The sequence below is a fragment of the Pseudomonas alkylphenolica genome, from assembly GCF_004025535.1.
GTDB classification, from domain to species: Bacteria; Pseudomonadota; Gammaproteobacteria; order Pseudomonadales; family Pseudomonadaceae; genus Aquipseudomonas; species Aquipseudomonas alkylphenolica_A.
Genome location: NZ_QJRG01000034.1, coordinates 395,699 through 452,289, shown reverse-complemented (window position 1 = coordinate 452,289; position 56,591 = coordinate 395,699). Strand labels below are relative to the sequence as shown.

Genomic DNA, 56,591 nt, shown 5'->3' with positions numbered 1-56,591 from the left:
GAATTTGTTGTGTGCTTTACGGCTTATGGGGCGCTTGGTCAGCGCCCCTTTTTTTTGCCTGTTTGAAATGTTGACCTGCGTAGAAGTCGGATACGCGGTGAAGTGGCAGTACCAAGGAAAGTGCTCCGGCTGCGTACGCGTGATCAGGGTTGTTAGTTTCTCGACTGCGATGGGCAAACAGAGAAACCAGACATGGACAGTCCAGAAGTATTCAAAGGGTCCTACAGTATTGAAAAATACTTGTTTGGATCGAGCGAGCCCAAACCGGGTTGCTGGGTAAAAGGGCAGACAGTAGTCGGCAACATGACTATCGCTGGGCGTGTTGTGAAATGTTTTACCCGACCTATATACGCCTACCTTGTTTATTGTGGAGCGGCGAAGGGCAGTAGTAACGATGTCTACATTCAGCGTCAGGCATTCAGTACCGGGTTTAGTACTCACTTCTTATCGGACCTGGCGATGCCATTTGCATTTCCCCCTGCTGTCGAGCGCGTCAATGGGCTCTCGCAAATAGTCAGTGGTGTGCCAGCAACGACGTTATGGGCGGCGCCAGGTCAGATATTCGAAGATATTTACCTGGACGGAGTCGAGCCCTACGCGGTGTATCAGGTGCACATGGCTTATGTGCATCGGCCGCTGGCTGATTCGCTCAAAATGGTCAAGGCCGATCCGGGGATCGCAAGCGTATTTTGCGAGGCGGGTGGTCAATCCGTCCTTGTCTCTTCTGTCGCACTGGTTAGAGGCTTCGCAATACAGGCCAGGCATGCTGTTGACCCGCTGGAATGGGGCACGATAAAGACGCGGGTGCTGGATGGCGTTGCAAAAGAAACGTGGCAGTTCGATGAAACAGCAAGCCAATCAAGCAGTCATTGTTACTGACGCACACTCAAGGAAGATGGAGGCGTTCTCTATGAGTTATATCGATAAGAAAATGGTCAGGGAAATTGGTTACTTTCCTCATCAGAAAGGTAACTATAAAATTGAAAATTACCTATTTGGCACCTCGGGTGAAGAGGTTAAACCTGGTTGTTGGGTGTTGGGTAGCACCGTATGTGGTGATATGAGAATCGGACATCAAAACTGGATGACTTTCAGCGTGCCGGTGTTTGCCTATCTTGATCATCTGGTCACGGTTCGGGTGCCAACCAAAGTAAAGCACACTCAGGAACTTGCCGTCACCAAGGGCTACAGCAGTTCTTTCTCAACTACGGTAGAAACCGAAATAAGCCTAGGTGCCGGCTTTGTTACTGCAAGCTCAGCCAGCCTTAAACTCTCGGTCAGCCAAACCGAAGGTGTGCATGGCTCCACGACGCGAACCCGCAAGATGGAGATGGAAGGGCCTGGTGTGTTCAATATCTACCAGATGCACATTGTTTACGCCCACTGCGCAACGTCGGCGGGCAAGTATGCGGATTTCTTCAAGTACAGCAAAGTGCGGGAAATAGATGGCAGGGAACACCTGTTTTTTCTGACGTCAATTGCATCCGATACCATCGTGCCGGTAGCTTCTGGAAACTCCTGCGCACCGCTGGGGTGGGAGGAAATTCAGCAGGCGGTGTTGATGGACGGGTATGACGTTGAGCAGAACTCCGGTCGCTGGCTGTTAAGTTTCAGTGCGATTAACAAGCCTGGTGCGCGTTACTGATTACAGAAAAGCCCGCCCCGTTCAGGGGCGGGCTTTTTTTCAGGCCGCTTTTGCTGCCTGCTGGCTCAAGGAACGGTTCAGTGCACTGAACAGTGCCTTGAAGCTGGCGGTGGTGATGTTCTCATCGATGCCTACGCCGTGCACGGGACGACCGCCGGCCACACGCAGTTCGATGTAGGCAGCCGCTTTGGCGTTGGTGCCGGCACCAATGGCGTGTTCGTTATAGTCCATGATCTCGACGGCCACTGGCAAACCGGCCACCAGGGCTTCGAGGGCACCATTGCCCTTGCCGCGCCAGTGCAGGGTGGTTTCACCTTCGCTGGACACTTCGACTTCAACCTTGCTGTTACCGTTTTCTTCCTGCAGGCGATGGCTGACCAGCGCGTACGGGGAGTTGGCTTGCAAGTATTCACGGTGCAGCAGGTTGTAGATCTGCTGGGCAGTCATTTCCAGGCCCAGGCGATCGGTTTCACCCTGGACGACCTGGCTGAACTCGATCTGCATGCGACGTGGCAGGCTGATGCCGTATTCCTGCTCGAGCAGGTAGGTGATGCCGCCTTTGCCCGACTGGCTGTTGACGCGGATCACCGCCTCGTAGCTGCGGCCGATGTCGGCCGGGTCGATCGGCAAGTACGGCACTTCCCACTTGGCGTCGTCTTTCTGTTGGGTGAAGCCTTTGCGGATGGCATCCTGGTGCGAGCCGGAAAATGCGGTGTGGACCAGGTCGCCAACATACGGATGGCGTGGGTGCACCGGGATCTGGTTGCATTCTTCAACGACTTTGCGCACGCCGTCGATGTCGGAGAAGTCCAGCTGCGGATCCAGGCCCTGGGTATAGAGGTTCAAAGCCAGGGTTACCAGGTCGACGTTGCCGGTACGCTCGCCGTTGCCGAACAGGCAGCCTTCGACACGGTCGGCACCGGCCATCAGGCCCAGCTCGGTGGCGGCAACGCCGGTGCCACGGTCGTTGTGGGTGTGCAGGCTGATGATCACGCTGTCACGACGGTTGACGTTGCGCCCGAACCATTCGATCTGATCGGCATAGATGTTTGGCGTCGAGACTTCAACGGTGGCCGGCAGGTTGAGGATGACTTTGTGCTCAGGCGTCGGGTTCCACACCTCGATTACTGCGTCACACACCTCTTTGGCGAACTCCAGTTCTGTGGCGCTGAAGGTCTCTGGCGAGTACTGGAAGGTCCACTGGGTTTCCGGCTGCTGGGCGGCATATTTGACGAACAGCTTGGCCGCGTTCACCGCGATGTCTTTCACGCCTTGCTTGTCCTGATTGAAGACGATGCGGCGGAACGACGGGCTGGTGGCGTTGTACAGGTGGACAATGGCCTTTTTCGCACCACGCAGCGATTCGAACGTGCGGGCGATGAGATCTTCACGGGCCTGGGTCAGCACCTGGATGGTGGTGTCATCCGGAATGTGGCCGTCTTCGATCAGGGTGCGGACGAAGTCGAAATCGGTCTGCGAAGCCGACGGAAACGATGCTTCGATTTCTTTCACGCCAACGCTGACGAGGGTTTTCCAGAAACGCAGTTTTTTCGCCGCGTCCATCGGCTCGATCAGCGACTGGTTACCATCGCGCAGGTCGGAGCTGCACCAGATCGGGGTCTGGGTGATGGTCTTCGATGGCCAGGTGCGGTCAGGCAAGTTGACCGTAGGGAAGGCGCTGTATTTTTTCGAAGGGTCTTTGAGCATGGTCATGAAAGCAATCCTTGAGTGTGCGGCCTGGAAAAGGGCCTGCCGTACGAAAACGAGATGAAAAGGCGAGGCGACGCGATTCAGCTTGGTAGTCGTGCACTGACCAGGCAGAGGCTGCGATGTTGACGAAGCAGAATGAGGGTGTGAAAGGTCTTCATGGCTTCAACCCTAACCAGTGGGGTTAAAGATGGCAAGCCTTGATGGAAAATTGATAGGAATGCTTAAAAAGTGAAAATTGTCGAGATTTTATAGCGGCTCGCAAATAAAAAGACCGCGCCAGTTGCGCGGTCTTTTTGATTGGCGCAAGCCAGGGCTCAGGGCTGGAATGCCCCGATGAAAATTGCCGGATCAACCCGGGCGTCATTGAGGCTGATATTCCAGTGCATGTGCGGGCCGGTGGCACGACCGGTCGAACCGACCCGGCCGACCACCGCGCCACGGCTGAGTTGCTGGCCCGGTTTCACGTCGATCTTCGACATGTGGCAGAACATGCTGATGAAGCCCTGACCATGGTCGACGAAGACGGTGTTGCCGTTGAAGAAGTAGTTGCCGACCAGAATCACTTTGCCGTTGGCCGGTGTCTTGATCGGTGTCCCGGCAGGCACGGCGAAATCCAGCCCGGCATGCGGGTTGCGTTCTTCGCCATTGAAGAAGCGACGTACGCCGAACTTGCTCGACAGCGGGCCGTTGACCGGTTTGTCGAGGATCAGGTTGCTCGGCAGGGTGGGGCTGAAGCTGCGGTAGGCCTTGATCTGTTCGGCAAGCTCGGCATCGATGCGTTTGAGGTCGGCCGGGTCGGGGTTGACCTGGCGCTTGTTTTTCAACGTGATGCGTTGCTCAGGGTACTTCTTGCTGCCGACGGTGAAGGTCAGCGTGCGAGTACCCTGGGTGAGCTGTGCCTGGCCGGGCTTCTGCGTCAGCGGCAAACCGACAATGGCCAGCCAGTTGTCCTGCTCCCTGACCACCAGTACCGGCTTGCCGTCAAAACGCGCACTGGGGGCCTGGGCCGCCGGGCCGAGGTCGACGACTGCGACGCCACCGGGGACGGGCTTGTTCAACTGACGGGTGATGTAGCTGGCCTGGGCACTGCTGGCAAACGCCAGGCACAGCAGCAATAGCGGGGTAAGCAGACGGGGCATGGTTCAGTCCAGTAGTGAAAGCGTGACCGGGGTCAGGTGGTTGTCTTCGACCCGTACGAGCAATTCGCCCTCACCCAGGCGCGCGCTCAGGCGCTGCCCGTTGTGGGTCTGGGCTGCGCTACGGATCGCCTGGCCGCGCTCGTCGAGGAGGATGCTGTAGCCACGGCCGAGCGTGGCCAGTGGGCTGACCACATGAAGGGTTTGTACCTGGGCCTGAAGACGCTGGCGGCGGTCCTTGAGCGTTTCGCGCATGGCCCGTGGCAGGCGTTCGGCGAGGCTGTCCAGGCGCTGCTTGAGCAGGGCCAGGGTACGGCCGGGGTGTTGCGCTGCCAGACGCGTGTCTAGGCGCGCGAGGCGTTCGCGGCGCTGGTTCAGGCGCTGCTCGAAGGCCCGGCGCAGGCGCATGTCCAGGTCGTCCAGGCGCTGCGCCTGCTGGCGCAGGCGTTCACCTGGGTGGCGCAGGCGTCGGGTCAGGCTGTCTAGGCGCAGGCGGTCGTGTGTCAGGCGGCTCTGGATGCGCAACAGCAAACGCCGTTTGAGGCTTTCGATGCGCCGCTGCAGGTCGCTGCTGTCCGGGGCCAGCAGCTCGGCAGCGGCCGAAGGTGTGGGGGCACGCACATCGGCGACAAAGTCACTGATCGAGACATCGGTTTCGTGCCCGACGGCGCTGACGATGGGCGTCACGCAGGCGGCGATGGCGCGCGCCACGGCCTCTTCGTTGAAGCACCAGAGGTCTTCCAGCGAGCCGCCGCCGCGGGCCAGGATCAGCGCGTCGAAGCCGCGGCTGTCGGCGAGTTGCAGGGCGCGAACGATCTGGTTGATTGCCTCGCGGCCCTGCACGGCGGTGGGGATCAGCGTCAGTTCGACCTGCGGTGCGCGGCGGCCGAATACGCTGATGATGTCGCGGATGACCGCGCCGGTGGGCGAGCTGACGATGCCGATGCGTTGCGGGTGCGAGGGCAGGGCCACCTTGCGCTCGGCGCTGAACAGGCCTTCGGCGCCGAGCTTTTCCTTCAGGGCCTCGAAGGCCAGGCGCAGGGCGCCGTCGCCAGCCGGTTCAACGGTGTCGAGAATCAGTTGATAGTCGCCGCGGCCCTCGAACAGCGAGACCTTGCCGCGTACCTTGACCGCCAGGCCATCGCGCAGGGCCTGGCGAACGCGGGTGGCGTTCTGCCGGAACAGTGCACAGCGCACCTGGGCGCCGCTGTCCTTGAGGGTGAAGTAAATGTGGCCGGAAGCCGGGCGGGCGAGGTTGGAAATTTCGCCTTCCACCCAGACGTTGCGGAACACGTCTTCAAGCAGCACTCGGGCGCGGCCGTTGAGCTGGCTGACGGTGAGGACTTCGCGGTCCAGGCCGAGTCTTTCGAAGGGGTCTTTGATCATGGGCTGCATCATAAAGGATTGTGGCGATGGGGGTCACTGGCTCGGCCCGCACATGTGCGCGATGAACTGCTGTACCAGTGGCCCGGCATCGCGACGATAGGCAATAGCCACGGTACTGCTGCAGCCTTCGTCCGTCAGGGCGACGAACCGCAGTGACGGCGGTGCGATCTCCTGCATGCACTGCGGCAGTAAGGCCACGCCGAACCCTGCCTGGATCAACTGCAACTGCGTGGTCTTGCGCGACACGACTCGCGCAGCGTTCGGGAAGAACCCTGCCGCCATGCACAGCTCCGCGGACAGGTAGCTCAAACCGCCACGCTGGCGATGGGGGATGGAAATGAACCGCTCGTCACGCAGTTGCGCCAGGCCAACACGGGTTTCCCCTGCCAGTGGATGATCGCCGGCTACTGCCAGCAGCAGCGATTCTTCGAACAGCGGCACAACGTTCAACCCTTCATGCTGGCGCAGCACTGGCAGACGCAGCAGGCCGACATCCAGGCGATCGTCGGCAAGTTCTACAAGCTGCGCCTCGGAAGATTGCTGGGCAATCTCCATGGCCACGCCCGGGTGGTCGTGCAGATAGCCACTGAGCCGGCTTAGCAACTGCCCGGTCAGCGGCACCGTGCTCGAATGGTTCAAGCGCAGGCTGCCCTGCACGCCATGGCCGACATCCCGGGCCAGGCGCTGGGCTTTTTCCAGGTCGACCAGCAGCGTGCGGGCCCTCGGCAGGAACGCCAGGCCCGCCGCAGTGAGGCGCGGCTGGCGGGCCGTGCGTTCGAACAGCTGGGTATCGAGCTGCGACTCCAGCTCCTTGATCTGGCGACTCAGGGCCGACTGGGCAATGAACAGGCGCTCGGCGGCGGCGCTGAAGCTGCCGCTTTCGGCAATTTCAACGAAGTAGTGCAACTGGCGGGTAGAAATCATGGTTGATATGCCGTTTAGAGATGGCTTGTGGCGCAATTGCATATTAGTCGGCATGGCTGGGTGCTGGCTAAAGTTCGCGCACCACTTCTGTCGGCGACCCCCATGCTCTCGACCCTGTTTGCCCAGCAACCCTTCATGCCCCTCGACTGGCTGCCGATCCTGCTTGGCGTGGGCGCCGCCTATATCGTCTTCGGCATCGCCGGATTCGGCACAGCACTGGTGGCTGGGCCGGTGCTGATCCAGTTCATGCCCCTGTCACGGATCATCCCCTTGCTGGTGTTGCTGGATTTTCTTGCCGCGTTCGGCAACTGGTTGCCCGCACGCCAGGCGGTGGCACGCCCGGAGTTGCTGCGTCTGCTGCCGTGCATGGCACTGGGCTGCACGCTCGGCGTGGTGTTCTTGCTCAACCTGAAGTCCGACCTGTTGTTACTGTTGATGGGCCTGTTCATCAGTGTTTATTCCCTGTACAGCCTGGCGGTAAAGGTCAGGCCGACCCGGCTCTCGGCCTCTTGGTCGGTGCCGGTGGGAACGATGGGCGGCCTCTTTGGTGCCTTGTTCGGCAGTGGCGGCTTTCTCTATGCGCTCTACCTCAATGCCCGGCTGCCTTCCAGCGAGCAGGCACGGGCAACCCAGAGTGCCTTGATCAGTTGCAGTACGGTGGTGCGCCTGAGCCTGTTTATGTTTGCCGGCGTGTATGCCGACCTGTCGCTGTGGTTACTGGCCCTGTGCTTGCTGCCGACGATGGTTATCGGACTGTACCTGGGCCGGCGTCTGACCCTGAAGCTGTCGCGCGAAGCCTTTGTGCGCCTGGTTATCTGGCTGGTGCTGGCCAGCGGCATTGCCCTGATCGGTCGCTACCTGAGTGAGGTAAACTGGTCGCTTTGAGCAAGTTTGGCTGCCGTCATGATTACCCAGAGCATCATTGTCCCGAAGATCTCCACTGTTCCTGTGCATGAGGCGCGTGCGCGGGCGATTCTGCGCTGGCTGGTGCGCGAGAAGGTCATCGAGGAGCAACTGAGCACCTGCGGCAGCACCGGCAACCGCATGGCCTATGCCATCGCCGAGGGCGCTCGCAAGGTCGTCGAGCGCCCGCAGCTATTACCGTTCGGGCAGATGATCAATGGCCTGGAGGTGATCACCAAGCGTTGCATCTATACCCCTCTCGACGGTTTCCTCGAAGAAGCCGGCTGTGCTGAGTGTCGCCGGGAGGTGGGCGTGGCGCTGTTCGAAAGCCTGGAGGAGTGGATGCCGGGGCAGACGGACAATTTCATCTGCCCGCTGTGTGCACATGAAGATGACATCAACGGTTTTCTGTTCCTGCAACCCTGCGCGTTTTCCAACCTGGGATTTATCTTCAACAACTGGGGGGCGGCGGGTTTCAGGCAGACTTTTCTCGACGACTTTGCCGACTGGCTGGACCAGCCAGTGGCCGTAGTGCAGGTAACCCGCGCAGACAACTGACCGAAGGCCCATCTTTGCATTGAGCGAAGGGCACTGGATGAGTATAATGGCGCGCTTCCATTTTTCCCGCCCGGGAGCCCCCGCGATGCTGCGTATCAGCCAAGAAGCCCTGACCTTCGACGACATTCTCCTAGTGCCTGGTTATTCCGAGGTACTACCCAATGAAGTCAGTCTCAAGACCCGTTTGACCCGTGGCATCGAGCTGAACATTCCGTTGGTTTCCGCCGCCATGGATACCGTGACCGAAGCCCGTCTGGCCATCGCCATGGCACAGGAAGGCGGCATCGGCATCATCCACAAGAACATGACCATCGAGCAGCAAGCTGGCGAAGTGCGCAAGGTCAAGAAGTTCGAGGCCGGCGTGGTCAAGGACCCGATCACCATCGAAGCCGATGCTACGGTGCGTGACCTGTTCGAGCTGACGCGCCTGAACAACATCTCCGGCGTTCCGGTGCTGCACAATGGCGACCTGGTCGGCATCGTCACTTCCCGCGACGTTCGCTTCGAAAACCGTCTGGATGCCACTGTCCGTGAAGTGATGACGCCTAAAGAGCGCCTGGTCACGGTCAAGGAAGGCGCCGACAAGAACGAAGCGCGCGAGCTGCTGCACAAACACCGCATCGAGCGCGTGCTGATCGTCGATGACAACTTCGTGCTCAAGGGCATGATGACCGTTAACGACATTGAAAAAGCCAAGGCCTACCCGCTGGCCAGCAAGGACGACCAAGGTCGTCTGCGCGTTGGTGCTGCGGTCGGTACCGGTAAAGACACCGGTGACCGTGTTGCGGCACTGGTAGCTGCCGGCGTTGACGTGGTGGTCGTTGACACCGCTCACGGTCACTCCAAGGGCGTGATCGATCGCGTTCGCTGGGTGAAGGAAAACTTCCCGCAGGTTCAGGTCATTGGCGGCAACATCGCCACCGGCGCTGCTGCCAAGGCCCTGGCCGAAGCGGGCGCTGACGCTGTCAAGGTCGGTATCGGCCCTGGCTCGATCTGCACCACCCGTATCGTTGCCGGTGTCGGCGTGCCGCAAATCAGCGCCATCGCCAACGTCGCCGCCGCGCTGGAAGGCACCGGTGTTCCGCTGATCGCCGATGGTGGCATCCGCTTCTCCGGTGACCTGTCCAAGGCCATCGTTGCCGGCGCCTCCGCCGTGATGATGGGCTCGATGTTCGCCGGTACCGAAGAGGCCCCGGGCGAAATCGAACTGTTCCAGGGTCGTTCCTACAAGGCGTACCGCGGCATGGGTTCGCTGGGTGCAATGTCCCAGGCCCAGGGTTCTTCGGACCGTTACTTCCAGGACTCCTCGGCCGGTGCCGAGAAGCTGGTACCGGAAGGTATCGAAGGTCGCGTGCCGTACAAGGGCACCCTGACCGCGATCATCCACCAGCTGATGGGTGGCCTGCGCTCCTCGATGGGTTACACCGGTTCTGCCAACATCGAAGAAATGCGCACCAAGCCAGAGTTCGTGCGCATCACCGGTGCTGGCATGGCCGAGTCCCACGTGCATGACGTACAGATCACCAAAGAAGCGCCAAACTACCGCGTAGGTTGATGCTTCAGGCAACACTTGCTAGCGGGGCTGTTATCGACAGCCCCGCGTCGTTTCCGATTTCCACTGACGAGATTGAGTCATGGCCCTCGACATTCACGCTCACCGAATCCTGATCCTCGACTTCGGTTCCCAGTACACCCAGCTGATCGCTCGCCGCGTGCGCGAAATCGGCGTGTACTGCGAACTGCACCCGTTCGATATGGACGATGAGGCGATTCGCGAATTTGCCCCACGCGGCATCATCCTCGCTGGCGGCCCCGAGTCCGTGCACGAAGCCAACAGCCCACGCGCGCCACAGGCCGTCTGGGACCTGGGTGTACCGGTATTCGGTATCTGCTACGGCATGCAGACCATGGCCGAGCAACTGGGCGGCAAGGTTGAAGGTTCCGAGCTGCGTGAGTTCGGTTACGCCCGTGTCGACGTAGTCGGCAAGAGCCGCCTGCTCGATGGCATCGAAGACCACGTTGACGCCGACGGCGTGCTGGGCCTGGACGTTTGGATGAGTCACGGTGACAAGGTCACCCGCATCCCGCAGGAGTTCCACATCCTGGCCAGCACCCCGAGCTGCCCGATCGCCGGCATGGCCGACGACACCCGTGGCTACTACGGCGTGCAGTTCCACCCGGAAGTGACCCACACCAAGCAGGGCGGTCGCATCCTCTCGCGCTTCATCCTCGACATCTGCGGCTGTGAAGCCCTGTGGACGCCTTCGCACATCGCTGAAGACGCCATTGCCCAGATCCGTGCGCAGGTTGGCACCGACAATGTCCTGCTCGGCCTGTCTGGCGGCGTCGACTCCTCGGTTGTAGCCGCACTGCTGCACAAGGCCATCGGCGACCAGCTGACCTGCGTCTTCGTCGACAACGGCCTGCTGCGCCTGCACGAAGGTGAGCAAGTGATGGCCATGTTCGCCGAGAACATGGGCGTCAAGGTGATCCGTGCCAACGCTGAAGAGCAGTTCCTGACCAACCTTGCCGGTGAGTCGGACCCTGAGAAGAAGCGCAAGATCATCGGTCGCACGTTCATCGACGTGTTCGACGCCGAGTCGAACAAGCTCGAGAACATCAAGTACCTGGCCCAGGGCACCATCTACCCGGACGTGATCGAGTCGGCTGGCGCCAAGAGCGGCAAGGCCCACGTGATCAAGTCGCACCACAACGTCGGCGGCCTGCCTGAGGAAATGAACCTCAAGCTGGTCGAGCCACTGCGTGAGCTGTTCAAGGATGAAGTACGTCGCCTTGGTCTCGAGCTGGGCCTGCCGTACGACATGGTCTACCGTCACCCGTTCCCTGGCCCGGGCCTGGGTGTACGGATCCTCGGTGAAGTGAAGAAGGAATACGCCGACCTGCTGCGTCGCGCTGACCACATCTTCATCGAAGAGCTGCGCAAAGCCGACTGGTACCACAAGGTCAGCCAGGCGTTCGTGGTGTTCCAGCCGGTGAAGTCGGTCGGTGTGGTCGGTGACGGCCGTCGTTACGCCTGGGTCGTGGCCCTGCGTGCGGTAGAAACCATCGACTTCATGACCGCACGTTGGGCGCACCTGCCTTACGAGCTGCTGGAAACTGTCAGCGGCCGGATCATCAACGAGATCGAAGGCATCTCGCGCGTAACGTACGACGTTTCGAGCAAGCCGCCGGCAACGATCGAGTGGGAATGATCGGGCGTCCGGTAAATACCGGCACCTGGTAGCAACTTGCAGCAAAAAGCCCGTATCGTGCGGGCTTTTTGCTGTCTGGCTTCAGGCTGCGTTAACCCGATTACCAGCCCAGCTGTTTGTTGAATGACAGCGCATCATAGTAATCATGCTGCGAGGCGATCTTGCCGTCCTTGAGTCTGATGAAGCTGACGCCCTTGAACGACAACGGCTTGTTGGTCGCCGGGGTCTCGGGCGCCCAGGCGCCGGTGTTGTTTCCATCGAACTGCCACTCGAAAGCAATGTTGTCGCCCTCGACGACGGGCTGGCCAACCATCTGCCATTTCAGGTCAGGCACCGCATCGATAAACAGCTTGATGACTTCGACCCTGGCGGCTTCCCGGCCGACTTTGGGTACACCTACGGACGCGTCGAGGAACTCCCCGTTCTCGGCAAAGTACTGCGCCGCGGCATCGGGGTCGTGTTTGTTCCAGGCGCTCATGTAGGCGTTGATGACCTCCAGGGTCTTTTCTTTGTCCGCCGCCACCGAGAACTGGGCAAACAGGATTAAGGCCAGAACACTGACAAGGCGAAGCGAGAGTCGCTGCATGGTATTTCCTCTTCGATTGTTGCTGTTGTTGTAGAGTCGGATGCCCACGAACCGTTTGGTGGGTAATTGTAGTGTCTGCGGCGTAGGGCATCTGCCTGCCTGCGGCAACAGTTCACTTAATCTTTCTCACTTGCAGGTGTATCGTATTCGCCCTTGATCGGCGGTACCTGGAACGGTGCCGACCTGTTGTTCCTGGCAATTCGAGGTACCTGCTGCATGTCTTTTACCCGGCGACAAATACTCGGCGGCCTGACCGGCCTGGTGGCAATCGGTCTGGGCGCTGGCGGTGCATCCCGCTACTGGCTGGGGCGCAGTGATCCGGATGCCGGGCATGACTACGAGCTGATCGCCGCGCCGCTGGACGTAGAGCTGGTCTCAGGCTACAAGACCGAGGCCTGGGCCTTCGGCCCGTCGGCGCCGGGTACCGAGCTGCGGGTGCGCCAGGGTGAGTGGCTGCGGGTACGCTTCATCAATCACCTGCCGGTCGAGACCACCATTCATTGGCATGGCATTCGCCTGCCGCTGGAGATGGACGGGGTGCCCTACGTGTCGCAACTGCCGGTCAAGCCCGGCGAGTACTTCGACTACAAATTCCGTGTGCCAGATGCCGGCAGCTACTGGTACCACCCGCATGTCAGCAGTTCCGAAGAGCTGGGGCGCGGCCTGGTCGGGCCGCTGATCGTCGAGGAGCGCGAACCGACCGGCTTCCTTCACGAACGTACCCTGAGCCTGAAGACCTGGCATGTGGACGAGCAAGGCGCGTTCATGCCCTTCAGTGTGCCTCGCGAGGCGGCGCGCAACGGCACGGCCGGGCGGTTGATTACCATCAACGGCCAGGCCGGCTCGGTCACCGAGCTGCCTGCAGGGCAGGTGGTACGGGTGCGGCTGCTGAACCTGGACAACACCTGGACCTACCGCATCAACCTGCGCGGCAACTGCGAGGCGAAGATCTATGCCCTCGATGGCAATCCGATCACGCCGCGACCGCTACAGAAGGACTACTGGCTCGGGCCGGGCATGCGCATCTGTCTGGCTATTCGCATTCCAGAGGCGGGCGAAGAGATTTCCCTGCGCGACGGTTTCGTGCGCCTGGGCACGCTGCGCTCGGTAGCGAGCACGCAAGCGCCAGGCGACTGGCCGCCTGCGCTGCCGGCCAACCCGATCGCCGAGCCCGACCTGGCCAATGCCGAGAAGCTCAACTTCAATTTCGAATGGGTCGGCAAGGTCTCGGTGAATACCGAGAACGGCAAGCCGCCGAGCCTCTGGCAGATCAATGGCCAGGCCTGGGATATTACCGACAAGACCTGTGCCGACCGGCCAATTGCCACGCTCAGGAAGGGCAAGAGCTATATTTTCGAGCTCAAGAACATGACCCAGTACCAGCACCCTATCCATTTGCACGGCATGAGTTTCAAGGTGCTGAGTTCGAACCGGCACAAGTTCCAGGAGCAGTACTTCACCGATACCTACCTGCTGGGCAAGAACGAAAGCGCGCAGGTGGCACTGGTGGCTGATAACCCGGGAACCTGGATGTTCCATTGCCATGTGATCGACCATATGGAAACCGGCCTGATGGCCGCGATCGAGGTGGTTTGATGCGTCAGCCACAAATCATTGATCGCAGCCGTGATCAGGAATTCATGCGCCAGGCCCTGGCGCTGGCGGAGCAGGGTGCTGCCATGGGCGAGGTGCCGGTGGGTGCCGTGCTGGTGCAACATGGTCAGGTGATTGGTCGGGGCTTCAACTGTCCGATCAGTGGCAGCGATCCCAGTGCCCATGCCGAGATGGTCGCCATTCGTGCTGCAGCGCAGGCGGCAAGCAACTATCGCCTGCCCGGCAGTACCCTCTACGTGACCCTGGAGCCGTGCAGCATGTGTGCCGGGCTGATCGTGCATTCGCGCATTGCGCGGGTCGTCTACGGCGCGCTAGAGCCCAAGGCAGGCATCGTGCAGAGCCAAGGTCAGTTCTTTACCCAGGGGTTTCTCAATCACCGGGTCTTGTTCGAAGGCGGCGTGCTGGCCGAGGAGTGCGGGACGATTCTTTCAGAGTTCTTCAAGGCGCGCCGGAAATAGGAGCGACTGACTGTCTTCTGGTTAACTGTGGGGCCCGCGCTGCGGGCAATCGCGGATAAATCCGCTCCTACAGCTTCACAGCGGCGGCGAGGGCTCAGGCGGCTTGGTCTTGTCGATTCCCGGCACATGCAGGTTGCCATCGGCCACCTGGCTGCCCTCCAGCTGAGGCTGGGTCACCCAGGTGAGGATGTCGTAGTAACGCCGGATGTTCGCCACGAAATGCACCGGCTCCCCGCCGCGGGCATAGCCGTAGCGGGTCTTGCTGTACCATTGCTTTTGCGAAAGGCGCGGCAGCATTTTCTTCACGTCCAGCCACTTGTTCGGGTTCAATCCCTCACGTTTGGCCAGTTTGCGCGCATCGTCCAGATGTCCGCCACCGACGTTGTAGGCCGCCAGGGCAAACCAGGTACGGTCCGGCTCCTTGATCGAGTCGTCCAGTTGCTCCTTCACGTGCATGAAGTACTTGGCGCCACCGCGAATGCTCTGTACCGGATCCAGGCGGTTGGACACCCCCATGGCCTGGGCAGTGCGCTGGGTCAGCATCATCAGCCCGCGCACACCGGTCTTGGAGGTGACTTCGGCCTGCCACATGGACTCCTGGTAGCCGATGGCGGCCAGCAAACGCCAGTCGACCTGCTCTTTCTTGGCCGATGCCTTGAAGTGCTTCTCATAGCGCGGCAGACGCTGCTGCAGGTGTTGGGCGAAGGTGTAGGCACCGACGTAGCCGAGTACATCGACATGGCCGTAGTAGCGGTCTTTCAGGCGCTGCAAGGTGCCATTCTTCTGGACTTTGTCGAGAAATTCGTTGATCTCGTTAAGCAGGCTGTTGTCTTCGCCGGCGGCGACGGCCCAGCGCTGGTCGCGGGAATCACCGAGGTCGAAGGCCACCCGCACGTTGGGAAAGTAGACCTGGTTCATTGCCAGTTCGTTGGAGTCGACCAGGGTCAGGTCGATCTGCCCTTCGTCGACCATGCGCAGCAGGTCGACCACCTCAACCGCGTCGGACTCTTCGTATTCCAGGGCCGGATACTGCTTTTTCAGTTCTGCCAGCTGTTCGGCGTGGGTGCTGCCTTTGAGCACCATGATCTTCTTGCCCACCAGGTCCTTGGCGTCGGTCGGCCGCGAACGGCCGTTGCGGTAGATGATCTGCGGGGTGACTTCAAGGTACGGGTGGGAAAAACGTACCTGTGACTTGCGCCGTTCGCTGCTGACCAGGCCGGCGGCGGCCAGTACCGGGCCGGAGGGTTTGCCAAGCTGATCGTAAAGCTCGTCGAGGTTGTCGGCGGTCTCGATCTTCAGCTCCACGCCCAGGTCGTCGGCAAAGCGCTTGACCAGCTCGTACTCGAAGCCGGTTTCACCGTTGCGGTCTTCAAAGTAGGTGGCGGGGCTGTTGCGGGTAATTACGCGCAGCACACCGTCCTCCTTCACGCGCTCAAGGGTGCTGGGTTTTTCAACACAGGCACCGAGCATCAGGAAGAGTCCGATTGCGAAGAGCCATTTGGCGCAACGCTGTCGCAGAGCAGTTTGGGCGAACATAAATTGCAGTATACGCAAAGGACTGATCCCGCCATATCTCGACAACGGATTGCTTGTCTGCTAGCACAGTTTGCGCTAGGGGTGGAGCGCGGGCGCGAAGGGTGCAGTTTTTTGACCCCTGAGTCCGGTTTGTTCCGCCGACAGGCGCACGCGTCGGAATGCTCTGTTGCGGGTGCCGGAAGCCACGGATTTAGGCTAGAATGCACGGCCTCTAAGCACACCCCCTTCCTGAGGCTGTCCCGACGATGTTGATCCTGCGCGGCGCTCCTGCCCTTTCTGCCTTTCGCCACGGTAAATTACTCGAGCAATTGAGCCAGAAAGTCCCCGCTGTTAGTGGTTTGTACGCTGAATTTGCTCATTTCGCCGAGGTTGACGGCGATCTGACCGCCGACCAACAGCAAGTACTCGCACGCTTGCTCAAGTACGGCCCGAGCGTACCGGTACAGGAGCCAAGCGGCCGCCTGTTCCTGGTTTTGCCACGATTCGGCACCATCTCGCCCTGGTCGAGCAAGGCCAGCGACATCGCCCACAACTGCGGCCTGGAAAACATCCAGCGCCTGGAACGCGGCATTGCCTACTACGTCGCCGGTGAGCTGAGCGAAGCCGACGCGGCACTGGTCGCCCAGGTTCTGCACGACCGCATGACCCAGATCGTCCTGGCCCGCCTGGAAGACGCCGCTGGCTTGTTCAGCCATGCGCAGCCCAAGCCGATGACTTCGGTGGACATCCTCGGTGGCGGTCGCGCCGCACTGGCACAGGCGAACATCGACCTTGGCCTGGCCCTGGCCGAAGACGAGATCGACTACCTGGTCGACGCCTTCCAGACCCTGGCGCGCAACCCGAACGACATCGAACTGATGATGTTCGCCCAGGCCAACTCCGAGCATTGCCGTCACAAGATCTTCAACGCCAGTTGGGATATCGACGGCGAAAGCCAGGAAAAAAGCCTGTTCGGCATGATCAAGAACACCTACCAGATGCACAGCGAAGGCGTGTTGTCCGCTTACAAGGACAATGCCTCGGTGATCGTCGGTAGCACCGCCGGGCGCTTCTTCCCGAACCCTGAGACCCGCCAGTACGGTGCGGTGCAGGAGCCGGTGCACATCCTGATGAAGGTCGAGACCCACAACCACCCGACCGCCATTTCGCCGTTCTCCGGTGCCTCCACCGGTTCCGGTGGCGAAATCCGCGACGAAGGCGCGACCGGTCGTGGCGCCAAGCCCAAGGCTGGCCTCACCGGTTTCACCGTATCCAACCTGCGCATCCCCGGCTTCGAACAGCCATGGGAGAAGGCGTATGGCAAGCCAGAGCGCATCGTCAATGCCCTCGACATCATGGTCGACGGCCCGCTGGGTGGCGCCGCCTTCAACAACGAATTCGGTCGTCCGGCCCTGACCGGTTACTTCCGTACCTTCGAGCAGTCGATCACTACCCCGCACGGTGAAGAAGTGCGCGGTTATCACAAGCCGATCATGTTGGCCGGTGGTATGGGCAACATCCGTGAAGATCACGTGCAAAAAGGCGAGATTACCGTCGGTGCCAAGCTGATCGTCCTCGGTGGCCCGGCGATGCTCATCGGCCTGGGTGGCGGTGCGGCATCGTCGGTTGCTACCGGCGCCAGCTCTGCCGACCTGGACTTCGCCTCGGTACAACGCGAGAACCCGGAAATGGAACGCCGCTGCCAGGAGGTCATCGACCGTTGCTGGCAGCTGGGCGACAAGAACCCGATCGCCTTCATCCATGACGTCGGCGCCGGCGGTATTTCCAACGCCTTCCCGGAACTGGTCAACGACGGTGGTCGTGGTGGCCGCTTCGAGCTGCGTAACGTGCCCAACGACGAGCCGGGCATGGCCCCGCACGAAATCTGGAGCAACGAGTCCCAGGAGCGTTACGTGCTGGCAGTCGATGCCGCCGATTTCGAGCGGTTCCAGGCCATCTGCGAGCGCGAGCGCTGCCCGTTCGCCGTGGTCGGCGAAGCCACTGCAGAGCCACACCTGACTGTTACCGACAGCCACTTCAACAACAGCCCGGTGGACATGCCGCTGGAAGTGCTGCTGGGCAAGCCGCCGCGCATGCACCGTTCGGTCACCCGTGAAGCCGAGCTGGGCGATGACTTCGACCCGAGCGCACTGGAACTCAAGGATTCGGTCGAGCGCGTTCTGCGTCACCCGGCCGTGGCCAGCAAGAGCTTCCTGATCACCATTGGCGACCGCACCATTACCGGCCTGGTTGCCCGCGACCAGATGGTTGGCCCGTGGCAGGTACCTGTGGCCGACGTTGCCGTCACCGCCACCAGCTTTGACGTGTACACCGGCGAAGCCATGGCGATGGGCGAGCGCACCCCGCTGGCGCTGCTGGATGCCCCGGCATCCGGACGTATGGCAATCGGCGAAACCCTGACTAACATGGCCGCTTCGCGTATCGAGAAGCTGTCCGACATCAAACTGTCGGCCAACTGGATGTCCGCTGCCGGTCACCCGGGTGAAGACGCGCGTCTGTACGACACCGTCAGGGCCGTCGGCATGGAGCTGTGCCCTGAGCTGGGCCTGACCATTCCGGTGGGCAAGGACTCGATGTCGATGAAGACCAAGTGGAGCGAAGAAGGCGCGGAGAAGTCCGTCACCTCGCCGCTGTCGCTGATCGTCACCGGTTTTGCACCGGTCACCGACATTCGCAAGACCCTCACGCCTGAACTGCGCATGGACCGGGGCGAGACTGACCTGATCCTGATCGACCTCGGCCGCGGCAAGAACCGCATGGGTGCCTCGATCCTCGCCCAGACCCACGGCAAGCTCGGCAGCCAGGCGCCGGACGTCGACGACGCCGAAGACCTCAAGGCCTTCTTCGCCGTAATCCAGGGGCTGAACAAAGATGGTCACCTGCTGGCTTACCACGACCGTTCCGACGGTGGCCTGATGACCACCGTGCTGGAAATGGCTTTTGCCGGTCATTGCGGCTTGAGCCTGGAGCTGGACACCCTGACCAGCAAGCGTGAAAAGATCGCCGCCATCCTCTTCAACGAAGAGCTGGGTGCGGTCATCCAGGTGCGTCAGGACGCAACCCCGGACGTGCTGGCGCAGTTCAGCGCTGCCGGCCTGGGCGAAGACTGCGTTGCCGTGATCGGCAAGCCGGTCAACAGCAACGAAGTGCTGATCCAGCACATGGGCGAAGACCTGTTCCAGGGAGAGCGCGGCCAGCTGCAGCGTCAATGGGCTGAAACCAGCTACCAGATCCAGCGCCTGCGTGACAACGCCGACTGCGCCGATCAGGAGTTCAACGCTCTGCTCGAAGAGGACAATCCGGGTTTGAGCGTCAAACTCGGCTTCGACGTCAATCAGGACATCGCCGCGCCCTACATCAAGAAAGGCATTCGTCCTCAGGTAGCCGTCCTGCGCGAGCAGGGTGTCAACGGCCAGGTCGAGATGGCGGCAGCTTTCGACCGTGCCGGCTTCAACGCCATCGACGTGCACATGAGCGATATCCTCGCCGGTCGCATCGACCTGAACGAATTCAAAGGACTGGTAGCCTGCGGCGGCTTCTCGTACGGCGACGTACTGGGTGCCGGTGAGGGCTGGGCCAAGTCGGCACTGTTCAACAGCCGTGCCCGCGAGGCGTTCCAGCAGTACTTCGAGCGTACCGACAGCTTCACCCTCGGCGTGTGCAACGGTTGCCAGATGATGTCCAACCTGCACGAGCTGATTCCGGGCACCGAGCTGTGGCCGCACTTCGTGCGTAACCGTTCCGAGCAGTTCGAAGCCCGTGTGGCCATGGTTCAGGTCCAGGAGTCGAACTCGATCTTCCTGCAGGGCATGGCCGGTTCGCGCATGCCGATCGCCATCGCGCACGGTGAGGGCCATGCCGAGTTCGCCAGCGAAGAAGCCTTGCTCGAAGCCGACCTGTCCGGTTGCGTAGCCCTGCGCTTTGTCGACAACCACGGCAAGGTCACTGAGACCTACCCGGCCAACCCGAACGGCTCGCCGCGCGGGATTACCGGCCTGACCAGCCGCGACGGTCGCGTCACCATCATGATGCCGCACCCTGAGCGTGTTTTCCGTGCCGTGCAGAACTCCTGGCGTCCGGATGACTGGAACGAAGACGGTGCGTGGATGCGCATGTTCCGCAACGCGCGGGTCTGGGTGAACTAAGGGTGTACAAACTCGCGTTCTTCGTCCCGCCCAGCCATGTGGACGTGGTCAAAACCGCTGTGTTCGCCGCTGGCGGCGGACGCATCGGTGACTACGACTGCTGCGCCTGGCAGGTGTTGGGCCAGGGCCAGTTCCGCCCACTGGACGGCAGCCAGCCGTTCATTGGGCAGCGCGGCGTGGTCGAGCAGGTCGAGGAATGGCGGGTGGAGCTGGTCGTGGCCGATGCGCTGATCCACCCGGTGGTCGCTGCGCTCAAGCAGAATCACCCTTACGAAACACCGGCGTATGAGGTCTGGCAACTCGCCGACTTCTAAAGCCTGTAAAAAAGCCGCGACCGGTTTGCACTGGTCGCGGCTTTTTTGTGTCTGGGGGAAAGCCCTCAGGGACGAATTTCGATCATCGTGCCGTCGGGTACCATGTCCCAGACCTCGCGCATGTCGCGGTTGGTCATGGCGATGCAGCCTTCGGTCCAGTCCAGGGTGTGGAAGAACTCTTCAGGGTATTCTTCGTCCAGTGGCGTGCCGTGGATCATGATCATGCCGCCAGGTGGCACGCCTTCGCGCCGGGCTCGTGCCGAGTCGCTGATGTTCGGGTAGGAGACGTGCATGGCCAGGTTGTAGCGGTCGCTCTCCTTGCGCCAGTCGATCCAGTAGAAACCTTCCGGGGTGCGCTTGTCACCTTCGCGCATTTTTGCGCCCTTGGGCTGCTTGCCCAGGGAAATGCGGTAAGTTTTCAGCGGTGCGCCGCCACTGATCAGCTGCAGGCGACGTTCAGACTTGACCACCAGGATTTTGTCGATGGGCACTGCCGGTTGGGGTTTTAGCTGGAGAGGCGAGGGGGCGATCTTGTCGACCGGCCGGGTGACGATTGTTTCGGTAAACGCTGCCTGGGACACCGAAGCCATACTGAGGCAGAAAAGGGCAAGCAACCAGCGCATGAAGCAGTATCCCGGAAATTAATTGTTGGAAGACGAGACGAGCATCGGCGACAGGCATTCATTGCCAATCGGGTAGTGTTGCTCGATGCGGTCACGATAATAGCATTCTAGGGTACGGGTGATGGTGCGGAAAGCCAGCTCGTCCCACGGGATCTCACTTTCGTCGAAAAGTCGCACTTCCAGGCTTTCGACGCCGACGGCAAAGTCCAGATCAGCCAGCTCTGCGCGAAAGAACACATGCACCTGGCTGATGTGCGGCAGGTCGAACAGCTGGTAGAGGGTCATCTCGCTGACACGGGCACAGGCTTCCTCGACCGTTTCGCGGCGGGCGGCCTGCTCCAGGGTTTCACCGTTCTCCATGAAACCGGCAGGTAAGGTCCAGTAACCCCGGCGTGGCTCGATGGCGCGGCGGCACAGCAACACCTGGCCGCCCCAGGTTGGGAGGACGCCGGCGACGATATTGGGGTTCTGGTAATGGATGGTCTGGCAGTGGTCGCAGACGTAGCGCAGGCGTGTGTCGCCTTCGGGAATACGCTGATTTACCGGTTTACCGCACGCGCTGCAGAATTTCATGCTTTTATTCCTGTAAGTAGCGCTTATCTTGGCGCGACTTTCACTGCACCTGCAAGCCGGTTCGTATCGGGGCTTGGGCGGCCCGCGGCTTTGGTGCATCATGCTGATCAGGCTTTGGAATCGAGAGAGAGCAATGCTGGACGAGCTACTTCGCCGCGTAAGCAGTCATACGCCGAGCACCCTGGAGACCGATCATCGTTTTCCCGAGGCCGCAGTGTTATTGCCCATCACCCGCAGCGAAGCGCCTGAACTGGTACTGACCCTGCGCGCCAAAGGGCTGTCGACCCACGGTGGCGAAGTAGCGTTCCCCGGCGGCCGCCGTGACCCGGGAGACCCCGACCTGGTATTTACAGCTTTGCGCGAGGCCGAGGAGGAGATCGGTCTGCCCCCTGGGCTGGTAGAGATTATCGGTCCGTTGAGCCCGTTGATTTCGCTGCATGGGATCAAGGTAACGCCGTTTGTCGGGGTGATTCCCGATTTTGTCGAGTACCAGGCCAACGATGCAGAAATTGCCGCGGTGTTCACCGTTCCGCTGGAGTTCTTTCGCCAGGACCCGCGTGATCACACCCACCGTATCGACTATCAAGGGCGCAGCTGGTATGTGCCCAGCTACCGCTTTGGCGAGTACAAGATCTGGGGGCTGTCGGCGATCATGATCGTCGAGCTGGTCAACTTGCTTTACGATGCCCGGATCAGCCTGCATCAGCCGCCTGAACGCTTTACCCCAATTTGAGCGGGCCCACCCGCCACGACCGCTGCACCGTGAGGAACCACGCATGAAATACCGTCTGGGCGACCTGCGGGTCGAAACCCATCCACGCAGCTGGGCGGCGCCCACTGCCACATTGATCGGCAAAGTGCGCTTGCAGGCGGGTGCCAGTGTCTGGTTTGGCGCGGTGCTGCGCGGCGACAATGAACTGATCGACATCGGTGAGAACAGCAATGTCCAGGACGGTACCGTCATGCACACTGACATGGGCTCGCCGCTGACCCTGGGCAAGGGCGTCACCGTCGGCCACAACGCCATGTTGCACGGCTGTTCCGTGGGCGACTACAGCCTGGTCGGGATCAACGCCGTCATTCTCAATGGTGCAAAAATCGGCAAGTACTGCATCATTGGCGCCAATGCCCTGGTCCCCGAGGGCAAGGAAATTCCCGACGGCTCGCTGGTGATGGGTTCTCCCGGCAAGGTGGTGCGCGAACTCACCGATGCGCAGAAAAAGATGCTTGAAGCCAGTGCTGCGCACTATGTGCACAACGCCGAGCGTTATGCCCGCGACCTCGCGCCTCAGGAGGATTGATGAGCACCAGTGAACGCCCGGTGGCGTCGCCCTGTGTGCAGATCTGTGCCCTGGATGAGGCCGATATCTGCACGGGTTGTCAGCGCACGGCCATGGAAATCACCCGCTGGGGGCGCATGGACAACACTGAACGGCGCCAGGTACTCAAGTTGTGTCATGAGCGCGCACTGGCGGCGGGGCTCATCTTCAACGCGGGCAGTATCGCCGGCTGAGCGGGTACTTGGCCGCAGGCGGCGGCTGAAGTACCCTGTAGCGCTTGTCCAGCGGTTATTCCCATGCCTTTTCTGATTGCCTACATCAGCAGTGTCGTGCTGATCAACTACGCCTTTTCCAGCGCCCCGCACCTCGACGTCATCTGGTCTGCCTGGGGCGGGCTGGTGTTCATCCTGCGCGACATGGTCCAGACCCGCTTTGGCCATGGTGCACTGATCGCCATGCTGGTGGCGCTGGCGCTGTCGTACATCACCTCCGAGCCTGCCATTGCCCTGGCCAGCGCCACGGCCTTTGCCGTTTCCGAGCTGATTGACTGGCTGGTCTTCAGCATTACCCGGCGGCCCTTGCATGACCGCTTGTGGTTGAGTTCGGCGCTGAGCATTCCGGTCGATACCTTCATCTTTTTCGGCATGATCGGGGCGTTGACCCCGGCGGTGGTCGGCACCGCATTGGCTTCGAAATTTGCCGGGGTGACTGCGGTCTGGCTGATCATGGCCTGGCGTTTGCGCAAACGTGCTGCCATCGGCTGAGGCCGGGAGGCACGGTTCATGTAAAATGGCGCTCCTTTTCACCGGGTTGCCCCGAGTACGGGGCGGCCCTGGATTCCTTCCCCTTGAGGACCTGAAATGACCCGTATCGGAACCCCATTGTCGCCAACAGCGACCCGCGTACTGCTGTGTGGCTGCGGCGAACTGGGCAAGGAAGTGGTGATTGAGCTGCAACGCCTGGGTGTTGAAGTGATCGCCGTGGACCGTTACGCCAATGCCCCCGCCATGCAGGTGGCCCATCGCAGCCATGTGATCAATATGCTCGATGGCGCTGCGTTGCGCGCGGTGATCGAGGCCGAGAAGCCGCACTACATCGTGCCGGAGATCGAAGCCATCGCCACCGCGACCCTGGTCGAGCTGGAAAACGAAGGCTTCACCGTGGTGCCGACGGCACGTGCTGCGCAGTTGACCATGAACCGTGAAGGCATTCGCCGCCTGGCTGCCGAAGAGCTGGACCTGCCGACGTCGCCTTACCACTTTGCCGACACCTTCGAAGACTATGCCAAGGCCGTCGAGGACCTGGGTTTCCCTTGCGTGGTCAAGCCGGTGATGAGTTCGTCGGGCAAGGGCCAGAGCCTGCTGCGCAGCACCGATGACCTGCACAAGGCCTGGGAGTACGCCCAGGAGGGCGGTCGCGCCGGCAAGGGCCGGGTGATCATCGAGGGCTTCATCGACTTTGACTACGAAATTACCCTACTGACCGTGCGCCATGTTGGCGGTACCACGTTCTGTGCGCCGGTCGGGCACCGTCAGGAGAAGGGTGACTATCAGGAATCCTGGCAGCCTCAGGCCATGAGCCCCAAGGCGCTGGCTGAATCCGAGCGTGTGGCGAAGGCTGTGACCGAGGCGCTGGGTGGTCGCGGCCTGTTTGGTGTCGAGCTGTTCATCAAGGGTGATCAGGTGTGGTTCAGCGAAGTGTCGCCGCGCCCGCATGACACTGGCCTGGTGACCCTGATTTCCCAGGACCTGTCGCAATTCGCCCTGCATGCGCGGGCAATTCTCGGCCTGCCGATTCCATTGATCCGTCAGTTCGGTCCTTCGGCTTCGGCAGTTATTCTGGTGGAAGGTCAATCGCAGCAAACTGCATTCGCCAACCTGGGCGTGGCCCTCAGCGAGCCGGATACGGCGATTCGTCTGTTCGGCAAACCTGAGGTCAATGGCCAGCGCCGCATGGGCGTGTGCCTGGCACGTGACGAGTCGATCGAGGCTGCACGGGCCAAAGCGACCCGCGCTTCGCAAGCAGTCAGCGTCGAGTTCTGACTGACCCCTGGCCGCATGCTGCAAGCCGTGTGGCTTGCAGCATGCGGCTCATCCCGTCATAGCTCCGAGTGGCGGGTTTCTTTCAGGCACAGCACGGCAATCAGGCTCAGCAGCGCTGCTGCCGACACATAACCGCCCACCCAGCTCAAACCGCCCATCGCCACCAGCTTCTGGGCGAAGAACGGTGCCGCCGAAGCGCCGACAATGCCGCCGAGGTTATAGGCTGCCGATGCCCCTGTGTAACGTACATGGGTGGGGAACAGCTCAGGCAGCAACGCGCCCATCGGGGCGAAAGTCACCCCCATCAGGAACAGCTCGATGGCCAGGAACAGTGCGACACCGGTGGTGGAGCCGGAGGTCAGCAGCGGCTGCATGGTAAAGCCGGAGAGAATCGCCAGGATCGCACCGACGATCAGCACCGGCTTGCGCCCGTACTTGTCGCTGAGCCACGCCGACAGCGGGGTAGCCAGGGCCATGAACAACACTGCAAAGCACAACAGGCCGAGGAACGTCTCACGGCTGTAGCCCAGCGTTGACACCCCATAGCTGAGCGAAAACACCGTCGAGATGTAGAACAGTGCATAGCACACCACCATGGCGGCGGCGCCGAGCAGCACCGGCATCCAGTACTGCGAGAACAGCTCGACCACCGGCATTTTCACCCGTTCATGGCGGGCAATGGCCTTGGCGAAGATCGGTGTCTCTTCCAGCTTGAGCCGTACATACAGGCCAACAATGACCAGTGCGGCGCTGAGCAGGAACGGAATCCGCCAGCCCCAGCTGCGGAACTGCTCGTCGGTCAGAACCATGGCCAGGGTCAGGAACAGGCCGTTGGCAGCCAAAAAGCCGATGGAAGGGCCCAGTTGCGGGAACATGCCGAACCAGGCGCGTTTGCCTTTGGGGGCGTTCTCCGTGGCCAGCAGGGCAGCACCACCCCATTCGCCACCAAGACCCAGGCCCTGGCCGAAGCGCAGTACACACAAGAGGATGGGGGCCCAGGCCCCGATGCTGTCGTAGCCGGGCAGCACGCCGATCAGGGTGGTGCACACGCCCATCAGCAGCAACGAGGCCACCAGGGTCGATTTGCGTCCGATGCGGTCACCGAAGTGGCCGAACAGCGCCGAGCCCAGGGGCCTGGCCAGGAAGGCGATGCCGAAGGTCAGGAACGCCGACAGCATCTGTGCGGTGCCTGAGGTTTGCGGGAAAAACACCGGGCCGATGACCAGTGCGGCGGCAGTGGCGTAGACATAGAAGTCGTAGAACTCGATGGCGGTGCCGATAAAGCTGGCCGTGGCCACCCTTGCCGGGGAGTTGCCGGTGCTGGCCGGGGCCGTGTCTGAGTAGGTGCTGCTGGTTGTCATGCGATTATCCCTGACAGTCGAGTGCTCCCTTGGCGTAGCCGCCGACCTGCACAGGCAGGCTTAAGCGGACAAGCGCCGAAGCGTATTGTTGTTGGTCGCGTGACTGAGCATACGCCCGTTGGGGATAGGGGCGGCGCGGGCACTGTTCGGGGTGTGAACCAGTGCGGATTCGGCGCGCAGTATTCGGTCGTGCGGACTGGCCGAGAAACGCCGGGTGCGGGTAGCAGGCGAGACGGCTGGGCTGGGTAAGCGTGGCCTGAGTATAACTAGCGGGTTACGGTCCAGACCAGTATGCGACTGGCGCAATTGTCCTCTGTTTCGAGGATTTCCAGGCGATAGCGGCCGATTTTCAGGCAGACCGCACTGGCCGGGATGCTTTCCAGTGCTTCGGTCACCAGGCCGTTGAGGGTTTTCGGGCCGTCGCTTGGCAGGTGCCAGCCCAGGCTGCGATTGAGTTCACGGATGGCAACGTTGCCTTCAATGACGAAACGCCCGTCTGCCTGGGGGTGGATGTGCGGGTTGTCCAGGCTGTGTTCGTCTTCGAACTCGCCGACGATTTCTTCAAGAATGTCCTCAAGCGTGACAATGCCCTGTACCTCGCCGTATTCGTCGACGACGACACCGAGGCGGCGCTGCTGCTTGTGGAAATTGAGCAGCTGCAGTTGCAGCGGAGTGCTTTCCGGAACGAAATACGGGTCGTAGCACGCAGCCTGCAGCGCTTCGCGGGTCAGCTCGGCCTTGGGCAGAAGGTGGCTGATCAGCTTGGTATTGAGGATGGCTTCAACCTGGTTGATGTCGCTGTGATACACCGGCAGACGGGTGTGGCGGCTGATGATCAGTTGCTCGATGATCTGCTCGATCGAGTCATCGAGGTTGATGCCGTCAACATCGTTGCGTGGCACCAGGATGTCGTTGACGGTGATCTTGTCCAGGGCCAGTAGGCTCTCGGGCAGGTTCAGGCGATGGCCGGCCTGTGGGTCGTCTTCGGCGTCATCGGTATCGGTTTGATCATGCAGGGCAACGGCATGCGGCTGAATACGGAACGGGCGCAGTAATACCCGGGCGCAGCCATCGAGCAGCCAGGCCAGCGGCCGGAGCAATGTCAGGGGGGCTTTGAGCAGGCTGTTGCCAAGGCTGATGAAGGTCTGCGGGTTGCGGCGGGCCAGCTGACGTGGCAGGTACTCGGACAGTACGAGAAGCAGTGCCGAGGCGCCCAGGCCTGCCAGCCAGAACCCCTGTTCACCGTTGTAGCGCTGCCCCAGCAGGCAGGCCAGGGCCAGTACCAGCAACTTGCCAAGGGTCGAGCACAGCACCAGTGATTGCGGGGTGACGGCCAGTTCCGGGTGTTCGCCGGTCAGGTTGTTGCGCCGTGCGTTATTGAGGTGCTGCTGGGCGGCGTCCACCGCAGTGAACAGTGCCGACCAGAGCAGGGCCAGTGCCAGTATGCCAAGCAAGGGGCCTAACGGCAGAGCGTCCATTTACCTGTGCCCGTCAGATGTGCAGGATGAATTCGCGCACCAGCTTGCTGCCGAAGTAGGCCAGCATCAGCAGGCAGAAGCCGGCCAGGGTCCAGCGAATGGCCTTGTGGCCACGCCAGCCCAGTCGGGTGCGGCCCCACAACAGCACGCTGAACACGACCCAGGCCACACAGGCCAGCAGGGTTTTGTGCACCAGGTGTTGCGCAAACAGATTGTCGAGAAACAGCCAGCCGGAAATCAGCGACAGTGACAACAGCCCCCAGCCGGCCCAGAGAAAACCGAACAGTAGGCTTTCCATGGTTTGCAGGGGTGGGAAGTTCTTGATCAGCCCCGAAGGGTGCTTGTGTTTGAGCTGGTGGTCCTGAAGCAGCAGCAACAGCGCCTGGAACACGGCGATGGTGAACATCCCGTACGCCAGGATCGACAGCAGGATGTGCGCAAGGATACCGGGCTCTTCGTCGATCAGCGGCACTGTGCCCGGGGGCGCGAACTGCGCGGTCAACGCGGTGAGCATGCCCAGCGGAAATAGCAGTACCAGCAGGTTTTCTACCGGGATGCGCAGGCAGGCGAGCAGGGTCAGGGTGATGACGGCAGTGGCGATCAGGCTGGCGGCGCTGAAAAAATCCAGGCTCAGGCCCAATGGCGTGATCAATTGCCAGCACAGCGCAGTGCCCTGGGCAATGACCGCAAGCGCGCCCAGCAGGCCGAGCAGGCGCTTGTCGGCCTTGGCGCCTTGCGCCAGGCGCGAGCCTTGATAGAGAGTCGCGGCGGCATACAGGCAGGCGGCGATCAGGTTGGGTAGCAAGCTGGGTGACAAAGGGAGCATAAGTCCTGTTAGGCAAGCCCGAAAAGAGCTGAGTTTGGCATAGAACGCGTCCGCCAAGGAAGACTGCCAGCCGACGGCGAGGTGTGCGCGTGCCCGAGTCTTCGTTATAATCGCCGACCTGCCCCTGCCCAAGGCCCGTCGAACACGCCAGAGGCAGCTGATAAACCTCGGTTCTACAGAGCCTGAAAGGATCACCATGTTTGAAAACCTGACCGACCGTCTGTCACAGACGCTGCGCCATGTCACCGGCAAGGCCAAGCTGACCGAAGACAACATCAAAGACACCCTGCGTGAAGTGCGCATGGCGTTGCTCGAGGCTGACGTCGCCCTGCCGGTGGTCAAGGATTTCGTCAACAAGATCAAAGAACGTGCCGTCGGCACCGAGGTGTCGCGCAGCCTGACCCCGGGCCAGGCATTCGTGAAGATTGTCCAGGCCGAGCTCGAAGGCATGATGGGCGCGGCTAACGAAGAGCTGTCGCTCAACGCCGCGCCGCCCGCTGTGGTACTGATGGCCGGTTTGCAGGGTGCTGGTAAGACCACCACCGCCGGCAAGCTGGCGCGCTTCCTCAAGGAGCGCAAGAAGAAGTCGGTGATGGTGGTGTCGGCTGACGTCTACCGTCCGGCAGCAATCAAGCAGCTGGAAACGCTGGCTGGCGACATCGGCGTGACCTTCTTCCCGTCCGACATCAGCCAGAAGCCGGTGGCCATTGCTGAAGCGGCCATCCGTGAAGCCAAACTGAAATTCATCGACGTGGTCATCGTCGACACCGCCGGTCGTCTGCATATCGATGCCGAGATGATGACCGAGATCAAGGACCTGCACGCTGCGGTCAAGCCGATCGAAACCCTGTTTGTGGTTGACGCCATGACCGGTCAGGACGCGGCCAACACCGCCAAGGCGTTTGGTGATGCGCTGCCGCTCACCGGCGTGATCCTGACCAAGGTCGACGGTGACGCCCGTGGCGGTGCTGCGCTGTCGGTGCGTGCCATCACCGGCAAGCCGATCAAGTTCATCGGTATGGGCGAGAAGAGCGAAGCGCTCGAGCCGTTCCACCCGGACCGTATCGCCTCGCGCATCCTGGGCATGGGTGACGTGCTCAGCCTGATCGAACAGGCCGAGCAGACTCTCGACAAAGAAAAGGCCGACAAACTGGCCAAGAAGCTGAAGAAGGGCAAGGGCTTCGACCTCGAAGACTTCCGTGACCAGCTGCAACAGATGAAGAACATGGGCGGCCTCGGCGGCCTGATGGACAAACTGCCAAGCATCGGCGGCGTCAACCTGGCCCAGATGGGCAATGCCCAGGGTGCGGCCGAGAAACAGTTCAAGCAGATGGAAGCGATCATCAACTCCATGACCCCGGCCGAGCGCCGCGACCCTGACTTGATCAGCGGTTCGCGCAAGCGCCGTATCGCCATGGGTTCCGGCACCCAGGTGCAGGACATCGGTCGCTTGATCAAGCAGCACAAGCAGATGCAGAAGATGATGAAGAAGTTTTCTGCCAAAGGCGGCATGGCCAAAATGATGCGCGGCCTGGGCGGCATGATGCCAGGTGGCGGCATGCCCAAGCTGTAACCCGATTCAGATCAGCGGCCTGAAACCGGGCGGCTGATCGGAACCCCGCCTTCGGCGGGACACTGCTGCTTTATATAAGGCAGCGTTATTCGCAAATCTGCAGGCTGGCCTTTTTCCTTGTCGTAAAAAGGCATTTGCAAAAGTCCGTGTATTCCTTGAGAATATGCGGCCTTTCGGGCACCCGTGTGCCCGCTGTGCATTATGATTTGCAGCACCGACTACAGGAACGATGTTCAATGCTAACCATCCGTCTTGCCCGTGGTGGCTCTAAAAAGCGCCCATTCTACACCCTGACCGTGACCGACTCGCGTAACCCGGTTACCGGTTCGCACATCGAGCAGGTTGGTTTCTTCAACCCTATCGCTCGTGGTCAGGAAGTTCGTCTGTCCGTTAAACAAGACCGCGTTGCTCACTGGCTGAGCGTTGGCGCGCAGCCGTCCGAGCGCGTTGCTCAACTGCTGAAGCAAGCTGCCAAGGCTGCTGCCTGAGCAATATGAACGCGACGCCAGAAAGTGCTGACGATTTAATCGTTGTTGGCAAGATTTTCTCGGTTCACGGCGTTCGCGGCGAAGTGAAGGTGTATTCCTTTACTGATCCGATTGAAAACCTGTTGGATTACCGCAACTGGACGCTTCGGCGCGAAGGCGTGGTTAAACAGGTAGAGCTGGTCAGTGGCCGTTCCACTCAAAAGGATCTGGTCGCCAAGCTCAAAGGCCTCGACGATCGTGATGAAGCCCGTCTTCTGAGCGGTTATGAGATTTGTATCTCGCGTAGCCTTTTGCCCAACCTGCCTGTCGACGAGTACTACTGGTACCAGTTGGTGGGTCTGAAAGTCATCAATCAGGACGAACAGCTGTTCGGCACGGTTGATCACCTGTTGGAGACCGGCGCGAACGATGTAATGGTGGTCAAGCCCTGCGCGGGCAGCCTGGATGATCGCGAGCGGTTGTTGCCCTATACAGAGCAATGCGTGCTGGCAATCGACCTGGATGCAGGCGTGATGAGGGTGGAATGGGACGCGGACTTCTAAGCAATGGCGAGCCTGCGCGTAGACGTCATCACGCTGTTCCCCGAGATGTTCTCGGCCATCAGTGAGTACGGCATTACCAGCCGAGCGGTAAAACAGGGGTTGTTGCAATTGACCTGCTGGAATCCGCGGGACTACACCACAGATCGCCACCATACAGTGGATGATCGGCCTTTTGGCGGTGGTCCGGGCATGGTGATGAAGATCAAGCCTCTGGAAGATGCCCTGGTCCATGCCAGGCAGGCAACCGGAGAGGCGGCAAAGGTGATTTACCTGAGCCCGCAAGGCCGCAAGCTGAGTCAGTCGGCGGTCAAAGACCTGGCGAGTCAAGAGTCGTTGATTCTGATAGCCGGTCGATATGAAGGCATCGACGAGCGCTTTATTGAAGCTCATGTCGATGAAGAGTGGTCGATTGGGGACTACGTATTGTCTGGTGGCGAGCTACCGGCGATGGTCCTGATTGATGCGGTTACGCGACTGCTGCCCGGAGCTTTAGGGCATGCGGACTCGGCAGAGGAAGATTCCTTTACCGATGGTCTGCTTGATTGCCCGCACTACACCCGACCGGAGGTGTATGCGGATCAGCGTGTTCCCGACGTGTTGCTTAGTGGCAACCATGCACACATCCGGCGATGGCGTTTACAGCAGTCCCTTGGGCGGACCTATGAACGACGCGCCGATCTTCTGGAAAGTCGCTCACTTTCTGGAGAAGAGAAGAAGCTGCTCGAGGAGTATCTCCGTGAGCGGGACGATAGTTAACGTATCGATGGTAGATCCGACGATTTACCTTAGGAGCACAGCATGACCAACAAAATCATTCAGCAGATCGAAGCTGAGCAGATGTCCAAAGAGATCCCGACCTTTGCCCCGGGCGACACCGTTGTCGTTCAGGTGAAAGTGAAGGAAGGCGATCGTTCGCGTCTGCAGGCCTTTGAAGGCGTTGTCATCGCCAAGCGTAACCGTGGTCTGAACAGTGCTTTCACTGTTCGCAAGATCTCCAACGGTGTTGGTGTTGAGCGTACTTTCCAGACCTACAGCCCGCAAATCGACAGCCTGGCCGTGAAACGTCGTGGTGACGTGCGTAAAGCCAAGCTGTACTACCTGCGCGACCTGTCCGGTAAAGCCGCTCGCATCAAGGAAAAACTGTCCTGATGACAGTTTGACCGGCAGCTTCGGCCGCCATGCGAAAAAAGCAGCCTTCGGGCTGCTTTTTTGTTGTCTGCAATTTGTCCCAGATGTGAAGTGAATGAGTCCCAGAGAGCAGGAAATCGAACGCCGCACCGAATTGTCGGTGACCCGCGTGACCAAGGCGGTGTTCCCGTCTACCACCAACCACCACAACACCCTGTTTGGCGGCACCGCCCTGGCCTGGATGGACGAAGTCTCGTTCATCGCCGCCACCCGGTTCTGCCGTTTGCCGCTGGTGACCGTGTCTACCGACCGCATCGACTTCAAGCACCCGATTGCGGCGGGTTCCATTGTCGAGCTGGTAGGACGGGTGGCCAGTGTGGGTAACACCAGCCTCAAGGTCGAGGTTGAAGTGTTTGTCGAAAGCATGAGCTGCGACAGCCGTGAAAAAGCCATTCACGGCCTGTTCAGCTTTGTCGCAATCGACGAAGACAAGCGCCCTGTGCCTGTGCTACCCGGATTCTGAGTCGCTCGTAGCAGGTTGAATAAGGGCCACCACCGTCCACCCGGCCCCTGGCTTGAGCACGCTGTCCGGTCCGAACACATGTACCCAGTCGCTGCTGTCCCGGGCAAACAGCAAGGTCGCCCGATCGCCATGCAGTGCCTGATAATCCTCCCAGCCGAAGGTGTCGGTCAGATGGGTGCTGTAAAGCTCGGCGCCTTGATGTAACTGGTTGGCCAACTGCACGTAAGTCAGGGCCTGGGAACCCAGGACGTGCCCGCGATGCTCATCGCTGGCACGGTGCTTGTCGCTGCGCCGTGCCTCCAGGCCACTGGCGAGGACGAACAACCTTGCGTGGCCGAAGTCATGTCGAAAGCGTGCGCAGGCCAGGGTATTCAGCTCTCCCGAGGGCGAAAGTCCAAGCAGGTGGCCGAGGCCGACCAGGTCCAGGTGGGCGTCGGCATGCTGTGAAGCCGGGTTGCCAAAGTAGGTGGGCAGCCCTTCCATTCGCGCGGCGCGAATGTTTTCCCAACTCGAATCGGTCAGCAGTACCCGGCAATTGAGTTGTTGCAACGCTTTGGCAATGACCCTTGCCGGAGGGTTGGCACCGACAATCAGAAAGCCGCTGGGGGCAGGTTCGGCAACGTTCAGCAGGCGCGCCAGCGGTCGTGCCGTAGCGCTTTGCAGCACTACGGTGCCGATGATCACTGCAAAGGTCAGCGGCACCAGCAGCAGGGCGCCCTCGTGGCCGGCCTCATGCAGGCGAATGGCGAAGATTGCCGACACCGCCGCCGCTACGATCCCGCGCGGGGCAATCCAGCTGAGCAGGGCCCGCTCGCGCCAGTTCAGTTGTGAGCCCCAGGTCGACAGTGCGACGTTCAGCGGTCGGGCGATCAGCTGGATTACCAGCAACAGTGCAAGCACCGCCGGCCCAAGACCGATCAGGGCATGCAGGTCCAAGCGTGCGGCGAGCAGGATGAACAGACCGGAAATCAGCAGTACGCTCAGGTTCTCCTTGAAGTGCAGGATCTGCCGGACATCCACGCCCTTCATGTTTGCCAACCACATGCCCATGATGGTCACCGCGAGCAAGCCGGATTCGTGCATCACCTGGTTCGATGCGATGAAAATGCCCAGCACGGCAGCCAATGACGCCAGGTTGTGCAGGTACTCGGGCAACCACTGCTCGCGCATGACCTGTCCCAGTATCCAGCCGCCGGCGGCACCGAAGGCGCTGCCACAGAGGATCACCCCGGCAAAAGTGATCAGGCTATGGGTAAGGCCGTTACCTTCGGCGCTGGCAATGATGAAGCTGTACACCACAACGGCGAGCAGTGCGCCGATGGGGTCGATGACAATACCTTCCCAACGCAGGATGTTGGCAATCGTCGACTTGGGCCGCACCACGCGCAGCATCGGCACGATCACGGTCGGCCCGGTGACCAGGGTGAGGGTGCCGAACAGTGTCGCCAGCAGCCAGTCGAAACCGAGCAGCCAGTGTGTGGCAACGGTAATGATCACCCAGGTCGACAACGCCCCGAGGGTCACCATGCGCTGCACAACGCTGCCGATTTCGCGCCATTGCGAGAGGTGCAGGGTCAGGCTGCCTTCGAACAGGATCAGGGCGACCGCCAGGGACACCAGGGGCATCAGCAGCGGGCCGAACATGGCCTGCGGGTCGAGCCAGCCCAGGACTGGCCCGGCGAGAATGCCGCTGAGCAACAGAAACAGGATGGCGGGCAACTTCAGGCGCCAGGCCAGCCATTGGCAGGCGAGGGCGGCGGCTCCGATGCCACCGAAGGTCAGCAATATCTGTTGTTCGTTCATTCAAGCTCCCTATGCTGACCGTGTTATGGAAGACTAGCGGCTAATTTCTGTTTTGTTATATGCCGCCGAGTTGTCATGCCTGCCATTGAACACCCCTTGATCGATCAGTTTCTCGACGCCCTGTGGCTGGAAAAAGGCCTGGCGGACAACACTCGCGAGTCGTACCGCAGTGACCTGACCTTGTTCAACGGCTGGTTGCAGGAGCAGCACGTGGCGTTGCCGGACGCCGGGCGCGAGCTGATCCTCGATCACCTCGCCTGGCGTCTTGACCAGGGCTACAAGCCGCGCTCAACCGCGCGCTTTCTCTCCGGTGTACGTGGCTTTTATCGGTATTTGCTGCGGGAGAAACTAATTGGTGTTGACCCGACATTGCAGGTCGAAATGCCGCAGTTGGGGCGCCCGTTGCCCAAGTCCCTGTCTGAAGAGGACGTTGAGGCGCTGTTGCAGGCCCCCGACCTGAGTGAGCCGATTGGCCAGCGCGACCGCGCCATGCTTGAAGTGCTCTACGCCTGTGGCTTGCGCGTGACCGAACTGGTCAGTCTGACCCTGGATCAGGTCAATCTTCGTCAAGGTGTACTGCGGGTAATGGGCAAGGGCAGCAAGGAACGCCTGGTGCCGATGGGGGAAGAGGCGGTGGTATGGCTTGAGCGCTACGTGCGCGACGGGCGCAATGAGCTGCTGGGCGGACGCCCGAGTGACGTGCTGTTTCCCAGTCAGCGTGGCGAACAGATGACCCGGCAGACCTTCTGGCACCGGATCAAGCATCAGGCGCAAGTGGCCGGCATCGGCAAGAGCCTGTCACCGCACACCTTGCGCCACGCCTTTGCCACGCACCTGCTCAACCACGGCGCCGATTTACGGGTGGTGCAGATGCTGCTCGGCCACAGTGACCTGTCTACGACGCAGATCTATACCCACGTCGCTCGCGCCCGTCTGCAGGAGATGCACGCGCGCCATCACCCACGAGGCTGAGCCTGCAGGGCTTGTATCGGCCGGGGGCGGTCTGTGCGGGCATGATGTGGTAGGCTTGGGCGGTTTGCATCAAGGACCGTCTGGCCGCCGTCGTTTCAGACCTGCGTTGCTTGATCGGCCCTTTGCCCGCCTTCAGGAGTTCCCATGCGCGTGACCCAGATTATCGCCACCGCCGCCCTGGCGTTGGTCAGTACTTTTGCCGCTGCCACCGACACCGCCGAGCAGGCGATCCGCAAGACCCTGCAAACCCTGGAACTGGGTGTGCCGGTCGACAGCGTTGCCTCCAGTCCGCTGAACGGGCTGTACGAAGTCAAGCTCGAAGGTGGCCGCGTGCTTTACGCCAGCCCCGATGGTCAGTTCGTCATGCAGGGCTACCTGTACCAGATCCAGGACGGCAAGCCGGTCAACCTGACGGAAAAAACCGAGCGTCAGGCCATCGCCAAGAGCATCAATGCTATTCCAGCCGCCGAGATGGTGGTTTATCCTGCCAAGGGCGAAACCAAATCGCACATCACTGTGTTTACCGACACGACCTGCCCGTATTGCCACAAGCTGCACGCCGAAGTGCCTGAGTTAAACCGTCGCGGTATCGAAGTGCGTTACGTTGCCTTCCCGCGCCAAGGCCTCGGCTCCCCGGGCGATGAACAGCTGCAAGCCGTCTGGTGCTCCAGCGACCGTAAAGCGGCGCTGGACAATATGATCGACGGCAAAGAAATCAAGGCTGCCAAGTGCGCCAACCCGGTCAGCAAGCAATTCCAGCTGGGTCAGTCGATTGGTGTCAACGGCACCCCGGCCATCGTGCTTGAAGACGGTCAGGTGATTCCGGGTTATCAACCGGCTCCACAGGTAGCCAAGCTGGCGCTCGCCGGCAGCAAATAAATCAACAAGCGAGCCGTCACCATGGGGAGACGGCTGTTTTCACGAATGGCTTCGCGCCGTTCGTTCAATGGGGAGTTCACAGTGAAACCGGTCAAAGTAGGCATCTGTGGGTTGGGGACCGTCGGTGGCGGTACCTTCAATGTACTTCAGCGTAACGCCGAGGAAATCGCCCGCCGTGCCGGGCGTGGTATCGAAGTGGCACAGATTGCCATGCGTTCGCCAAACCCGAATTGCCAGATTACCGGTACCCCCATTACCGCTGATGTATTCGAGGTCGCAACGAACCCGGAAATCGACATTGTCATCGAGCTGATCGGTGGCTACACCGTGGCCCGCGATCTGGTACTCAAGGCCATCGACAATGGCAAGCACGTGGTCACCGCCAACAAGGCGCTGATCGCCGTGCACGGTAACGAGATCTTCGCCAAGGCGCGCGAGAAGGGCGTTATCGTCGCCTTCGAAGCGGCCGTGGCCGGTGGCATCCCGGTAATCAAGGCGATCCGCGAAGGCCTCTCGGCCAACCGCATCAACTGGGTGGCCGGCATCATCAACGGCACCGGTAACTTCATTCTCACCGAAATGCGCGAGAAGGGCCGTGCCTTCCCCGACGTGCTGGCTGAAGCCCAGGCGCTGGGTTATGCCGAAGCCGACCCGACCTTCGACGTTGAAGGCATCGATGCGGCCCACAAGCTGACTATCCTGGCCTCCATCGCCTTTGGTATTCCGCTGCAGTTCGACAAGGCTTACACCGAAGGCATTACCCAGCTGACCACCGCCGACGTCAACTACGCCGAAGCGCTGGGCTATCGCATCAAGCACCTGGGCGTGGCGCGCAGCACCGTCAATGGCATCGAGTTGCGGGTTCACCCGACACTGATCCCGGCCGACCGTCTGATTGCCAACGTCAACGGCGTCATGAACGCGGTAATGGTCAACGGCGACGCTGCTGGCTCCACCCTGTTCTACGGCGCCGGTGCCGGTATGGAGCCGACCGCCTCGTCCGTGGTTGCCGACCTGGTGGATGTAGTCCGCGCAATGACGTCCGACCCGGAGAACCGTGTACCGCACCTGGCCTTCCAGCCGGATTCGCTGTCGGCGCACCCGATCCTGCCGATCGAGGCTTGCGAGTCTGCCTACTACCTGCGGATTCAGGCCAAGGATCACCCGGGCGTGCTTGCCCAGGTGGCCAGCATCCTTTCGGAGCGCGGTATCAATATCGAATCGATCATGCAGAAGGAAGTCGAGGAACAGGACGGCCTGGTGCCAATGATCCTGCTGACCCATCGTGTGCTTGAGCAACGCATGAACGATGCCATCACCGCCCTGGAAGCCCTGCAGGACGTGATCGGCAACGTGGTGCGTATCCGCGTCGAACAACTGAATTGATAACAGCGGCAAGCGCCAGGCTGCCGACTGCAAGGCAGACGCCCAAAGGCGTTGACTTGCAGCACGGCGCCCGACACTTGAAGCTTTAACCAAAGGTTTGCACAAATGCGCTACATCAGTACCCGCGGCCAGGCACCGGCCCTGAATTTCGAAGACGTCCTGCTCGCAGGCCTGGCCAGCGATGGCGGCCTGTACGTGCCGGAAAACCTGCCACGTTTCACCCAGGAAGAAATCGCTTCGTGGGCCGGCCTGCCGTACCACGAGCTGGCTTTCCGGGTGATGCGTCCGTTCGTCACCGGCAGCATTGCCGATGCCGATTTCAAAAAGATTCTGGAAGAAACCTACGGCGAGTTCGCTCATGCCGCGGTCGCCCCGCTGCGTCAGCTGAACAGCAACGAATGGGTGATGGAACTGTTCCACGGCCCGACCCTGGCGTTCAAGGATTTCGCCCTGCAACTGCTCGGCCGTCTGCTTGATCACGTATTGGCCAAGCGTGGCGAGCGCGTGGTGATCATCGGTGCTACCAGCGGTGATACCGGTTCGGCGGCCATCGAAGGCTGCCGCCGTTGCGACAACGTCGACATTTTCATCCTGCACCCGCACCAGCGTGTGTCGGAAGTGCAGCGCCGGCAGATGACCACCATCTTCGGTGAGAACATCCACAACATCGCCATCGAAGGCAACTTCGATGACTGCCAGGAAATGGTCAAGGCCAGCTTCGCTGACCAGGGCTTCCTCAAGGGCACGCGCCTGGTCGCGGTGAACTCGATCAACTGGGCGCGGATCATGGCCCAGATCGTTTACTACTTCCATGCCGCCCTGCAGCTGGGCGGCCCGGCGCGTTCGGTGGCGTTCTCGGTGCCGACCGGCAACTTCGGCGATATCTTCGCCGGTTACCTGGCGCGCAACATGGGCCTGCCGATCAGCCAGCTGATCGTCGCGACCAACCGCAACGACATCCTGCACCGCTTCATGAGTGGCAACCAGTACGTCAAGGAAACCCTGCACGCGACCTTGTCGCCGTCGATGGACATCATGGTTTCTTCCAACTTCGAGCGCCTGCTGTTCGATCTGCACGGCCGCAACGGTGCCGCCATCGCCGGCTTGATGGACAACTTCAAGCAAGGTGGCGGTTTCAGCGTCGAGCAGGACCGTTGGGTAGAAGCGCGCAAGCTCTTCGACTCGCTGGCCGTTGATGACGCGCAAACCTGCGAAACCATCGCTGAGGTCTTCGCCCAGACCGGCGAAGTGCTCGACCCGCACACGGCGATCGGGGTCAAGGCTGCACGCGAATGCCGCCGCAGCCTGGATACGCCGATGGTGGTGCTGGGCACCGCGCATCCGGTCAAGTTCCCGGAAGCGGTGGAAAAGGCCGGCGTCGGCAAGGCGCTGGAGCTGCCAGCCCACCTGAGCGACCTGTTCGCTCGGGAAGAGCGTTGCACGGTCCTGGCCAACGACCTGAAAGCGGTACAAGCCTTCGTCAGTCAGCATGGCAATCGCGGCAAGCCGCTCTGATCCCTCGATAGGCACACAAAAAAGCCCGTCCCTGACGGGCTTTTTTGTTTCTACACTGGCCAAGGTCAGAAACACGGATGATGCAGCAATGAGCACAGGATGCAGTCGAACAGCCGGGCTTGTGCTGGCCTGCCTGTTATGGATTCTCAGTGGAGGCTGGGCACACGCTGCGCAGAGCCTGCCATTTACCTTGGCACCACCGTTCACCACGCTTGAGCCCTTTGCACTGAGCCTGGAGGAACAGCGGTGGCTCGGCCCTGCGCGGGTGTTACGGGTGGGGATATCTTCGGCCGACTATGAGCCGGTAGACATCACCATCGATCGTAATCGCTATCAGGGCATCAGCGCCGACTACCTGAGCCTGGTGGCCGCTCGCCTGGGGGTCAAGACCCAGGTGCTGGCCTTCACCCGGCGCGAGGAAGCTATCGAAGCCCTGCACCAGGGTACGATTGATGTGCTGACCAGTGCCAATGGCTTTGAGCGCAGTGTGCCGGATCTGGTGTTTACCGACGACTACATTCCCGACCGCTCGATGGTGGTGGTGCGCGGCGGCGCCCCTTTGCCCGCCAAGTCGCTTGCTGGCATGAAGATCGTGTTGCTCGATGGCTATGCCGACACCCGCGTTGTGCATCAGGTCTATCCCACCAGCCAGGTGATTCTGGCACCCAATCTCAGCAGTGCTTTGGAGGCGTTGAATCAGGGCGAGGTGGACGCGTTCATCGGTAACGAAATCATCGTGCGCGCCTACAGCACGCTGCGGCCTTATCTGGGTTTGCAGGTGGTCGGCCCCAGCGAATTGCCGGCCATCGGCTTTGCCTTTGCCCTGCGTGCCCAGGACCAGCTTCTGCATGGGCTGTTCGATCGTGCGCTGGCCAGTCTTGATGAGTCGGTACAGCGCGAAATCCTGCAGCGCTGGACTTCGGGGCTGGGCTCGGATGTGGCCCATCGCCGCGTCCAGCTGAGCGCACAGGAACACCAATGGATCGCCCGGCACCCCACCGTGACAGTCGTCGGTAGCCAGTACCCGCCGTACCTGTTCCGTAATCGTCAGGGTGCCTGGGTTGGCCTGAACCGCGACGTGCTGGCGGCGATTGCACAGCTGACCGGGCTGCAGTTCGTGTTCAAGCCGTCTTCATCCATTGCCCAGAGCCTGGCACTGCTCGAGCAGGAACAGGCGGACATGAGCACCACGCTGAGCGAGACGCCGCAGCGACGGGCCTTTCTCACCTTCACCCACTCGTTGGGTGGGCAGAGCTGGGTGTTCATCGTGCGTCAGGCGAACCTGGCACTGGCGTCGCTTGATGAGCTGAACGGCCAGACCCTGGCGCTGCCCGCCGAGCATGCCCTTGAAGCCAGCATTCGCGAGTCCCATCCCGGCATCCGCCTGTTGTTGGTGGATTCGCTGGAGCAAGCCCGGGAAAAGGTGCGCAACGGCCAGGCCATGGCGACCATCGACAGTGAGGTCGGGGCTTACGGCGCACTGAACAACGATCCGACGTTGAAGGTCGGGCGGGGGGTAGAAGGCAAGTGGGCACCCGACAGGTTTTCGGTCAGGCGCAGCGCGCCGGAGCTTGAGAGCATCCTCAACAAGGCACTGGAGGCGATGCCGGTTGCCGAGTTGCGCGCCTTGCGGATGAAATGGCTGGGCGCCTTGGCGCCGCCAGCGCCGGTGTGGCAACGGATTCCGCCCTGGGTGTACTGGGCCGTTGCCGCGGCGCTGCTGTTCGGCGTGGCGTCATTGATCTGGAGCAGCCGTTTGCGTGCGCAGATCGCTCAGCGCGAGAAGGCCGAGGAAGCGCTCAACGACCAACTGGCCTTCAAGCGTGCGCTGCTCGACGGCATCCCTAACCCGATCTATGTGCGCGACCTGGAAGGACGGCTGCTGTCGTGCAACAAGAGCTATGAAGAGGCGTTTTCCGTTCGCCTGGATCAGGTCAAGGGGCGCCGTGTAACCGATAACACGTCGATACCCGCGCATCTGTCGGCGAAAATGCATGCCGACTACCTGGACCTGCTCAAAGATCCCAAACCGGTGTTTGTCGATCGCCGGATCAAGTTGCAAGGCGTGCCTATCGACGCCTATCAATGGACCGTGCCGTTTTACAGTGCCGATGGCCAGTTGCAGGGCTTGCTCGGCGGCTGGATCGACATCACTGATCGCAAGCGCCTGGAAGCGGAACTGGTGGAAGCCCGCTTGCATGCCGAGCAGGCCAACCGGGCCAAAAGTGCATTTCTGGCCACCATGAGCCATGAGATCCGCACGCCCATGGCGGTGATCATCGGCTTGCTCGAACTGGAGCGCGAGAGCGCCCTGGCCAGCGGGCAGGAGCCCTCGTCGAGGCTGGAAACCGCGTATCGCTCGGCACGTGAGCTGATTGACCTGATCGGTGACAGCCTGGACCTGGCCCGCATCGAGGCCGGCAGCCTGCAACTGACGCCACAGGCGACGGCGTTGGTGCCGTTTGCCGAAAGCGTTATCACGCAGTTCCGCAGCCAGGCGCTGGCACAGGGGCTGGCACTGCGCCTGCAGGTCGCCGATGACGCGCAAGGCAGCTACTGGTTTGACCCGGTGCGCTTGCGCCAGGTGTTGATCAATCTGGTGGGCAATGCCCTGAAATTTACCCACCTTGGCCAGGTGACTGTCGAAATCAGCCGCACCGGGCAGGATTCTCCGTTGGCGCTCGGCTTGCGCCTTTGTGTGCGAGACACCGGGATAGGCATCAGTGAACAGCAGCAGCGCGAGCTGTTCACGCCCTTTACCCAGGCCACCGCCGCCTCGGCCACGGAGTACGGCGGCTCTGGCCTGGGGCTGAGTATCTGTCGACAGCTGGTGGAACTGATGGGCGGTTCGATCAGTTTGCACAGCGTACTGGGCGAGGGCACTGAAGTTGAGGTGACGCTGATGCTGGAGCCGGTGCTGCAGAAGCAGGAGCGTTCCCCGAGCGTGGCGGCGCTGCGACAGAATACCCCGGCGCGACGCGTGCTGGTGGTAGACGATCTGTCTGCCAGTCGCCTGGTGCTCATGCAACAGCTGGAGTTTCTCGGGCATCAGGTGGTGGCGGTGGACAATGGCCAGGCGGCGCTGGCGCTCTGGGAGCATGAACAGTTCGATTTACTCCTGACCGATTGCAACATGCCGGTAATGAGTGGCTACGCCCTGGCGCGTGCAATTCGGCGGTTGGAGGGCGAGCAACAGCAGCGCGTGGCAACTGCGATCATCGGCTGCACTGCCAATGCGTTGAAAGACGAGCGCGACCGCTGCCTGGAGGCAGGAATGGACGACTTGCTGGTCAAGCCCGTTTCGCTCGATCGCCTGGCCGAGACAATCTCGGTGTGGGCGCCGCTGCACAGTTTCAGGATGCAGGCGCTGCAGCAAATGACCCAGGCTGACCCTGCGATCATGCGTCGGATGCTGGCGGAGTTGCACAAGAACCTCGGTGAAGAGCAGGTGATGCTCAACAAGGCTGTGTCGGCCTTGGCTGTGGATGCTGTCCGGGCGTCGTTGCATCGCCTCGAAGGGGTGGCGTGCCTGATCGATGCGGTACCTCTGGCTCAGGCGTGTGCGGCACTGCGGCGGGCGTCCCAGGCACCTGGCCCGGAGGAGTTGCGGACTGCCTGGGGAGCGCTGGAGCAGGTGTTGTTGCAACTTGATGCCGATGTTGAGCGGGAATTACTGAAAACACCTTGAGTACTTTAGGACTTGTCCGATAGGTTCGCAGGACGATCTTGCCTAAAGTGGGCCCCGTGCAGTCGCACATGACTGCAACTGCGGGGGTAGCGAGTATGCACTCACTCAAAGTTCTGATTCTGGAGGATCATCCTTTCCAGCTCATGGCATTGCATCAGATGCTCAATGCCAATGGTGTGTTTGATGTATTGACCGCCGAGTCGGTCGACGTCGCCTGCCAGGTCCTGTCACGCCGCGGGCCGGTGGATATAGCCATTTGCGACTTGCACATGGAAGGCCCGGACGGCCTGGCGTTCATCCGCCACCTGGCTGAAAGCGGACTGGCGGCATCGGTGATCATTCTCAGCGGTGCCGAGACCTGTGTGATCGATAGTGTTGGCAAACTGGCCCGGCACATGGGCGTCAACGTGTTGGGCTGTGTGCAAAAGCCGGCCAGCAGTATCGTCCTGCATCAACTGCTGCGTCGCTATTTGGAGCAGGATTGCTGCGCACCTGCAGTGGTGAGGCTGCCGCAATATCCCGAACTGCTGGACCTGACCGCGGCGCAACTGGCCGAGGGTCAGAATCAGTGGGTTGTGCACTATCAACCGAAAGTGGCACACGACGGCAAGCTGGTGGGTGCCGAAGCCTTGGTGCGTTGGCAGCATCCCTGCCTTGGCTTGTTGTACCCCGGGCAGTTTCTTCGCTTGATCGAGCGCGCCGGTCTGCTCGACACCATGAGTTTGCATGTGCTGGACCAGGCCTTGGCGTACAGCGCGCGGTTTCAATCGCAAACCGGTAATGCGCTTCCAGTGGCCGTGAACATCACCCCGCACATGCTGGCTCGCCCCGATCTGCATGATCAGGTCAAGGCAGCGCTTGAGCGTCACGCTGTTCCTGCCAGCGCCCTGACCCTGGAGATGATCGAAACCGTCGGCTGTACGCCGGATGAGCATCAGCTTGAAGGGCTTCTGCACTTGCGCATACTCGGTTGCCAGCTGTCCATCGACGATTTCGGCATGGACGGTTCCAACGTCCAGCGTTTGCTGGAGTTGCCGTTCAGTGAACTGAAACTGCCCAGCGAGTTCGTGCGCGGCATGGCCACTGACGGGCGCAAGGCCGCCGTGGTTGCCGGTGCCTTGATCATGGCCAGGCGCATGAACCTGAAGGTAGTGGTCGAAGGCGTGGAGACGGCCGAGGACCTGCAGGCCATTAAAGCGCTGGGGCAGCCGGTCATGCAGGGCTATTTCATTGCCAGGCCCATGCCGGGGGCCGAATTGCTTGAATGGGTCGGCAAGCGGGACGAGACCAGTATTGCCCACCTGGCCACGGCCTGAGCGGATCAGCTCAGGCCGTGCTCCTGCAAATAAAGAAAAAGTGCCGCATCATTGGCCAGGCCGAGTTTGCGCATGGCACTGACCTTCTGGGTACTGACAGTCTGTTTGCTGCGATTGAGCAGCGCCGCGATCTGGCTCACCGTATGGCCGGCGGCAAGCAGCCGGGTGACTTCCAGCTCCTTGGGTGACAGGGCCTCCTGTACACCGATCATGTCTTCACGCACCGCGCCATCCTGACTCATCAGGTGTTGGACTGAGGCGGCCAGGTAGGTCTTGCCGCGCCGCAGGCAACTGATCGCCGACGGTAGCTCGTCGGCCAGGCTGGCCTTGCTCAGCAGTCCATTGACGCCCAGTGTGAGCATCGCCCGGAACAGGCCGGCGTTGTTGAGCATGGTCACCACCAGTATCGGCAGCGCCGGAAACTGCCGGCGAATTTGCTCGAGCAATTTCAAGCCATCGTTTTGCTGTTCCACCGGCATCATGAAGTCGGTCACCACCACATCACACGCCGTCGCCTGCAGGTTGTCCAACAGTTCCTTCGGGCTACCGGCCTGAGCGACCACGCGCACCCCGGGAATTTGCTCAAGCACGGCCTGCAGGCCGATGCGAAAGATCGGATGGTCGTCGGCCAGGACAATGCGTAAAGGTCGCGAGGGGGAAGGACTCAAAGCTGTCTCCGTAAGACCATTGGGTGATTCAAACTGTCATTGTTGCCGGTCATGCTCGCTGAACGGACAGTGAACCAAACCGATAGAACTTTCCCGCAAGGTTCGGGGTCATTCGTGTATCCCTTGAAAACAGGTAGGTGAGCAGTGGACAAGATGAAACGTATTGGCTGGTTGCTAACTGAAGCATTGGCGCCGTATCAGGTCACGCTGGTTCGACATGAACAGGCAGGCCATTTCACCTTGCAGGTCTTTGATGAGTCTAGCCACCCCGTTGTACAGCGCTCTGTATTGTTCAGCGAGCTTGAAGACCAGCGCCTGCTGATCGACCTGGTGGATGGTTTACAGCGTGATCTGCGGGTTGCCGAAGGGCGACTGCAGCCCTCGATGATCGCTGCGCTGCAGCAGGTGCAGCACCAGCGCGGACAAACGCTCGGGCTGTAAGGAACCTTTAGCCTGGCGGGCGATCAGATCTGACGAGAGCGGTTGACTGGCGTTTTGCTCCGATGCCTTTCAACTGTCGCAAAAAGTCCAGCTGGACTTTTGTTTAGCCCCGGTCGGCTTCCCCAACGCCCGGGGTTTCTTTGTGCCCGTTCACTGGGGATCGATGAAAAACTGCTGGCTTTCTTGCAGGTACTGCTCGCGCATCTGCGGATCAAGCCATTGCGCATAGAGCGCTGGCAGGGTATCGCGGCGCAAGGGCATAAGCAGCTCGTTGATGTGGCTGACCGCTTCACGCCCCAGCGGCGTGTCGGAGCAGCCGATGTGGATGAACTGGTAACGGGTGACGCCCTGGATCGGGTAGAACCGGTAGTCTTCGGTTGCCCAGTGCTGCTGCTGGATCAGGTAGCGGACTTCCGGCCAGTAGCCCAGCAGCAGCTGCAGGCGTTCACGCTTTTGCATCTGCAGCAGGTTGGTGACCGCATCGTTGCCATAGTGGCGGCTGAGGGTCTGCTCTGGCAGGGTCTTGAGCAAGGCATCGACAGGTGGGCTGTAGCTTCGTTCGGCCACTACGCCCAGTTTGAGTGACGAGTTTGCAAGCAGGCCGCGCAGATCGAGCGCCTGGTTTTCCACGTAGGGTGCCAGCAATGCCTGGTCTTGCCTGCGTGCCACCACACCGCTGCTGATGACGCCCAGGCTCGGCTTGGCAAAGTGCACATAGCGGGCGCGTTCCGGCGTCCAGAGCAAGGTCGGGTCACAGGTGAAGCGGCCCTCCTGAAGCATCTGCGTGCCACGTGCGCGATTGACCCGGATGATGCTGTGGTCATATTCAGGCATGGCCTTGATCAGCATCGGCAGGAGTTGATCCACCACCCCCTGGCCTTTGCCGGAGCCTTCGAAAACGGTCAAAGGTGGCAGGTCGCGCAGTAGCCACAACAGGCGCTCCTTGGCCCAGGCCGTGCTGGGCAGGCTGGCGCCCACTGCACAGAGAAATAGTGCCAGCAGGGTTCCCACGCGCTGCCGCCTGCGTTCGATCATGTGCGAGTCTCCACCGTCCGGCCGGTAACAGAGTGAGGTGCGAAGCGTCAGATCGCCCCTTGCTCGCGCAGGCGTGCAATGTCTGCACTGTCATAGCCCAGCGCGCCGAGCAGTTGGTCGGTGTGTGCGCCCAGTTCAGGCCCGACCCATTCGCTGGAACCCGGTGTTTCCGACAGTTTGGGCACAATCCCCGGCATCTTGAACGGTTTGCCGTCGGGCAGTTTGGCCTGCAGGAACATTTCCCGGGCCAGGAACTGCGGATCGCTGAACATGTCTTCGGCGCTGTAGATGCGGCTGGCCGGTACCTGAGCCTCGTTGAGCAACTGCATCAGGTCATCCAGCGGCACGCTACGGGCCCAACGATCGATGACGCCATACAGTTCGTCGCGGCGCTGATCACGGCCATCGTTGCTGGCCAGCTGGGGATCGTCGGCCAGGTCCTGACGACCGATGGCGAGCATGAAGCGCTTGAAGATTGCATCGCCGTTGGCGCCGATCTGTACATGCTTGCCATCGGCACTGGTGTGGATCGAGGAGGGAGTGATACCCGGCATGATGTTGCCGGTGCGCTCGCGAATGAACCCGAACACGTCGAACTCGGGCACCATGCTCTCCATCATCGCGAAGATGGCCTCGTACAAGGCCACGTCCACCACCTGCCCCGTCCCGCCATTGACCTCGCGATGACGCAGGGCCATCAAGGCGCCGATCACCCCCCACAGCGCTGCGATCGAATCGCCGATGGAAATGCCGGTGCGCACCGGCGGGCGATCTTCAAAGCCGGTGATGTAACGCAGCCCGCCCATGGACTCACCGACCGCACCGAAGCCGGGCTGATCCTTCATCGGCCCGGTCTGACCGAAGCCGGACAGCCGCACCATGACCAGTTTCGGGTTCAGCGCGTGGAGGGTGTCCCAACCCAGCCCGAGCTTCTCCAGTACGCCGGGTCGGAAGTTCTCGATGAGGATATCAGCGTCGGCCAGCAGCTTTTTCAGGATCTCGAGACCGTCGGCGTGCTTGAGGTTGAGGGTCAACGACTGTTTGTTGCGGGCCTGGACGAACCACCACAGCGACGTGCCTTCATAGAGCTTGCGCCATTTGCGCAAGGGATCACCGCCATCCGGGGACTCGACCTTGATCACCTGGGCACCGAATTCGGCGCAGATGCGCGAAGCAAAAGGCCCGGCGATCAGGGTGCCGAGTTCGATGACTTTCAGTCCGGCGAGAGGTTTGCTGGGTGTAGGCATGGGGCGTCCGTGGCGGCGGGTCAGAGCTCCCGTTTTTATCACACGCCGACGCGCTCAGATACTGCCGCGGGGCAAGGATTGTGCGGATCGGTTAGACTGGGCGACTTTTTCTCAGCGCAAGACGCCCGCCATGGCCCAGCCTTCCACGACCTACAAGTTTGAACTGAACCTCACCGATCTTGACCGCGGTGTCTACGAAAGCGTCAAGCAGACCATTGCCCGCCACCCTTCGGAAACCGAAGAGCGTATGGCCGTGCGCCTGCTGGCCTACGCCCTGTGGTACAACGAGCAACTGACGTTCGGGCGTGGTCTGTCGGACGTAGACGAAGCCGCTTTGTGGGAAAAGAGCCTGGATGACCGCATCCTGCACTGGATCGAGGTTGGCCAACCGGATGCCGAGCGCCTGACCTGGTGCTCGCGCCGTACCGAGCGCACCAGCCTGCTGGCCTATGGCAGCCTACGTGTGTGGGAGACCAAGGTTGTGCCGGCGGTTAAAAACCTCAAGAACCTGAACATTGCGGCCGTGCCGCAAGAGGTGCTGGAGACCCTGGCCACTGACATGCCACGGGCAATCAAGTGGGACGTGATGATCAGCGAGGGTACGGTGTTCGTTACCGACGACCGCGGTCAGCACGAAGTCCAGCTGCAATGGTTGCTCGGCGAGCGCGGCTGAGGCCGGCTGGTTAACAATCAACTATTCCTGATTCACGAGAAGCTCACCACTGCCCATGCGTATCGAACCCCGTCCGCTGCCGTCGACCTTGCCATTTCTGGGTGAACTGCCACCCTTGCTGACCCGTTTGTATGCCGCCCGTGGTGTGCAGTCGGCAGAGGAGCTGGACAAAAGCCTGGCGCGGTTGCTGCCGTTTCAACAGCTCAAGGGAATTGATGCCGCGGTCGACCTGCTGGTCGAGGCCCTGGCGCAGCGTCAGCGCATTCTGATTGTCGGTGACTTCGATGCCGACGGCGCCACCGCCAGCACCGTAGGGGTGCTGGGCTTGCGCCTGCTGGGCGCCGCACATGTCGATTACCTGGTGCCGAATCGCTTTGAATACGGTTACGGGCTGACGCCGGAGATCGTCAAGGTCGCCCTGGAGCGCCAGCCCCAGCTGTTGATCACCGTGGACAACGGCATTTCCAGCGTAGAGGGCGTCGCGGCGGCCAAGGCCGCGGGGCTCAAGGTGCTGGTGACCGACCACCATTTGCCCGGCAATGAATTGCCCGAAGCCGATGCGATCGTCAATCCCAACCAACCGGGCTGCACCTTTGCCAGCAAGGCGCTGGCCGGGGTCGGGGTGATTTTCTACGTATTGATGGCCCTGCGTGCACGCCTGCGCAGCCTGGGTCACTATGAAACCCGCCCGCAACCGAACATCGGCGAGTTGCTCGACCTGGTGGCCCTGGGCAGTGTGGCCGACGTGGTGCCGCTGGATGCCAACAACCGCATCCTGGTCCACCAGGGCCTTGAGCGGATCCGCGCCGGCCGCGCCCGGCCAGGGCTCAAGGCCATCCTAGAAGTGGCCCGGCGCGAACCCGCGCGCATCACCTCCACTGACCTGGGCTTTATCCTGGGGCCGCGGCTTAACGCAGCCGGCCGCCTGGACGACATGAGCCTGGGGATCGAATGCCTGCTCAGTGACGATCAGCAGCTGGCACGGGACATGGCGGTGCAGCTCGATGAGCTGAACCAGGATCGCAAATCCATCGAGCAGGGTATGCAACGCGAGGCGCTGGCCCAGCTCAAGGACCTGCCGCTGGAGTCGATGCCGTTCGGTCTGTGCCTGTTTGAACCGGACTGGCACCAGGGCGTTATCGGCATCCTCGCTTCGCGCCTCAAAGAGCGCTACCACCGGCCAACCATTGCCTTTGCCGATGCGGGCGAGGGCATGCTCAAAGGCTCGGCGCGTTCCGTACCGGGCTTTCACATTCGCGACGCGCTGGATGCCGTAGCGGCGCAGCACCCGCAGCTGATCAGCAAGTTTGGCGGTCACGCCATGGCCGCCGGTTTGTCGTTGCCGGCGGACAACTTTCCGGCGTTTGCCCAGGCGTTCGACGAAGAAGTACGCCGCCAGCTGCAGGAGGACGACCTAACCGGTCGCCTGTTGTCGGATGGCAGCCTGTCTGCCGAGGAGTTCCACCTGGAGCTTGCCCGCGCCTTGCGCAATGCCGGGCCCTGGGGCCAGCACTTCCCGGAGCCGCTGTTCCATGGCGTATTCCAGCTGGTCGAGCAGCGGGTGGTGGGGGAGCGCCACTTGAAGGTGGTGCTCAAGAGCGAGTGCGGTTCGGTCAAGCTCGATGGCATCGCATTCGGTGTCGATCGCGAGGTCTGGCCCAACCCGACAGTGCGCTGGGTTGAGCTGGCCTACAAGCTGGATGTCAACGAGTTCCGTGGCCAGGAAAGCGTGCAGCTGATGATCGTGCATATCGAGCCGCGCTGAACCTTCGGAGCAAAGTGGTCTAGGCTCAAAAAGATTGGTCGATGAACCTGCGGGGAAGATTCTGTGGTCGGCCGGTCAACCATCTGGAGCCTTACCACTTGATTTGAGAGGTGCCCCATGAGCCTGCTGCTTGCACCCTACACCCTGCGTCATCTGACCCTGCCCAACCGAATCGCTGTTTCGCCCATGTGCCAGTATTCCAGCGTCGATGGCCTGGCCAATGACTGGCACCTGGTTCACCTGGGCAGCCGCGCCGTGGGCGGCGCCGGGTTGGTGTTTACTGAAGCCACGGCGGTCACCGCCGATGGACGGATCACAGCCCAGGACCTGGGCCTCTGGGACGACGTACAGATCGCGCCGTTGCAGCGCATCACCCGTTTCATCACTGCCCAGGGCGCTGTGCCCGGCATCCAACTGGCGCATGCCGGACGCAAGGCGAGCACCTACCGGCCCTGGCTGGGCAAACAGGGTAGCGTCAAACCAGCAGACGGCGGCTGGACACCAATCGGCCCGTCGAGCATCGCCTTCGACCCGCAGCACACCGCCCCGATCGAAATGACCAAAGCACAGATCGACGAAGTGATCCAGGCCTTTGTCGATGCCGCGCATCGGGCATTGAACGCCGGTTTCAAAGTCGTTGAGGTGCATGCCGCGCATGGCTACCTGCTGCACCAGTTCCTGTCGCCTTTGAGCAACCAGCGCCGTGACGAATACGGCAGCTGTTTCGAAAACCGCATCCGTCTGACCCTGCAGGTAACCGAGGCGGTGCGCAACGTCTGGCCGGAGGAGTTACCGGTGTTCGTGCGGCTGTCGGCCACCGACTGGGTGGAGGATGGCTGGAACCCGGACGAAACCGTGGCACTGGCCAAGCGTTTGAGAGCGTTGGGTGTTGACCTGATCGATGTGTCGTCTGGCGGTACTTCGGTGAACGCCGAGATTCCGACCGGCCCGGGCTATCAGACCCGGTTTGCCGCCAAGGTCCGCGAGGAGTCAGGGATTGCTACCGGTACGGTGGGGATGATTACCGAGCCCATGCAGGCCGAAACCATCCTGCGTACGGCGCAGGCCGACATAATCTTCCTTGCCCGTGAACTGTTGCGCGACCCTTACTGGCCGTTGCATGCCGATGACGATCTTGGGGGTAACAAAGCCACCTGGCCTGCGCAGTACCAACGGGCGACCAGCCGGGCAAACCCGATTCACGAATCGGATCTGCGCGACTGAACCTGGCCAGCGTCAGTAAGCCGGCTCCCGCAGGAGCCTGGCTTGCCGGTGCCGGGTAAGGTTAAGTCAGCTCGCCAACCGCCCGCCAGGCCTCATCGATGGCGGCATGGGCATACGCACTCCAGGCAGCATCGGAGTTGGCAATGCTGACATTGCCAAGCGGCTTGCGTGCCAGCGTCATCCACTGTTCGGTCTGTTCCGGATCGTCATACAGGGTGTTGGTGAAACAGGCATAGCCATGCGGCCAGCGGTTGACGGTGATCGCCAGGATGTCCTGCTGGTGATCGAAGCCGCCGGGGCCGAGCATGCGTTGCAGTTGCTCGCGCAGTTGGCTTTCCAGTACCTCGAAGGGCGTGCCATACAGCAAGGCACGACCGGTACGCGCCTGGTCGCGGCTGTTCATGCCGCTGCCCGGGCTGGTGGGCACGTAGACCATGTGCAGGCCGATGGGCTGCGCCGGATCGCGCGGGTGCTCATAGCCGCCCATGCTCACCGGATAGTCGAGCTTGATGCGGCTATAGGGTTGGGTGGCGGCGTAGATCTCATGCACGCCAAGCTTCTGGAACGCCTGCCAGTTGCGCACGATGACCTTGGTGTACACCAGCGGGAACTTCACGTTCTGACTCAGGGCGTGAGCCTGCTCGGTGGAGAGGTCGCGCAGCAGGTACGGAATCATCATGTTGTAGCAAGCCAGAATGCAGTGCTTGCCGCGCACCTGGGCCAGTTGCCCGCCGCGGCTGAAGCCGACATTCACAGCACCGTCGACATTGCGCACGCTGACCGCCGTGCTGTTGAGGCGCAGGCGCACCGGTTGGCCGGCGCGATCAAGCTGGCTGTAGTCGAAATTGGCCAGGACGATGTCGTCCATGTCTTTGCCCGGTGCCACGCCTGGGATCAGGCTGCGTACCAGCAAACGGGCCAGCGACGCGTTGCCATCGGGGAAGTGGTAGATGTACGGCTCTTCCATTTCCGCCTGGGCTTCTTCGCCGATGGGCTCAAGGTTCATAGCGGCAAAGCCGGGAAAGCCGACATAGTAGGCGTCGGCAGCGGCCACGGTATCGATGCTCAGGGCCATGAAGTCGTTGGTGCGGCCCTGAAAGTACTTCACCGCCGTCGCGGACAGGCCGACATCCTTGAGCAGAAAGTCCTGGTAGCTGGTGGTTTCCAGATACGCCGTCTTCTCCTCCACCGATTTGCCTTTCAGGTAGTCCCGGGGCGCTTCGTGCAGGTCGATCAACGCCGTGCGGTCGCTTTCGGGCAGGGGGAAATCGTTGATGAAATCGCGCAGGGGGCGGGCGTTGAGCTGCCCGGGGGCGATGTCGTCGGCGACCATCGGCGTCGGGTCACCAGTGACCAGTTTGTCGGCGCCGAAGGTTTCCTTGTCGAAGAACACCCCGCGCGACAGGCCTTTCCCGGGATAGAAACCGCGGTCGAAGGCGGTTTCAAAGCGCTTGATGTCGACCCCGAGCTTTTTCAGCAGGCCGTTGACCTCGGGGCTGTACAGGTGATTGGGCGACTGGAACGCTTCGCTGCCGCCATAACCGATAATCATCCGGCCACCGGCACTGAACTCGTTGCGTTTGGCGTGACCGCCAAAGTCGTCGTGGTTTTCGAGGATGAGAATCTTCGCCTCGGGGTGTTTTTCCCGATAGAAGAACGCGGCCGCCAGGCCGCTGATCCCGCCGCCGACCACGACCAGGTCGTAGGTCTCGCTGACCGGTAGGTCGTCGGTGGCGAAGGTCTTTTTCTCCCAGCCCATCTGGTGCGCGACTTCGAAGGCGCCGACATGGCTGCCGCGCAATCCGGTCAGTGCGGGCGGGTAGTAGCGCCCATCAGGCGCAGCCTGAAGGAGTTGCAGCGGGGTCAGGCCCGCTGCAACGCCGATAGCCACTCCATTGATGAAGTCGCGTCGGGTGATTTCCATAGGTTTCCGTACCTGTGTGAGGGTCAGTGTTTGAACATGACGTGCCGGATGCAGGTGTAGTCTTCCAGTCCGTACATGGACATGTCCTTGCCATAGCCAGACAGCTTCTGGCCGCCGTGGGGCATCTCGCTGACGAGCATAAAGTGCGTATTGACCCAGGTGCAACCGTACTGCAGGCGCGCCGAGAGGCGGTGTGCGCGCCCCACGTCGCTTGTCCAAAGGGACGATGCCAGGCCGTAGTCGGAGTCGTTGGCCCAGGCCAGTACCTGCTCTTCGGAGTCGAAACGGGTAACCGAAACGACCGGCCCGAATACCTCGCGACGAACGATTTCATCGTCCTGCTGGGCATCGGCGAGCACGGTTGGCTCAAAGAAGAAGCCATCTCCCGGTACCGCCTTGCCACCGGTAACCAGGCGAATATGCGGCTGGGCAATGGCCCGCTCGACCATGCCGGCGACCTTGTCGCGGTGTTGGGCGGTGATCAGTGGTCCGAGCTCTGTTTCCGAATCGTCCTGCAGGCCATATTTGATTGTGCTGACCGCTGCGCCGAGCTTTTCCACAAACTTTTCGTAAATGCCGCTTTGCGCGTAGATCCGGCAGGCGGCGGTGCAGTCCTGGCCGGCGTTGTAGAAGCCGAAGGTGCGGATACCTTCGACCGCCGCGTCGATGTCGGCGTCGTCGAAGATCAGCACCGGGGCCTTGCCGCCCAGCTCCATGTGCATGCGTTTTACCGTGTCGGCGGTGCTGGAAATGATGTTGGCGCCGGTGGGGATGGAGCCGGTCAGCGACACCATGCGCACTTTGGCATGGGTCACCAGCGGCGTGCCGACACTCGGGCCACGGCCGAAGAGGATATTGAGCACGCCGGCGGGGAAGATGTCGTTGGCCAGCTGCGCCAGGCGCAGGGCGGTCAGCGGTGTCTGCTCCGAGGGCTTGAGCACCACGGTGTTGCCGGCGGCCAGCGCCGGCGCGATCTTCCAGGCCACCATCATCAGCGGGTAGTTCCACGGCGCAATGGAGGCGATCACACCCAGCGGGTCGCGACGGATCATCGAGGTATGGCCCGGCAGGTATTCGCCTGCCGCCGAGCCGCTCAGGCAGCGGGTGGCACCGGCAAAGAAACGGAACACGTCGGCGATGGCCGGGATTTCGTCATTGAGGGCCGCAGCATAGGGTTTGCCGCAGTTGTCCGATTCCAGGCGGGCCAGCTCCTCGCCGTGTTGCTCGATGCTGTCTGCCAGTTTCAGCAGCAACAGCGAACGGTCTTTGGGTGTGGTTTGCGACCAGCTCTGAAATGCCTGGTCGGCGGCACGCACGGCAGCATCGACCTGAGCTTCGCTGGCCTCGTTGATCTCGACCAATGTGCTGCCCAGCGCAGGGTTGAGTACCGCCAGCGCGTTGCCTTCACCGGCAACCAGTTGGCCATTGATCAGCAGTCGGGTTTGCATCGTTCGGTCCTCCTAGAGTTATTTGCCGCTACCGGCGACGCTTTCGCCACCGCGGGTCAGGTAATAGGCGCCAAGGATCGGCAGCATGGTCACCAGCATCACCAGCATGGCGACGACGTTGGTCACCGGCACGTCGCGAGGCCGGCTGAGCTGGTTGAGCAGCCAGATCGGCAGGGTGCGCTCGTGGCCGGCGGTGAAGGTGGTAACGATGATTTCGTCGAACGACAGGGCAAAGGCGAGCATGCCGCCCGCCAGCAGGGCCGAGCCGAGGTTGGGCAGGATGATGTAGCGGAAGGTCTGCCAGCCGTCGGCACCCAGGTCCATCGATGCCTCGATCAGGCTATGGGAGGTGCGGCGCAGGCGGGCGATGACGTTGTTGTAGACGATCACAACGCAGAATGTGGCGTGGCCGACGACGATGGTAAAGATCCCCGGCTCGATGCCCAGGCTCTTGAACGCCGAGAGCAAGGCGATGCCAGTGATGATCCCGGGCAGGGCAATCGGCAGGATCAGCATCAGCGAGATGCCTTCCTTGCCAAAAAAGCTGCGGCGGTACAGCGCGGCCGATGCCAGGGTGCCGAGCACCAGGGCAATGAGAGTGGCCAGGCAGGCGACCTGCAGCGAGAGTTTGATCGACTCCAGCACGTCGGGCCGCGAGAACGCCACGCTGAACCACTTCAGGGTGAAGCCCTGGGGCGGAAAGCTGAAGGCCGCGTCTTCGGTGTTGAAGGCGTAGAGGAAGATGATCAGGATCGGGAAGTGCAGGAACACCAGCCCGCCCCAGGCGGCCAGGCGCAGGCCCAGCGAGGCTTTTTCAGAGTGCATCGAAGGCCCCCAGGCGTTTGACAATGGACAGGTACACGGCAATCAGCACGATTGGCACCAGGGTGAACGCCGCCGCCATCGGCATGTTGCCGATCGCGCCTTGCTGGGCGTAGACCATGCCGCCGATGAAGTAGCCGGGCGGGCCGACCAGTTGCGGCACGATGAAGTCGCCCAGGGTCAGCGAGAAGGTAAAGATGGAGCCGGCGGCAATGCCCGGCACCGACAGCGGCAGGATTACCTGCATGAAGGTTTGCCGCGGCTTGGCACCGAGGTCGGCGGAAGCTTGCAGCAGCGAAGGCGGCAAGCGTTCCAGCGAAGCCTGGATCGGCAGGATCATGAACGGCAGCCAGATGTAGACGAACACCAGGAAGCGCCCCAGGTGCGACGTTGACAGGGTGCTGCCGCCGACGCCGGGAATGGTCAGGATAAAGTGCAGGACCGGCTCAAGGCTCAGTTGCTGGACGAACCACTGGGCGACACCGCCCTTGGCCAACAGCAAGGTCCAGGCATAGGCCTTGACGATGTAGCTGGCCCACATCGGCATCATCACCGCGATGTAGAAGAATGCCTTGGTCTTGCCCGTGGTGTAGCGCGCCATGTAGTAGGCAATGGGGAAGGCCAGGGCGGCGCTTGCGATGGACACGGCGATGGCCATGCCCAGGGTACGCAGGATGATGTCGAAGTTCGCCGGATTGAACAGCGCGGCAAAGTTGGCCAGGGTCAGGTCCGGCGTCACCGCCATGGTGAAGTCGTCGAAGGTGTAGAAGCCCTGCCACAACAGGTTCAACAATGAGCCGAGGTAGATCGCGCCAAACCAGATCAGTGGCGGGATCAGCAGCATCAGCAGGTACAGGTTCGGTCGCCGATAGAGCAGGTTGGAAAAGCGCCGCAACGGCGAATTTACCGGGCGCAAGCCCGGTTTTTCGAGGGCCAGGCTCATCTCAGTGACCCTCGCTCAGCACGGTTTCCTGCAACGCAGTCATCGCCTCGCGGGCCCAGCGTGCCTGAACGCGCTGGCCGGTTTGCCAGGGCTGGGCGTGCTCTTGCCATTGGTTGTTGGCGTGGCTCACCGCCAGCAGCTGGCCGTTGTCCAGCTTGAGCTCGAAGCGGGTGGCACTGCCTTGGTACTGGATGTCGTGGAGCAGGCCGCTGACCTGGATTTCATGACTGGCAGCAGCCTGATCGCCCAGGCGGATGTGCTCCGGACGGATCGAGAAG

General features: G+C 61.4%; 51 protein-coding genes (1 of these 51 cut by a window edge). 31 read left to right on the top strand and 20 right to left on the bottom strand.

All coding sequences use genetic code 11. The features are described 5' to 3' along the window. Window positions 1-192: 192 nt before the first annotated feature. Window positions 193-879 carry a monalysin family beta-barrel pore-forming toxin gene (locus tag DM813_RS06160; RefSeq protein ID WP_128322529.1) on the top strand — a complete coding sequence of 229 codons (687 nt, stop codon included), beginning with the start codon at window positions 193-195 and terminating at the stop codon, window positions 877-879. 31 nt (window positions 880-910) lie between these two features. Continuing rightward, on the top strand, window positions 911-1,645 hold the full coding sequence (locus tag DM813_RS06155; RefSeq protein ID WP_128322528.1) for a monalysin family beta-barrel pore-forming toxin: 735 nt from the start codon (window positions 911-913) through the stop codon (window positions 1,643-1,645). 39 nt (window positions 1,646-1,684) lie between these two features. Here DM813_RS06155 and leuA read toward each other — a convergent pair whose 3' ends face one another. The 4 genes from leuA to DM813_RS06135 all read right to left on the bottom strand — a co-directional run bounded on the left by leuA (window position 1,685) and on the right by DM813_RS06135 (window position 6,801). Beyond that, the gene (gene leuA, locus DM813_RS06150; protein ID WP_128322527.1) at window positions 1,685-3,358 is read right to left on the bottom strand and encodes a 2-isopropylmalate synthase; all 1,674 of its coding nucleotides are present in this window, start codon (window positions 3,356-3,358) and stop codon (window positions 1,685-1,687) included. Window positions 3,359-3,669: 311 nt separating this feature from the next. Beyond that, a complete protein-coding gene (locus DM813_RS06145; protein WP_128322526.1) occupies window positions 3,670-4,494 on the bottom strand; it encodes a peptidoglycan DD-metalloendopeptidase family protein in 825 nt (274 codons plus the stop codon). A gap of 3 nt (window positions 4,495-4,497) precedes the next feature. Next, window positions 4,498-5,877, bottom strand: coding sequence for an exodeoxyribonuclease VII large subunit (gene xseA, locus DM813_RS06140; RefSeq protein WP_128322525.1), 1,380 nt, complete (start codon window positions 5,875-5,877; stop codon window positions 4,498-4,500). Window positions 5,878-5,910: 33 nt separating this feature from the next. Next, complete coding sequence (locus DM813_RS06135; RefSeq protein WP_128322524.1) at window positions 5,911-6,801, bottom strand: LysR family transcriptional regulator; 891 nt, start codon at window positions 6,799-6,801, stop codon at window positions 5,911-5,913. 102 nt (window positions 6,802-6,903) lie between these two features. Between DM813_RS06135 and DM813_RS06130 the strand changes: the two genes are divergently transcribed. The 4 genes from DM813_RS06130 (at window position 6,904) to guaA (ending at window position 11,474) form a co-directional block, all read left to right on the top strand. Further along, window positions 6,904-7,686, top strand: coding sequence for a sulfite exporter TauE/SafE family protein (locus tag DM813_RS06130; RefSeq protein ID WP_128322523.1), 783 nt, complete (start codon window positions 6,904-6,906; stop codon window positions 7,684-7,686). Window positions 7,687-7,704: 18 nt separating this feature from the next. Further along, the gene (locus tag DM813_RS06125; RefSeq protein WP_128322522.1) at window positions 7,705-8,262 is read left to right on the top strand and encodes a sugar ABC transporter ATPase; all 558 of its coding nucleotides are present in this window, start codon (window positions 7,705-7,707) and stop codon (window positions 8,260-8,262) included. Window positions 8,263-8,347: 85 nt separating this feature from the next. After that, entirely contained in the window at window positions 8,348-9,817 is a 1,470-nt protein-coding gene (guaB, locus tag DM813_RS06120) for an IMP dehydrogenase (RefSeq protein ID WP_128322521.1), read from the top strand. Between the two features lie 79 nt (window positions 9,818-9,896). Next, complete coding sequence (gene guaA / locus DM813_RS06115; RefSeq protein WP_128322520.1) at window positions 9,897-11,474, top strand: glutamine-hydrolyzing GMP synthase; 1,578 nt, start codon at window positions 9,897-9,899, stop codon at window positions 11,472-11,474. A 100-nt stretch (window positions 11,475-11,574) separates the two neighbouring features. Here guaA and DM813_RS06110 read toward each other — a convergent pair whose 3' ends face one another. Next, window positions 11,575-12,060, bottom strand: a complete 486-nt coding sequence (locus tag DM813_RS06110; RefSeq protein ID WP_128322519.1) for an ester cyclase — start codon at window positions 12,058-12,060, stop codon at window positions 11,575-11,577. A 216-nt stretch (window positions 12,061-12,276) separates the two neighbouring features. On the opposite strand from DM813_RS06110, the gene DM813_RS06105 reads away from it, so the two are divergent. Both DM813_RS06105 and tadA read left to right on the top strand, forming a co-directional pair. After that, window positions 12,277-13,656, top strand: coding sequence for a multicopper oxidase family protein (locus DM813_RS06105; RefSeq protein WP_128322518.1), 1,380 nt, complete (start codon window positions 12,277-12,279; stop codon window positions 13,654-13,656). After that, a complete protein-coding gene (tadA, locus tag DM813_RS06100) occupies window positions 13,656-14,132 on the top strand; it encodes a tRNA adenosine(34) deaminase TadA (protein WP_128322517.1) in 477 nt (158 codons plus the stop codon). Before DM813_RS06105 ends, tadA begins: the two co-directional genes overlap by 1 nt. Window positions 14,133-14,207: 75 nt before the next feature. Here tadA and mltF read toward each other — a convergent pair whose 3' ends face one another. After that, window positions 14,208-15,668, bottom strand: coding sequence for a membrane-bound lytic murein transglycosylase MltF (mltF, locus tag DM813_RS06095; RefSeq protein WP_128322516.1), 1,461 nt, complete (start codon window positions 15,666-15,668; stop codon window positions 14,208-14,210). A 245-nt stretch (window positions 15,669-15,913) separates the two neighbouring features. Here mltF and purL point away from each other — a divergent pair, with 245 nt between their 5' ends. Both purL and DM813_RS06085 read left to right on the top strand, forming a co-directional pair. Next, entirely contained in the window at window positions 15,914-19,813 is a 3,900-nt protein-coding gene (gene purL / locus DM813_RS06090) for a phosphoribosylformylglycinamidine synthase (protein ID WP_128322515.1), read from the top strand. A 2-nt stretch (window positions 19,814-19,815) separates the two neighbouring features. Next, window positions 19,816-20,127, top strand: a complete 312-nt coding sequence (locus DM813_RS06085; protein ID WP_128322907.1) for a YqfO family protein — start codon at window positions 19,816-19,818, stop codon at window positions 20,125-20,127. A 65-nt stretch (window positions 20,128-20,192) separates the two neighbouring features. On the opposite strand, the gene DM813_RS06080 is transcribed toward DM813_RS06085, so the two are convergent. Both DM813_RS06080 and DM813_RS06075 read right to left on the bottom strand, forming a co-directional pair. Then, window positions 20,193-20,750, bottom strand: a complete 558-nt coding sequence (locus DM813_RS06080) for a L,D-transpeptidase family protein (RefSeq protein WP_128322514.1) — start codon at window positions 20,748-20,750, stop codon at window positions 20,193-20,195. An 18-nt stretch (window positions 20,751-20,768) separates the two neighbouring features. Continuing rightward, a complete protein-coding gene (locus DM813_RS06075) occupies window positions 20,769-21,323 on the bottom strand; it encodes an NUDIX hydrolase (RefSeq protein ID WP_128322513.1) in 555 nt (184 codons plus the stop codon). A 133-nt stretch (window positions 21,324-21,456) separates the two neighbouring features. Here DM813_RS06075 and DM813_RS06070 point away from each other — a divergent pair, with 133 nt between their 5' ends. From DM813_RS06070 to purT, 5 genes are all read left to right on the top strand, one after another. Then, a complete protein-coding gene (locus DM813_RS06070) occupies window positions 21,457-22,056 on the top strand; it encodes a CoA pyrophosphatase (protein WP_128322512.1) in 600 nt (199 codons plus the stop codon). Between the two features lie 43 nt (window positions 22,057-22,099). Beyond that, window positions 22,100-22,624, top strand: coding sequence for a gamma carbonic anhydrase family protein (locus DM813_RS06065; RefSeq protein ID WP_128322511.1), 525 nt, complete (start codon window positions 22,100-22,102; stop codon window positions 22,622-22,624). Next, the gene (locus DM813_RS06060; RefSeq protein ID WP_128322510.1) at window positions 22,624-22,836 is read left to right on the top strand and encodes a DUF1289 domain-containing protein; all 213 of its coding nucleotides are present in this window, start codon (window positions 22,624-22,626) and stop codon (window positions 22,834-22,836) included. The genes DM813_RS06065 and DM813_RS06060 overlap by 1 nt, the downstream gene beginning before the upstream one ends. 63 nt (window positions 22,837-22,899) lie before the next feature. Continuing rightward, window positions 22,900-23,367 (top strand): VUT family protein, encoded by a 468-nt coding sequence (locus DM813_RS06055; protein WP_128322509.1) that lies wholly within the window; start codon window positions 22,900-22,902, stop codon window positions 23,365-23,367. A 96-nt stretch (window positions 23,368-23,463) separates the two neighbouring features. Then, the gene (gene purT, locus DM813_RS06050; protein ID WP_128322508.1) at window positions 23,464-24,645 is read left to right on the top strand and encodes a formate-dependent phosphoribosylglycinamide formyltransferase; all 1,182 of its coding nucleotides are present in this window, start codon (window positions 23,464-23,466) and stop codon (window positions 24,643-24,645) included. A gap of 56 nt (window positions 24,646-24,701) precedes the next feature. Here purT and DM813_RS06045 read toward each other — a convergent pair whose 3' ends face one another. The 3 genes from DM813_RS06045 to DM813_RS06035 all read right to left on the bottom strand — a co-directional run bounded on the left by DM813_RS06045 (window position 24,702) and on the right by DM813_RS06035 (window position 28,310). Further along, window positions 24,702-26,006 carry an MFS transporter gene (locus DM813_RS06045; protein WP_128322507.1) on the bottom strand — a complete coding sequence of 435 codons (1,305 nt, stop codon included), beginning with the start codon at window positions 26,004-26,006 and terminating at the stop codon, window positions 24,702-24,704. 266 nt (window positions 26,007-26,272) lie between these two features. Then, window positions 26,273-27,484 (bottom strand): transporter associated domain-containing protein, encoded by a 1,212-nt coding sequence (locus tag DM813_RS06040; protein ID WP_128322506.1) that lies wholly within the window; start codon window positions 27,482-27,484, stop codon window positions 26,273-26,275. A gap of 13 nt (window positions 27,485-27,497) precedes the next feature. Next, complete coding sequence (locus tag DM813_RS06035; protein ID WP_128322505.1) at window positions 27,498-28,310, bottom strand: cytochrome C assembly family protein; 813 nt, start codon at window positions 28,308-28,310, stop codon at window positions 27,498-27,500. Between the two features lie 196 nt (window positions 28,311-28,506). On the opposite strand from DM813_RS06035, the gene ffh reads away from it, so the two are divergent. From ffh to DM813_RS06005, 6 genes are all read left to right on the top strand, one after another. After that, on the top strand, window positions 28,507-29,883 hold the full coding sequence (ffh, locus tag DM813_RS06030; protein WP_128322504.1) for a signal recognition particle protein: 1,377 nt from the start codon (window positions 28,507-28,509) through the stop codon (window positions 29,881-29,883). A 236-nt stretch (window positions 29,884-30,119) separates the two neighbouring features. After that, window positions 30,120-30,371, top strand: a complete 252-nt coding sequence (rpsP, locus tag DM813_RS06025) for a 30S ribosomal protein S16 (RefSeq protein WP_128322503.1) — start codon at window positions 30,120-30,122, stop codon at window positions 30,369-30,371. A gap of 5 nt (window positions 30,372-30,376) precedes the next feature. Then, complete coding sequence (gene rimM / locus DM813_RS06020; protein WP_128322502.1) at window positions 30,377-30,913, top strand: ribosome maturation factor RimM; 537 nt, start codon at window positions 30,377-30,379, stop codon at window positions 30,911-30,913. A 3-nt stretch (window positions 30,914-30,916) separates the two neighbouring features. Beyond that, window positions 30,917-31,669, top strand: coding sequence for a tRNA (guanosine(37)-N1)-methyltransferase TrmD (trmD, locus tag DM813_RS06015; protein WP_128322501.1), 753 nt, complete (start codon window positions 30,917-30,919; stop codon window positions 31,667-31,669). 42 nt (window positions 31,670-31,711) lie between these two features. Then, a complete protein-coding gene (gene rplS / locus DM813_RS06010; RefSeq protein ID WP_128322500.1) occupies window positions 31,712-32,062 on the top strand; it encodes a 50S ribosomal protein L19 in 351 nt (116 codons plus the stop codon). 94 nt (window positions 32,063-32,156) lie between these two features. Beyond that, on the top strand, window positions 32,157-32,564 hold the full coding sequence (locus DM813_RS06005; protein ID WP_128322499.1) for an acyl-CoA thioesterase: 408 nt from the start codon (window positions 32,157-32,159) through the stop codon (window positions 32,562-32,564). Here the strand turns inward: DM813_RS06005 and DM813_RS06000 are convergent. Continuing rightward, window positions 32,550-34,367, bottom strand: coding sequence for a cation:proton antiporter (locus tag DM813_RS06000; RefSeq protein WP_128322498.1), 1,818 nt, complete (start codon window positions 34,365-34,367; stop codon window positions 32,550-32,552). The genes DM813_RS06005 and DM813_RS06000 overlap by 15 nt on opposite strands. A 75-nt stretch (window positions 34,368-34,442) precedes the next feature. Between DM813_RS06000 and xerD the strand changes: the two genes are divergently transcribed. The 6 genes from xerD (at window position 34,443) to DM813_RS05970 (ending at window position 44,123) form a co-directional block, all read left to right on the top strand. Next, complete coding sequence (xerD, locus tag DM813_RS05995) at window positions 34,443-35,339, top strand: site-specific tyrosine recombinase XerD (RefSeq protein WP_128322497.1); 897 nt, start codon at window positions 34,443-34,445, stop codon at window positions 35,337-35,339. A 144-nt stretch (window positions 35,340-35,483) separates the two neighbouring features. Beyond that, window positions 35,484-36,218, top strand: coding sequence for a bifunctional protein-disulfide isomerase/oxidoreductase DsbC (gene dsbC / locus DM813_RS05990; RefSeq protein ID WP_128322496.1), 735 nt, complete (start codon window positions 35,484-35,486; stop codon window positions 36,216-36,218). An 81-nt stretch (window positions 36,219-36,299) separates the two neighbouring features. Next, a complete protein-coding gene (locus DM813_RS05985) occupies window positions 36,300-37,604 on the top strand; it encodes a homoserine dehydrogenase (RefSeq protein WP_128322495.1) in 1,305 nt (434 codons plus the stop codon). A 105-nt stretch (window positions 37,605-37,709) separates the two neighbouring features. Next, the gene (gene thrC / locus DM813_RS05980; protein WP_128322494.1) at window positions 37,710-39,119 is read left to right on the top strand and encodes a threonine synthase; all 1,410 of its coding nucleotides are present in this window, start codon (window positions 37,710-37,712) and stop codon (window positions 39,117-39,119) included. A gap of 88 nt (window positions 39,120-39,207) precedes the next feature. Then, window positions 39,208-42,807, top strand: coding sequence for a transporter substrate-binding domain-containing protein (locus DM813_RS05975; protein WP_128322493.1), 3,600 nt, complete (start codon window positions 39,208-39,210; stop codon window positions 42,805-42,807). A gap of 95 nt (window positions 42,808-42,902) precedes the next feature. Further along, window positions 42,903-44,123, top strand: a complete 1,221-nt coding sequence (locus DM813_RS05970) for an EAL domain-containing response regulator (RefSeq protein WP_128322492.1) — start codon at window positions 42,903-42,905, stop codon at window positions 44,121-44,123. Window positions 44,124-44,128: 5 nt separating this feature from the next. Here the strand turns inward: DM813_RS05970 and DM813_RS05965 are convergent, their stop codons facing one another. Beyond that, a complete protein-coding gene (locus DM813_RS05965; RefSeq protein ID WP_128322491.1) occupies window positions 44,129-44,791 on the bottom strand; it encodes a response regulator transcription factor in 663 nt (220 codons plus the stop codon). Window positions 44,792-44,944: 153 nt separating this feature from the next. On the opposite strand from DM813_RS05965, the gene DM813_RS05960 reads away from it, so the two are divergent. Further along, window positions 44,945-45,232 carry a DUF3509 domain-containing protein gene (locus DM813_RS05960; RefSeq protein WP_128322906.1) on the top strand — a complete coding sequence of 96 codons (288 nt, stop codon included), beginning with the start codon at window positions 44,945-44,947 and terminating at the stop codon, window positions 45,230-45,232. Window positions 45,233-45,382: 150 nt separating this feature from the next. Here DM813_RS05960 and DM813_RS05955 read toward each other — a convergent pair whose 3' ends face one another. Both DM813_RS05955 and DM813_RS05950 read right to left on the bottom strand, forming a co-directional pair. Beyond that, window positions 45,383-46,267 (bottom strand): TIGR02285 family protein, encoded by an 885-nt coding sequence (locus tag DM813_RS05955; protein ID WP_128322490.1) that lies wholly within the window; start codon window positions 46,265-46,267, stop codon window positions 45,383-45,385. A 47-nt stretch (window positions 46,268-46,314) separates the two neighbouring features. After that, the gene (locus tag DM813_RS05950; protein ID WP_128322489.1) at window positions 46,315-47,514 is read right to left on the bottom strand and encodes a CaiB/BaiF CoA transferase family protein; all 1,200 of its coding nucleotides are present in this window, start codon (window positions 47,512-47,514) and stop codon (window positions 46,315-46,317) included. 130 nt (window positions 47,515-47,644) lie between these two features. On the opposite strand from DM813_RS05950, the gene DM813_RS05945 reads away from it, so the two are divergent. The 3 genes from DM813_RS05945 to DM813_RS05935 all read left to right on the top strand — a co-directional run bounded on the left by DM813_RS05945 (window position 47,645) and on the right by DM813_RS05935 (window position 51,176). Then, window positions 47,645-48,187 (top strand): YaeQ family protein, encoded by a 543-nt coding sequence (locus tag DM813_RS05945; RefSeq protein WP_128322488.1) that lies wholly within the window; start codon window positions 47,645-47,647, stop codon window positions 48,185-48,187. A gap of 55 nt (window positions 48,188-48,242) precedes the next feature. Next, window positions 48,243-49,952 carry a single-stranded-DNA-specific exonuclease RecJ gene (gene recJ / locus DM813_RS05940; protein ID WP_128322487.1) on the top strand — a complete coding sequence of 570 codons (1,710 nt, stop codon included), beginning with the start codon at window positions 48,243-48,245 and terminating at the stop codon, window positions 49,950-49,952. Window positions 49,953-50,069: 117 nt separating this feature from the next. Then, window positions 50,070-51,176, top strand: a complete 1,107-nt coding sequence (locus DM813_RS05935) for an NADH:flavin oxidoreductase/NADH oxidase (protein ID WP_128322486.1) — start codon at window positions 50,070-50,072, stop codon at window positions 51,174-51,176. A 61-nt stretch (window positions 51,177-51,237) separates the two neighbouring features. Here the strand turns inward: DM813_RS05935 and DM813_RS05930 are convergent, their stop codons facing one another. The 5 genes in view from DM813_RS05930 to DM813_RS05910 are tightly spaced (at most 23 nt apart) and all read right to left on the bottom strand, a layout consistent with a single transcriptional unit that may run on beyond the window. Continuing rightward, window positions 51,238-53,100 carry an NAD(P)-binding protein gene (locus tag DM813_RS05930; RefSeq protein ID WP_128322485.1) on the bottom strand — a complete coding sequence of 621 codons (1,863 nt, stop codon included), beginning with the start codon at window positions 53,098-53,100 and terminating at the stop codon, window positions 51,238-51,240. A gap of 23 nt (window positions 53,101-53,123) precedes the next feature. Beyond that, a complete protein-coding gene (locus tag DM813_RS05925) occupies window positions 53,124-54,548 on the bottom strand; it encodes a gamma-aminobutyraldehyde dehydrogenase (protein WP_128322484.1) in 1,425 nt (474 codons plus the stop codon). An 18-nt stretch (window positions 54,549-54,566) separates the two neighbouring features. Further along, window positions 54,567-55,373 (bottom strand): ABC transporter permease, encoded by an 807-nt coding sequence (locus tag DM813_RS05920; protein ID WP_116552142.1) that lies wholly within the window; start codon window positions 55,371-55,373, stop codon window positions 54,567-54,569. Beyond that, entirely contained in the window at window positions 55,363-56,313 is a 951-nt protein-coding gene (locus tag DM813_RS05915) for an ABC transporter permease (RefSeq protein WP_128322483.1), read from the bottom strand. The genes DM813_RS05920 and DM813_RS05915 overlap by 11 nt, the downstream gene beginning before the upstream one ends. 1 nt (window position 56,314) lies before the next feature. After that, window positions 56,315-56,591: the end of an ABC transporter ATP-binding protein gene (locus DM813_RS05910; protein WP_128322482.1), read on the bottom strand. 764 nt of this gene lie beyond the right edge of the window; only the last 277 of its 1,041 coding nucleotides appear in the window; the start codon falls outside the window, past its right edge; the stop codon is at window positions 56,315-56,317.

What these genes read in the sequence shown, in the direction of transcription:
- DM813_RS06160 (WP_128322529.1), top strand. Translation starts at nt 193, where the DNA reads ATGGACAGTCCAGAAGTATTCAAAGGGTCCTACAGTATTGAAAAATAC.
- DM813_RS06155 (WP_128322528.1), top strand. Translation starts at nt 911, where the DNA reads ATGAGTTATATCGATAAGAAAATGGTCAGGGAAATTGGTTACTTTCCT.
- leuA (WP_128322527.1), bottom strand. Translation starts at nt 3,358, where the DNA reads ATGACCATGCTCAAAGACCCTTCGAAAAAATACAGCGCCTTCCCTACG.
- DM813_RS06145 (WP_128322526.1), bottom strand. Translation starts at nt 4,494, where the DNA reads ATGCCCCGTCTGCTTACCCCGCTATTGCTGCTGTGCCTGGCGTTTGCC.
- xseA (WP_128322525.1), bottom strand. Translation starts at nt 5,877, where the DNA reads ATGATCAAAGACCCCTTCGAAAGACTCGGCCTGGACCGCGAAGTCCTC.
- DM813_RS06135 (WP_128322524.1), bottom strand. Translation starts at nt 6,801, where the DNA reads ATGATTTCTACCCGCCAGTTGCACTACTTCGTTGAAATTGCCGAAAGC.
- DM813_RS06130 (WP_128322523.1), top strand. Translation starts at nt 6,904, where the DNA reads ATGCTCTCGACCCTGTTTGCCCAGCAACCCTTCATGCCCCTCGACTGG.
- DM813_RS06125 (WP_128322522.1), top strand. Translation starts at nt 7,705, where the DNA reads ATGATTACCCAGAGCATCATTGTCCCGAAGATCTCCACTGTTCCTGTG.
- guaB (WP_128322521.1), top strand. Translation starts at nt 8,348, where the DNA reads ATGCTGCGTATCAGCCAAGAAGCCCTGACCTTCGACGACATTCTCCTA.
- guaA (WP_128322520.1), top strand. Translation starts at nt 9,897, where the DNA reads ATGGCCCTCGACATTCACGCTCACCGAATCCTGATCCTCGACTTCGGT.
- DM813_RS06110 (WP_128322519.1), bottom strand. Translation starts at nt 12,060, where the DNA reads ATGCAGCGACTCTCGCTTCGCCTTGTCAGTGTTCTGGCCTTAATCCTG.
- DM813_RS06105 (WP_128322518.1), top strand. Translation starts at nt 12,277, where the DNA reads ATGTCTTTTACCCGGCGACAAATACTCGGCGGCCTGACCGGCCTGGTG.
- tadA (WP_128322517.1), top strand. Translation starts at nt 13,656, where the DNA reads ATGCGTCAGCCACAAATCATTGATCGCAGCCGTGATCAGGAATTCATG.
- mltF (WP_128322516.1), bottom strand. Translation starts at nt 15,668, where the DNA reads ATGTTCGCCCAAACTGCTCTGCGACAGCGTTGCGCCAAATGGCTCTTC.
- purL (WP_128322515.1), top strand. Translation starts at nt 15,914, where the DNA reads ATGTTGATCCTGCGCGGCGCTCCTGCCCTTTCTGCCTTTCGCCACGGT.
- DM813_RS06080 (WP_128322514.1), bottom strand. Translation starts at nt 20,750, where the DNA reads ATGCGCTGGTTGCTTGCCCTTTTCTGCCTCAGTATGGCTTCGGTGTCC.
- DM813_RS06075 (WP_128322513.1), bottom strand. Translation starts at nt 21,323, where the DNA reads ATGAAATTCTGCAGCGCGTGCGGTAAACCGGTAAATCAGCGTATTCCC.
- DM813_RS06070 (WP_128322512.1), top strand. Translation starts at nt 21,457, where the DNA reads ATGCTGGACGAGCTACTTCGCCGCGTAAGCAGTCATACGCCGAGCACC.
- DM813_RS06065 (WP_128322511.1), top strand. Translation starts at nt 22,100, where the DNA reads ATGAAATACCGTCTGGGCGACCTGCGGGTCGAAACCCATCCACGCAGC.
- DM813_RS06060 (WP_128322510.1), top strand. Translation starts at nt 22,624, where the DNA reads ATGAGCACCAGTGAACGCCCGGTGGCGTCGCCCTGTGTGCAGATCTGT.
- DM813_RS06055 (WP_128322509.1), top strand. Translation starts at nt 22,900, where the DNA reads ATGCCTTTTCTGATTGCCTACATCAGCAGTGTCGTGCTGATCAACTAC.
- purT (WP_128322508.1), top strand. Translation starts at nt 23,464, where the DNA reads ATGACCCGTATCGGAACCCCATTGTCGCCAACAGCGACCCGCGTACTG.
- DM813_RS06045 (WP_128322507.1), bottom strand. Translation starts at nt 26,006, where the DNA reads ATGACAACCAGCAGCACCTACTCAGACACGGCCCCGGCCAGCACCGGC.
- DM813_RS06040 (WP_128322506.1), bottom strand. Translation starts at nt 27,484, where the DNA reads ATGGACGCTCTGCCGTTAGGCCCCTTGCTTGGCATACTGGCACTGGCC.
- DM813_RS06035 (WP_128322505.1), bottom strand. Translation starts at nt 28,310, where the DNA reads ATGCTCCCTTTGTCACCCAGCTTGCTACCCAACCTGATCGCCGCCTGC.
- ffh (WP_128322504.1), top strand. Translation starts at nt 28,507, where the DNA reads ATGTTTGAAAACCTGACCGACCGTCTGTCACAGACGCTGCGCCATGTC.
- rpsP (WP_128322503.1), top strand. Translation starts at nt 30,120, where the DNA reads ATGCTAACCATCCGTCTTGCCCGTGGTGGCTCTAAAAAGCGCCCATTC.
- rimM (WP_128322502.1), top strand. Translation starts at nt 30,377, where the DNA reads ATGAACGCGACGCCAGAAAGTGCTGACGATTTAATCGTTGTTGGCAAG.
- trmD (WP_128322501.1), top strand. Translation starts at nt 30,917, where the DNA reads ATGGCGAGCCTGCGCGTAGACGTCATCACGCTGTTCCCCGAGATGTTC.
- rplS (WP_128322500.1), top strand. Translation starts at nt 31,712, where the DNA reads ATGACCAACAAAATCATTCAGCAGATCGAAGCTGAGCAGATGTCCAAA.
- DM813_RS06005 (WP_128322499.1), top strand. Translation starts at nt 32,157, where the DNA reads ATGAGTCCCAGAGAGCAGGAAATCGAACGCCGCACCGAATTGTCGGTG.
- DM813_RS06000 (WP_128322498.1), bottom strand. Translation starts at nt 34,367, where the DNA reads ATGAACGAACAACAGATATTGCTGACCTTCGGTGGCATCGGAGCCGCC.
- xerD (WP_128322497.1), top strand. Translation starts at nt 34,443, where the DNA reads ATGCCTGCCATTGAACACCCCTTGATCGATCAGTTTCTCGACGCCCTG.
- dsbC (WP_128322496.1), top strand. Translation starts at nt 35,484, where the DNA reads ATGCGCGTGACCCAGATTATCGCCACCGCCGCCCTGGCGTTGGTCAGT.
- thrC (WP_128322494.1), top strand. Translation starts at nt 37,710, where the DNA reads ATGCGCTACATCAGTACCCGCGGCCAGGCACCGGCCCTGAATTTCGAA.
- DM813_RS05975 (WP_128322493.1), top strand. Translation starts at nt 39,208, where the DNA reads ATGAGCACAGGATGCAGTCGAACAGCCGGGCTTGTGCTGGCCTGCCTG.
- DM813_RS05970 (WP_128322492.1), top strand. Translation starts at nt 42,903, where the DNA reads ATGCACTCACTCAAAGTTCTGATTCTGGAGGATCATCCTTTCCAGCTC.
- DM813_RS05960 (WP_128322906.1), top strand. Translation starts at nt 44,945, where the DNA reads ATGAAACGTATTGGCTGGTTGCTAACTGAAGCATTGGCGCCGTATCAG.
- DM813_RS05955 (WP_128322490.1), bottom strand. Translation starts at nt 46,267, where the DNA reads ATGATCGAACGCAGGCGGCAGCGCGTGGGAACCCTGCTGGCACTATTT.
- DM813_RS05950 (WP_128322489.1), bottom strand. Translation starts at nt 47,514, where the DNA reads ATGCCTACACCCAGCAAACCTCTCGCCGGACTGAAAGTCATCGAACTC.
- DM813_RS05945 (WP_128322488.1), top strand. Translation starts at nt 47,645, where the DNA reads ATGGCCCAGCCTTCCACGACCTACAAGTTTGAACTGAACCTCACCGAT.
- recJ (WP_128322487.1), top strand. Translation starts at nt 48,243, where the DNA reads ATGCGTATCGAACCCCGTCCGCTGCCGTCGACCTTGCCATTTCTGGGT.
- DM813_RS05935 (WP_128322486.1), top strand. Translation starts at nt 50,070, where the DNA reads ATGAGCCTGCTGCTTGCACCCTACACCCTGCGTCATCTGACCCTGCCC.
- DM813_RS05930 (WP_128322485.1), bottom strand. Translation starts at nt 53,100, where the DNA reads ATGGAAATCACCCGACGCGACTTCATCAATGGAGTGGCTATCGGCGTT.
- DM813_RS05925 (WP_128322484.1), bottom strand. Translation starts at nt 54,548, where the DNA reads ATGCAAACCCGACTGCTGATCAATGGCCAACTGGTTGCCGGTGAAGGC.
- DM813_RS05920 (WP_116552142.1), bottom strand. Translation starts at nt 55,373, where the DNA reads ATGCACTCTGAAAAAGCCTCGCTGGGCCTGCGCCTGGCCGCCTGGGGC.
- DM813_RS05915 (WP_128322483.1), bottom strand. Translation starts at nt 56,313, where the DNA reads ATGAGCCTGGCCCTCGAAAAACCGGGCTTGCGCCCGGTAAATTCGCCG.